This window comes from Streptomyces sp. NPDC111744, from assembly GCF_055634995.1.
This window is the reverse complement of the sequence record NZ_JBVKCG010000004.1, coordinates 1-56,963: the sequence shown is the minus strand read 5'-3', so window position 1 is coordinate 56,963 and position 56,963 is coordinate 1. Positions and strand designations below refer to the sequence as shown.

The following is a 56,963-nucleotide window of genomic DNA, read 5'->3' as shown; positions in this document are numbered from 1 at the left end:
GCCTGCCCCGCTCATCCCGGTCCCGTCCCCACTGAGCACTCGTCACTCAACGCCGGGGTTCCCAGCGGAACCACCGCCGTACAGCAAACACCGCGACCACGGCCCAGGCCAGCGCGGTGAGGACCGTGCCCACTGTGTCGTAGGCGCTGAGTTCGCCGGTCCAGCCGGCGCGGACCAGCCGGACGGCCGGGGAGAGCGGGAGGAGTTCACAGACCGAGGCGACCCGGTGGGGCAGGACGTCCGTGGGGACGGCGATGCCCGAGCCCAGCATGGAGACGAAGACCAGCGGCAGCGCGGTGACCTGGGCGCTCTCGGCGGTCCGGGTGAAGGCCGAGGTGAGCGCGGCGAGCGCGGCACTGAGCAGCAGGCCCAGGAGCAGCCCGAGCAGGGTGAGATACGGCGCCTTGGGCGCACCCGCGTGGAGCAGCACCGCGCAGCCGACGGTGAGCACCAGGGCCTGAGCCAGGCCGAGACAGAGGGCGGGCAGGGCGGTGCCGGCCAGGATCTCCACGTCGGCCGGCTCGCCGGTGCGCAGCCGTTTGAGGACGAGTTCCTCCCGGCGGGCCACGTACGCACTCACCAGGGACGTGTACACGGCGAAGAGGAAGGAGAACCCGATTGCCGCGGTCAGCATCAGTGTGCCGACGTTCAGCCCCTGGGTCTTCAGGTCGATCTGGTCGATCGCGGGCCGCACACTGAACGGCAGTGCGAGCGGCACCAGCAGCGCGGTGAGCACCGCACCGCGATTGCGGCCGAGGAGCAGCAACTCGGCGCGGGCGAGGGCACCCAGCCGGCGCCGGGCCGCGGCGCCGACCGCCCGGCGCCCGCCGATGACCGTCGTGCTCATACGACCGCCTCCTTCGCGATCTCCAGGAAAGCCTCCTCCAGCGAGGCCGACCGCACCTCCAGCCGGTCCAGCTCGACCCCGGCCCGCTGGGCCCAGGCCAGCACCTCGGTGGCGGTCCGCTGCACCTCGCGGGTCCGCAGCCGTACGGCCCTGCCGAGGGTCTCGTGTTCGCACACGCCCAGGGCGGCGAGCGGCGGCAGGTCCCCCACGAAGTACCCGAGCGGCAGCTCGAAGGAGATCCGTGCGGGCCGGCCCGCGGTCACCTCGCCCGGCGTACCGGCGGCCGCGATCCGCCCCTCGTGCAGGATCGCGAGCCGGTCGGCGAGGTCCTCGGCCTCTTCCAGATGGTGCGTGGTGAGCAGGACGGTGGTGCCGGCGTCGCGCAGGGCGCTTACCAACTCCCAGGTGTCCCGGCGCCCTTCGGCGTCGAGGCCGGTCGTCGGCTCGTCCAGGAACAGCACCTCGGGCCGGCCGAGCAGCGCGAGCGCCAGATCGAGGCGGCGCCGTTCACCGCCGGAGAGCTGCTTGACCCGGACGTCCGCCTTGCCGGCGAGCCCGACCATGCCGAGTGCCTCGGCCGAGGGCCGGGCTCCGGTCGTACAGCCGGCCCACATCCGGGTCGTCTCCCCGACGGTCAGCTCGGACGGGAAGCCGCCCTCCTGGAGCATCACGCCGGTGCGCGGCCGTACGGCGGCCCGCTCCCGGTGCGGATCGTGGCCCAGCACCCGCACCCGGCCCCCGCTCGGCGGTGCGAGGCCCTCGAGGAGCTCGACGGTCGAGGTCTTTCCGGCGCCGTTGGTGCCGAGGAGCGCGAAGATCTCCCCACGGCTCACGGAGAAGGTGACTCCGCGGACCGCCTCGAACCCGCCCCCGTAGACACGCCGGAGGTCTGTGACCTCAATCACGTGTTCGTTGTCTTCCGTGGCTTCCATAGGGCGAGCGTCCCCGGGGAGCGGTTCCGTCAGCAGTGCGCGGTGTCATCACTCGCCATGACAAATGTCAGAGCGCGTCGTGGGACATGGCCGTGGGACATGAGGGCGCACGAAAAAACCCCAGTCATGTGACTGGGGTTTCTCCTACGAGCTGGAGCGGACGACGAGGCTCGAACTCGCGACCTCAACCTTGGCAAGGTTGCGCTCTACCAACTGAGCTACGTCCGCACTGCTCCCGACCGGCTCCCACCGATCGGTGCGAGCACCAGCCTACCTGATCCACAAGCATGCTCAGGACCGGCGGTGCAGAGCGGGTGACAGGAATTGCACACTGCGCCTTCCCCCTGGAAGGGGGATGTTCTGCTACTGAACTACACCCGCATGTACTCCGTGGGTTTCGGCCTTTCGGCTGCGCCCCTCGGCGTGCTTCAGACATTAGCTGATCAGCAGGGGGGTAGCGCAAGTCGGCTGCCCTCGGGGGCCGGTGACGGTCCCTGAGGACAGCCCGAGCCGCGTCTCACTGCGCGGCGCTGAACGCCTCGTAGACCTTCTTCGGGATACGACCGCGCGCCGGGACATCCATCTTGTTCGCCTGCGCCCAGGCGCGGACGGCCGCCGGGTCGGGGGCGACCTCCGTCTGCTTGTACGCCTTGCCCGACTTCGACCGCTTGCGGCCGGCCGTCACGTACGGCTCCAGGGCCTTACGCAGTTCCTTGGCGTTGGCTTGATTCAGATCGATCTCGTACGACTTGCCGTCGAGTCCGAAGGCGATCGTTTCCGCCGCTTCCGAGCCGTCGATGTCGTCAAAGAGAGTGACCACGACCTTCTGCGCCACGAATATCGGTCCCTTCGTGTGGCACGTCTATACAGCTCACCGGCGATGACGCGATGGTGGAGATGACGTGCCGAGTATCGGCTATTGCCAATTCATTTGTACAGTGCCTGGCAATACAAAGTGAAGCCCGACTAAATCCGTCCGCGTGTCCCCAGCGCAATAGATGTCGTGGGCGAACCCGGGGAACTTTCCCAGAACTTTTCGTGTGGATCCCCCACTGTCACCCGATCGTGATGCGGCTCACGTAGTTTCCTCCAACTCTACCCGCGTAGAAATTTTGTGCGGGTAGTCTGAAGATGCCTGTCGGAGCACCGGCGGGTATCTGCTCAGCAGCCAGCACCACAACACCGGGAGTGCCAGTGGCACGCGTCGTAGTCGACGTCATGCTCAAGCCGGAGATCCTCGACCCCCAGGGCCAGGCGGTCCAGCGTGCGCTGCCGCGCCTGGGTTTCGAAGGCATCTCCGACGTCCGTCAGGGAAAGCGATTCGAACTGGAAGTTGACGGGCCGGTCGACGAGGCCGCGCTCGCCCGCATCCACGATCTTGCGGAATCCTTCCTCGCCAACACCGTGATCGAGGACTTCACCGTTCGCGTCGATGAAGTGGCGGAGGCGGCCAAGTGACCGCTCGTATTGGCGTCGTCACTTTCCCGGGAAGTCTGGACGACCGGGACACCCAGCGTGCGATCCGCCTCGCGGGTGCCGAACCGGTGGCCCTCTGGCACAAGGACAAGGACCTCCACCAGGTCGACGCGGTGGTCCTCCCCGGCGGTTTCTCCTACGGCGACTATCTGCGGGCCGGCGCCATCTCCCGTTTCTCGCCGGTGATGGAGTCCGTCATCGGGCAGGCGAAGGCCGGCCTTCCGGTCCTCGGTATCTGCAACGGCTTTCAGATCCTCACCGAGGCGCATCTGCTCCCGGGCGCGATGCTCGGCAACAACCACCTCCACTTCATCTGCCGCGACCAGAAGCTGCGGGTGGAGAACGCGGGCACTGCCTGGACCGGTGACTACCGCGAGGGCCAGGAGATCCACATCCCGCTGAAGAACATGGACGGCCGGTACGTCGCCGACGAGTACACGCTCGACAAGCTGGAGGCCGAGGGGCGGGTGGTCTTCCGGTACCTCGACATGAATCCGAACGGCTCGCTCCGTGACATCGCCGGCATCACCAACGAGGCCGGAAACGTCGTAGGCCTGATGCCGCACCCGGAGCACGCCGTCGAGCCGCTCATCGGCAGCGGCCGTACCGACGGTCTCCCCTTCTTCACCTCGATCCTCAAGAAGCTGGTCAACGCATGAGCCGGACGCCTCTGGACACGGTCGAGCACGCGGCCGCGACCCCCGACGTCGAGCTGCCCTGGGCCGAACTCGGCCTGAAGAAGGACGAGTACGAACGGGTGGTGGAGATCCTCGGCCGCCGCCCGACCGGCGCCGAACTCGCCATGTACTCGGTGATGTGGTCCGAGCACTGCTCGTACAAGTCCTCCAAGGTCCATCTCCGCCAGTTCGGCGAGAAGGCCCCGCAGAGCGACGCGCTCCTTGTCGGCATCGGCGAGAACGCGGGCGTGGTGGACGTCGGCCAGGGCTACGCGGTCACCTTCAAGGTCGAGTCGCACAACCACCCGTCGTACGTCGAGCCCTATCAGGGCGCGGCGACCGGTGTCGGCGGCATCGTCCGCGACATCATCGCGATGGGCGCACGCCCGGTGGCCGTGGTCGACCCGCTGCGCTTCGGCGCGGCCGACCACCCGGACACCAAGCGCGTCCTCCCCGGCGTCGTCGCCGGCATCGGCGGCTACGGCAACTGCCTGGGCCTGCCCAACATCGGCGGCGAGGTCGTCTTCGACGCCTGCTACCAGGGAAACCCGCTGGTCAACGCGGGCGCGATCGGCGTGATGCGGCACGAGGACATCCACCTCGCCAAGGCTTCCGGGGCCGGCAACAAGGTCATCCTGTACGGGGCTCGTACGGGTGGTGACGGCATCGGTGGTGCCTCGATCCTCGCGTCCGAGACCTTCGACGACGCCAAGCCCTCCAAGCGGCCGGCCGTCCAGGTCGGCGACCCCTTCCAGGAGAAGCTCCTCATCGAGTGCACCCTGGAGGCCTTCGCGGAGAAGCTGGTCGTCGGCATCCAGGACCTGGGCGCGGCGGGCCTGTCCTGCGCGACCAGTGAACTGGCGTCGAACGGCTCCGGCGGTATGACCGTGACGCTGGACGACGTCCCCCTGCGCGACTCGACCCTCTCGCCCGAGGAAATCCTCATGAGCGAGTCGCAGGAACGCATGTGCGCGGTCGTGGAGCCGGAGAAGGTCGACCGCTTCCTGGAGATCTGCGCCAAGTGGGACGTCATCGCGACGGTCATCGGTGAGGTGACCGACGGCGACCGCCTTGAGATCTTCTGGCACGGCGAGAAGATCGTGGACGTGGACCCGCGCACGGTCGCGCACGACGGCCCGGTCTACGAGCGCCCGTACGCCCGCCCGTCCTGGCAGGACACCCTGCAGGCGGACGACGCGAACAAGCTGCCCCGGCCGGCGACCGGCGATGAGCTGAAGGACCAGGTCCTGAGGCTGGTCGGCTCCCCCAACCAGGCCTCCAAGAAGTGGATCACCTCGCAGTACGACCACTTCGTGCAGGGCAACACCGTCCTCGCCCAGCCGGAGGACTCCGGCATGATCCGCGTGGACGAGGAGACCGGCCTCGGGGTCGCCATCGCGACGGACGGCAACGGCCGCTACGCCAAGCTGGACCCGTACGCGGGCGCTCAGCTGGCGCTGGCCGAGGCCTACCGGAACGTGGCCACGACGGGCGCCAAGCCGCTGGCGGTCTCGGACTGCCTGAACTTCGGTTCGCCGGAGGACCCGGCGGTGATGTGGCAGTTCGCCGAGGCGGTGCGCGGTCTGGCCGACGCCTGCCGGCAGCTGGGCACCCCGGTGACCGGCGGCAACGTCTCCCTCTACAACCAGACCGGCGAGGCGGCCATCCACCCCACCCCGGTGGTCGCCGTCCTCGGCGTGATCGACGACGTCGCCCGGCGCACGCCGGTCGCCTTCCAGGAGGACGGGCAGCTGCTCTACCTCCTCGGTGACACCCGCGAGGAGTTCGGCGGTTCGGCCTGGTCCCAGGTTGTCCACGACCACCTGGGCGGCCTGCCGCCGAAGGTCGACCTGGAGCGCGAACGCCTCCTGGCCGAGATCCTGATCTCCGCCTCCCGCGACGGCATGATCGACTCGGCGCACGATCTGTCCGACGGCGGTCTGATCCAGGCGGTCGTGGAGTCGGCGCTGCTCGGCGGCAAGGGCGCGCGTCTGGTCGTACCGGACGGGCTCGACGCCTTCACGTTCCTCCTCTCCGAGTCGGCCGGGCGCGCGATCGTCGCGGTGCCGCGCTCGGAGGAGGTCCGCTTCAACGACATGTGCGGCGCGCGTGGGCTGCCGGTCACGCGGATCGGTGTCGTGGACGGCGACGCCGTTGATGTCCAGGGCGAGTTCGAGCTCTCCCTGACCGAACTGCGCGAGGCGCACGAGGGCACCATCGAGGCGCTGCTCGCGTAGTCGGTCCTGCGGTCACGAAGGCCCCGCCCGGATTCATGTTTCCGGCCGGGGCCTTCCCGGTTCACCGGACGTAGTTCTTGAGGATCTCCGTGTCGAGCTCGATGCCCATGGGCTCGGGCAGGACCACCATCTCGCCGAACTTCGCGGTCTGGACGGTGCGGTAGCCACCGATCTTCCGGTCCGGGCCGCTGTGCACCGTGACCGTGCAGGAGTCACGGTCGATCAAGAGGTACAGGGGGATCCCGGACTGGCCGTAAGCGGTCGGCTTCTCGTGCCGGTCCCGCCGGTCGGTGTCCGAGTCGTACGAGGTGACCTCGACGACCATGAGCGCCCCGTCCGGGTCGGCCCACTCACCGTGTCCCGCGAAGTGGGCCTCTGGCGCGATCACCGCATCTGGTTTCGCCCTGCCCTCTCGATACGCATCGACCCTGAGCCCCTGGGCCTGGTACAGGTCCAGGTCGGGCCTGCTCTGCATACAGCGCCGGGCGAGCCAGGACACCATGGTGCTGTGGTCCCCGTCCGTCACCTTCTTGACTCCGATCCGTCCGTTGATGAACTCCAACGTGACGGTCTCGGGAGCGGCGGAGGCGATCGTTTCGAACTCCTCCACCGACATCTGAGACGTGCGCTCGGCCATAACCGTCATGCTGCACCCCCTTCCAGGCGGAAGCCAGTGTCGTCCGCTCCCGGCGGTGCGGGGTGGCTTTCGCCGCTGATCACCTGCACGGGTGATTGCGCCGCCTGGCCTTGGCGACGGTGACATACGGCCAGGGGTGGTCCCCGACCTCGCCGTCGCTCCCGAGGACGCCGAGCTCTTTCGTGACGCCCCGGGCTGTCGGCTCATCCCTCTCCGGAATCTTTCGGGTTCGAGCCGGACGCCTCATCCTTCTGACATGTACTTGCGTAACGTCAGTCCGGACGACGAGAACGCCTATGTCCGCATGCGCTGTGATCCCGTGATGATGAAGGAGCTCGGCGGCCCGCTGCCCGTCGAGGGCATCGCGGACAAGGTGCGCCGGGATGCCGCGGAGGCGGCTGCCGACACCTCCTGGATCAAGATGATCGTTCCTGATCCAGGTGCTCCGGAGATCGTCGCGGGCTCGGTGGTCATCTGGTCGCACGACGAAGGCGGGGAGCCGATGTCGGAGATCGGGTGGATGATCCTGCCCGAGTTCCAGGGCCGCGGCCTCGGCAAGCTCGCGACCCGTACCCTTCTCGAACAGGCCCGGGAGGCCAGCCGCTGGGGTGACATCCACGCCTTCCCGGCGAAGGGCAACGCGCCCTCCAACGGCATCTGCCGATCCCTCGGCTTTTGCCTCCTCGGCGAGAGGGACGTCGACTTCGCCGACCGGGTCATCCACAGCAACCACTGGGTCATCACCCCCCGCTGACCGCCCTCACGCGGGTACGGCATCCCGCGCGCATCTTCGGCAACCGCGCCGCCGGCAGCACGCACCGGCAACGACCGGATCACCCGCCTGTACTCGCTCGCCGTGAAGCTGTGCCCGTGAATAGGCTCACCGTCATGCCACCGGCCAAGAAACGCACCAGGACATACGACCCCGGCAAGGTCCGTACGGCGGTTTTCGCCCAGTTCGCGAACGTGCGGGACGCCGTCCGTACGCTCACCCCCGAGCAGCTCGCGCTTCCCACCCGGCTCGGCGAGTGGACCGTACGGGACCTCGTCGCCCACATCGGCATGGCCGTCACCGCCGTCCAACGGGCCCTGGACGAGCCCGAACCGGCGAAGGCCGACGCGGTGCTCCTCGACTGGCCGTTCGGGACCTCGGGCAACTCCGCCGCCATAGCCGACTTCACCCGTGCGCTCGCCGACGGCCACCCCGACCTCGACGCCTACCTCGCCGAGGCCGACGACAGCCTCCGCGCCCTGCTCGCCGCACACCCCGGGACCCGGCCGCTCGCCACCAGCGCCGGCGCGATGTCCCTGGACGACTACCTGGTCACCCGGACCGTCGAACTGGTCGTCCACACCGACGACCTCAACGCGGCCGTCGCGGGACTGGAGGTGCCCTTCGACCGGCAGGCCCTGGCCGCCTGCACCCGGCTGCTCGCCGACGCGCTCGCGGTCAAGGCGCCCGGCGGCTCCACCGAGGTGCGCGTGCCGCCGTACGCCGTGGTGCAGTGCGTCGAAGGCCCCCGGCACACCCGGGGCACCCCGCCGAACGTCGTCGAGACCGATCCGCTCACCTGGGCGCGGCTGGCCACCGGACGGCTGGGGTGGAAGGAGGCCGTGGCGGACGCCAAGGTCAGCGCCAGCGGCGAGCGGGCGGACATCGGGGCCCTGCTGCCCCTCATGAGCTGAGGGAACCGATCACCCGGTGCGGGCCGTCGAATCGGCATGTACGGGTACAAGCAGCGCACGCAGCGTATGACCCTGACCATGACGGCGGCCGCCGTGCTCGTCCCGCTCGCGGTGGCCTGCGGCGGTGAGAAAGCCGGAGTCTCCGTGGGGACTCAGCCACCGGTGACCGGAATCGAGTGGACCGTCGACAGCGTGACCGTCGACGGCACCACCCGGCGCGCCCCGGCACACGCCCATGTGAAGATCGAGGACGGCCAGGCCGCCGGCAGCTTCGGGTGCAACCAGTTCAGCGCCACGGCGAAGGTCACGGACGACCGGATCCGGCTGAGCAACGCCCGCACCACCCGCATGGCCTGCGACAACACCCGCATGACCTTCGAGCACGTCCTCGCCCGCACGCTCACCGCGGGGCCGCTCAGCACCCGGACCGACGGCAGGAAACTCGCCCTCACCACCGCCGGCGGCGACCGGGTCGAGCTGTCCAGGAAGTGACCTCCGCGCCCCGAATGATGTGCGACACCTCACTCAGGGATACGGTGTGAGGGGCTTGCGCGGACACCGGACCGCACGAACGTGCCTGGGCTGGAGAATCCTCCCACCGCGTTGACCAGCGGAAATGGAGAATGCCACAACCGCGTCCACGGTCGTAGATCCATTACGGCCGGGTATCCCCAATTCGGACCAGTGGTCGATCTCGCCTACACTCGGTGGCGTGCCACGTGGTGACGGTCTCCTCAATCACGATCTGCTCCCCGGTGAGAAGGGCCCCCAGGACGCTTGCGGCGTCTTCGGTGTCTGGGCTCCGGGTGAAGAGGTCGCCAAGCTCACGTACTTCGGGCTGTACGCCCTCCAGCATCGGGGCCAGGAATCCGCGGGTATCGCGGTCAGCAACGGCTCCCAGATCCTCGTCTTCAAGGACATGGGGCTTGTCTCCCAGGTCTTCGACGAGACCTCCCTCGGTTCGCTCCAGGGTCATATCGCGGTCGGTCACGCCCGCTACTCGACCACCGGCGCCTCCGTGTGGGAGAACGCCCAGCCGACGTTCCGCGCCACCGCGCACGGCTCGATCGCGCTCGGCCACAACGGCAACCTCGTCAACACGGCGCAGCTCGCCGAGATGGTCGCCGACCTCCCGAAGGACACCCACGGCCGGTCCACCCGGGTCGCCGCCACCAACGACACCGACCTGCTCACCGCGCTCCTCGCGGCCCAGGTCGACGCCGACGGCAAGCCGCTGACCATCGAGGAGGCCGCGCACGCGGTCCTGCCGAAGGTCCGGGGCGCCTTCTCCCTCGTCTTCATGGACGAGCACACCCTCTACGCCGCCCGCGACCCGCAGGGCATCCGCCCGCTGGTCCTCGGCCGCCTGGAGCGTGGCTGGGTCATCGCCTCCGAGTCCGCCGCCCTCGACATCTGCGGCGCGAGCTACGTCCGCGAGATCGAGCCGGGCGAGTTCGTCGCCGTCGACGAGAACGGTCTGCGTTCCTCACGATTCGCGGATGCGAAGCCCAAGGGCTGTGTCTTCGAGTATGTGTACCTGGCCCGCCCCGACACCGACATCGCCGGCCGGAACGTCTACCTCTCCCGGGTGGAGATGGGCCGCAAGCTCGCCAAGGAAGCCCCGGCCGACGCCGACCTGGTGATAGCGACCCCGGAGTCCGGCACCCCGGCCGCCATCGGTTACGCGGAGGCCTCCGGTATCCCGTTCGGCAACGGTCTGGTCAAGAACGCCTACGTCGGCCGGACCTTCATCCAGCCCTCGCAGACCATCCGGCAACTCGGCATCCGCCTGAAGCTGAACCCGCTGAAGGAAGTCATCAAGGGCAAGCGGCTGGTCGTCGTCGACGACTCGATCGTGCGCGGCAACACCCAGCGGGCCCTGGTGCGCATGCTGCGCGAGGCCGGCGCGGCCGAGGTCCACATCCGGATCTCCTCGCCGCCCGTGAAGTGGCCCTGCTTCTTCGGCATCGACTTCGCCACCCGCGCCGAGCTCATCGCCAACGGCATGACCATCGATGAGATCGGCACCTCGCTCGGCGCCGACTCCCTGGCGTACATCTCCATCGACGGCATGATCGAGGCGACCACCATCGCCAAGCCGAACCTCTGCCGTGCCTGCTTCGACGGCGAGTACCCGATGGAGCTCCCGGACCCCGAGCTGCTGGGCAAGCAGCTCCTGGAGACCGAACTGGCCGCCGGTCCGGCAGCCACGGCCGCGGCCGACGCGATCCGTCGCCCGTAAGCCTCGTAGAAACCAACCCGAAAGATCCCAGGCAATGTCTGATGTGTCTGATCAGTCGCCTCCGGCGACGGGCCTGTCCACCGGTGCTTCCTACGCGGCTGCCGGCGTCGACATCGAAGCGGGCGACCGCGCCGTAGAGCTGATGAAGGAGTGGGTGAAGAAGACCCGGCGCCCCGAGGTGCTGGGCGGCCTCGGCGGTTTCGCCGGCCTCTTCGACGCCTCCGCCCTCAAGCGCTTCGAGCGCCCGCTGCTCGCCTCCGCGACGGACGGCGTGGGTACCAAGGTCGACATCGCCCGCCAGTTGGGCGTGTACGACACCATCGGTCACGACCTGGTCGCCATGGTCATGGACGACATCGTGGTGTGCGGTGCCGAGCCGCTGTTCATGACCGACTACATCTGTGTCGGCAAGGTCCATCCCGAGCGGGTCGCGGCGATCGTCAAGGGCATCGCCGAGGGCTGTGTGCTGGCCGGCTGCGCCCTGGTGGGCGGCGAGACCGCCGAGCACCCGGGCCTGCTCGGCGCGGACGACTTCGATGTGGCCGGCGCCGGTACGGGCGTGGTGGAGGCCGACCGGCTGCTCGGCGCGGATCGTATCCGTACGGGTGACGCGGTGATCGCCATGGCGTCCTCCGGGCTTCACTCGAACGGGTACTCCCTGGTCCGGCACGTTCTGCTGAACCAGGCGGGCCTCGCGCTGGACGCCCACATCGAGGAGCTCGGCCGCACCCTCGGCGAGGAACTCCTGGAGCCGACCAAGATCTATTCGCTGGACTGCCTGGCCCTGATCCGCACCGCCGAAGTGCACGCGTTCAGCCATGTGACCGGCGGTGGACTCGCCGCGAACCTGGCCCGAGTGATCCCGGACCACCTGCACGCGAGCGTCGACCGCTCCACCTGGACCCCCGGCGCGATCTTCGACCTGGTCGGGCGCACCGGGGAGGTCGAGCGGCTCGAACTGGAGAAGACACTCAACATGGGTGTCGGCATGATCGCGATGGTCCCGCAGGACTCGGTGGACGTGGCGCTGGCCACACTGGCCGACCGCGGGGTCGAGGCATGGGTGGCCGGCGAGATCACCGAGCGCGGCGAGCACACCAGTGGCGCGGAGCTGGTCGGCGACTACGCATAGGACCACTACGGCATAGGACCACTACGGCATAGGACCACTACGTACAGGGCACAGGGGCCGACCGGCCGCGAGGCCAGCACAAAACCCGGTCCGGCGTTGGAAACCCCGGACCGGGTGTGTACGCGGCTAAGCAGCCGCAGGCATCACGCACCGCGACGATGTCGGGACTGGGGACCGGACTGGTCGTCCTCGTCCTCGTCATCGTCGTTGTAGAGATCCGCGTACTGGGCGTACGGGTCGTCATCCTCGTCGTCCTCGAACGGCTCGCCATTCGGCGGCTGGCTCGAAGTCGAAGCGCCCAGCTCGCTGGCCAGGCGTGACAGGTCAGTCCCACCGCTGTTGTACTTCAGCTGGCGGGCGACCTTCGTCTGCTTGGCCTTGGCCCGGCCGCGCCCCATGGCTCGACCCCCTCGGTGACGGGGCTCGACGGCCCCAGAGTCTGACACGCGTTCATGATCCGGAACGGACTCTCATCGGAGAGACCGGTCCGTAGGGCTTCCACGGTACCTGAGCCCGCGCCCATACGGTACGTCGCCCGCACCACGCGCCTGGCTGCACGACCCGCGAGGCGCCCCGTCCTCGCTGGTCAACGACGATTTTAACCACTTCCTGGCGAGCGACCCGCCGACGGACGTGAGAGTTCTCTCCAACTGTCCGTCGGCGGGTACCGGAAATCCGTGCGGAAACCCGGTGTTCGGTCAGCGTCCACCGGCCGTTGACGCTTCGTGCATCCGCTGTTCGGCGATCCGGTCGGCCGCCGCGGCAGGCGGAATTCCGTCATCCTTCGCACGAGCGAATATGGCCAGCGTGGTGTCGAAGATCTTCGCCGCCTTGGCCTTGCACCGGTCGAAGTCGAACCCGTGCAGCTCGTCGGCGACCTGGATGACCCCGCCGGCGTTCACCACGTAGTCCGGCGCGTAGAGGATCCCGCGGTCGGCGAGGTCCTTCTCGACACCCGGGTGCGCGAGCTGGTTGTTGGCCGCCCCGCACACCACCCTGGCGGTCAGCGCCGGGACCGACGCGTCGCTGAGGGCGCCGCCGAGCGCGCAGGGCGCGTAGATGTCGAGGCCCTCGACGCGGATCAGGGCTTCGGTGTCGGCGGCGACCTGGACCTGGGGGTGCCGGTCGGAGATCCGGCCGACGGCCTCCCGGCGCACGTCCGTGATGACCACCCGGGCGCTCTCCTCCAGCAGGTGCTCCACCAGGTGGTGGCCGACCTTGCCGACTCCCGCGATACCGACGGTACGGCCGCGGAGCGAGGGGTCGCCCCACAGGTGCTGGGCGCTGGCCCGCATGCCCTGGTAGACGCCGTACGCGGTGAGCACGGAGGAGTCGCCGGCGCCGCCGTTCTCCGGGGAGCGGCCGGTGGTCCACCGGCACTCACGGGCGACGACGTCCATGTCGGCGACATACGTACCGACGTCGCAGGCGGTGACGTAGCGGCCGCCGAGCGAGGCCACGAACCGCCCGTAGGCGAGCAGCAGCTCCTCGGTCTTGTCGCGCTCGGGGTCTCCGATGATCACGGCCTTGCCGCCGCCGTGGTCGAGACCGGCCATGGCGTTCTTGTACGACATACCGCGCGCGAGGTTGAGGGCGTCGGCGACAGCCTCCGCCTCGTTCGCGTACGGGTAGAAGCGGGTGCCGCCGAGGGCGGGCCCCAGCGCGGTGGAGTGGATGGCGATGACGGCCTTGAGGCCGCTCTTGCGGTCCTGGCAGAGCACGACCTGCTCGTGACCGCCCTGGTCCGAGTGGAACAGGGTGTGCAGGACGCCGGTGGAAACGTCGGTCACTGTGGTGACTCCCGGTTGTGTTCGCGGCGAGTGGAGCGGGGGGCTCCCGTACAGGTGGCGGGGGCCTGGCATGAGCGTAGAGCTATTGCCCGCCCACCATCCGCGCCGTGTTAAGGATCACTCTCCCGCGTCGTGTGTGCACGTATGAGCGTGGGACGATTTGCTGTGGTTTTCGCGGCTGACTGCGGCTGACCCCGCGGTGGGGTTCCGCTGGTTTCGAGCCCGGTCCGATGGGGAGGGAGCAGGCGTGCCCAAGGTGTCCTCGGTGGTCGTCCCCTACGCGACGTACCTGCGTGTGTACGAGCCGCTGGCCGCCTTCCCGGAGCCCGAGCGGGGTCACTGGTCGCGCTACGCCCGCCGCCCCGACCGGCCCTCCTACCAGGACGAACTCCGGCGGGCCCTGGCCGACTTGCTGCCCACCCCGCCGGTCCCGGTGCCGGTGCAGGAGAGCAGCGACGCCTTCGTGCTCGAGGTCGACGGTGTCGTGTGCGTGTGCCCGTGGCGGACCCGGCTGCGCGGCTGGCAGGCCCTGCAGGAGCTGCCCGACATACTGCCGAAGACGGTCCTGGACGCGATGCTGCCCCCGGTCGTCCGCCGGCAGGCCACGATGGACTACGAGCGGTGGCTGGTCCGCAACCCCGACTCCCGGCCCTGGATTCGTACGGCGACCTGGCAGGTGCCGCTGAACTGGTTCGTGCTGGTCTCCGACGAGGAGCGCCGCTACGAGAAGGGCACCGGCGAGATCCCGCCGATGCTGCGCTACCGCACGCCGATGGTGCAGGCCCGGCGCCGGGTGGCCCGGGCGCTGCGCACGCTCAAGGACACCATCGAGGAAGGGCCGCTGATCGACGGCCTGGTGGACGTGGGCCGCTGGCTGGAGGAGTTCCATCCGCGCTCGGTGGTCGAACTGGACTACGGCGGTCTGGTGCACGCCCTGCCGGCCGGTGACCTGGAGGGCGACCATTCGGCGGCCGACGTGGCGGCCGGCATCGAGGCGCTGCGGCAGGGTGACGGGGCCTCGGCCGGGGAGGCGTACGGGCGGCTGGTGGAGCGGTGGCGGGCGGTGCGGGACCGGCGGTCCGCGAACTGAGTGTCGGTGTGAGTGCCGATACCGACCGCGCCGTATTGAGTGCCGGTTGTGTGATGGTGTGACGGTCGGATGACACCTGGGTGACGTATGAGTGGTGAGTGATGTACATCACGGCCCAGATGCCATGAAACAACGTACGTTGACGGCACTTCAGTGAACGCACGGGACGTTGGTCCCGATCCGGGCTTTTGCGTCAAGGGTGACGGACCGCACTTACACGGCTCTTGCGCCTCTTGCCACTCCTCGTGCCAAAATAGGACAAGGAGCCCGGGGAGGGCTCCTTCCGTCCATGTGTGGTGCACTGTGGGCGGAATCTCAGCATTGCACGCGCTTTGGGGGGTCCGGTGACTCCTGATCGTCATGTGACTGATCGTCACAGTGGCGTGACTGTCCGCTATGGCATGGTCCATCGGCTTCCGCGGCTGATGACTACCTGGGAGGGCAATTCCATCGGTTTGGCCGACGCGGCTGGACAGATGGTGTAGTTGTAGTGCCGAGGACAAGCCGTTCGTCCTATAACCGACTCGACTCGCGTCCGCCATTTCGGGCAACGCGGGTCAAGGTGCAGAATTTAGAGGAAAGAACCGAGAAGGTTCGGTTCTCCCGAGGAGGCCGCTCATGACCGCTCGCACCCCTGATGCCGAGCCGCTGCTGACCCCGGCTGAGGTCGCCACCATGTTCCGTGTCGACCCCAAGACGGTCACGCGGTGGGCGAAGGCCGGCAAGCTCACGTCGATCCGCACGCTGGGCGGGCATCGACGCTACCGCGAGGCTGAGGTCCGCGCTCTGCTCGCGGGTATCCCGCAGCAGCGCAGCGAGGCCTGACCAACTGAATAGCGGGCAAACCGACCGGCCCCCCAACTGGCCGAGGCGCCCGACACCCTAGCTCCAAGCGACGCGGGACCTGCCCCAACAGGGCCCACGCCCAGGCCGACAGAACCTCTCAGGCAGCGACACAGGGTGCGTCGTAGATCGCGCTGGACTCCGCCGGGTCCAGCGCGATCTTTTTTGTGCGTCCGTGGGGCTTGGTCCGACCGTGACGGGCGGCTCTGTGAGCAGCCTTGTCGGAGTCTGAGGAGGCCTGTCGGATCTGCTGTGGAGGCGCCCAGAAGGCGGCCGGGGGGACATCGGCGGGACGCTGCGGGAGAGGTCCCAGGGTGGTGCAATTGCACATATTAAATTGACTTGTTGTAGGCGGGGTGTAAGTGCCGCCGTTTCACGAACTTATGCGGTGACTCCCGTCACATACCGCGCGGGTTGTTTGTACTGCCACCCGTGCGCTAAAGGAGCTGGAGCCTCCACCGTCCCACGGGAGAACGGCCGTTGGGCCCCGCGTCGGTCACACGCCGACGGGACCCTCGTCCTCCGCGGTGTCCTCGGGGGCCTCCGTGGGGTGCGGGGCGGAGTCCATGGCCAGCCGCAGCAGCCGATGGCAGACCGGGCAGTGCCGGGTCCGGTGCCGGTACGACGAGGCGGCCGCCAGGTGGGCCCGCAACAGGGCTCGCGTCTCATGCCGCACCGAAGCCGCCATACGCCACCTCCAGAAGCGGGCCGAGGGGAAGCGAGCCCTGTCTTCTGGGTAGCGAGGGAATGTGACCCCGTCAAGAGCCCACCCCCGCTCCCCGGCCAACAGCGGGAGAGGGATGCCCCGGCACCTGGGGCGAAGAAGAGGCCGGCTTCCCATGGGGGGATGCAGGCCTCGGCGTTGTGCGGTCCTGGCGGGATGTGCCGTATCCGATCGCGCCTGCACCGCGGGCGCGGCCTCGTGTGGGGAGGGGCGGGGTTGTCGGCCGTGGCATGCGGGAGGCCCGCTTTCCTTAGGGGGCGCGGGCCTGGGCATTGTGCGGTCCTGGCGGGATTTGCTGCATCTGATCGCGGCTGTGCCGCGGGCGCGGTCTCCGCCTTGGCGGGGTGGGGAGGGGCGGAGTTGTCGGCCGTGGCATGCGGGAGGCCCGCTTCCCCTAGGGGGACGCGGGCCTCGGCATTGTGCGGTCCTGACGGGATTTGAACCCGCGGCCTCCACCTTGACAGGGTGGCGAGCACTCCAAACTGCTCCACAGGACCAGGTTTTGCGGCACTTTGTCTGCGCTGTGCTGCGAGAAGGACTGTACAGGAGGGTGTGGGTCCTGGTCGAACTCACTCCGCGTACCCGGTCTGTTACTGGACAGCCGAGTCGATCGCCTTCACGATCCGCTTGTCGGAGATCGGATAGGCCGTGCCCAGCGCGTGCGCGAAGTAGCTGACCCGCAGCTCCTCCAGCATCCAGCGGATGTCCAGGACCTGCTGCGGCACCGGCCGGCCCTGGGGAAGCTGCTCCAGGAGCCAGGCGTACTCGTCCTGCATCTCGTGGACCTTCTCCATGCGGGTGGTGTCCCGCTGGACGTTGGTCGGCATCTGCTGGAGGCGCCGGTCGGCGGCCACCAGATAGCGCATGAGGTCGGGGAGCCGTCGTATACCGGCCCACGTCACGAAGCCCGGCTTCACAAGGGCGTCCAGCTGCTTGCGGACATCCGTCAGGTTTGCCAGCAGCGCGGGGCTCCGTACGGCCTTCAGACGGCGCTCACAGGCCTGCCAGGCGGCCAGCACCTGCTGCACCTGCCCGACCGTACGGACCGTCGTGTCGACGATCTCGGCGCGCACCTTGTCGTACAGCTTCCGGTACGACTCCTCGTCCCACGCCGGTCCCCCGAAGTCGCCGATCAACTTGTCCGCGGCCGCCATCGCGCAGTCGTCGAACAGGGCCTGGATCGTGCCGTGCGGGTTGGCGGACAGGGCCAGCTTCTGCGCGTTGGTGAGCTTCTCCGAGGCGAACTTCGCGGGACTGACGGGGATGTTGCGGAGGATCAGCCTTCGCGTGCCCTTCCACATCGCCTCGGCCTGTTCCTCCTCGGTGTCGAAGAGGCGGACCGAGACCGTGTCGCCGTCGTCGACGAGCGCCGGGTACGCCTTGACCGGCTGGCCGGCCCGGCGGGTCTCGAAGACACGCGTGAGCGCGCCGATCGTCCAGTCCGTGAGGCCCTCGCGCTCCAGGGACTCGCCGCCCTCGCGCTCCGCGGTGGCCGCGGCGGCCTGCGAGATGGCCTGGCGGGCCTTCGGCTTCAGCCGGAGCTTCAGCGCCTCCAGGTCCTTGTCCTCGGCCAGCTTCCGGCGCCGCTCGTCGACGATCCGGAAGGTGATCTTCAGATGGTCCGGGACCTTCGTCCAGTCGAAGTCCTCGGCCTCGAAGGGCACGCCGACCATGCGCTTCAGCTCGCGGGCCATGGTCGTGGTCAGGGGCTCCTGAAGGGGCACTGCCGTGTCCAGGAAGCGCTTGGCGAAGTTCGGTGCCGGGACGTAGTTGCGGCGGATCGGCTTGGGGAGGGACCGGATCAGCTCCGTGACGACCTCTTCCCTGAGCCCCGGGATCTGCCAGTCGAAGCCCTCGTCCTTGACCTGGTTGAGGACCTGGAGCGGGATGTGGACGGTCACACCGTCGGCGTCCGCGCCCGGCTCGAACTGGTACGTCACCCGGAACTTGAGCTGCCCCTGCCGCCAGGAGTCCGGATAGTCGGCCTTGGTGACCGCCTCCGCCGACTCCCGGATCAGCATCTCGCGCTCGAAGTCGAGGTACTCCGGCTGCTCCTGGCGCTTCCGCTTCCACCAGGAGTCGAAGTGGGCGCCGGAGACGACGTCTTCGGGCACCCGCTGGTCGTAGAAGTCGAAGAGCGTGTCGTCGTCCACGACGATGTCCCGGCGCCGGGCCCGGTGCTCCAGCTCCTCGACCTCGCTGAGGAGTCTGCGGTTGTCGGCGAAGAACTTGTGGTGGGTCCGCCAGTCACCCTCGACCAGTGCGTTGCGAATGAAAAGCTCGCGACTCGTCTGCGGGTCGATCCGGCCGTAGTTGACCTTCCGCTGGGCGACGATCGGTACGCCGTACAGCGTGACCTTCTCGTACGCCATGACGGCCGCCTGGTCCTTCTCCCAGTGGGGTTCGCTGTACGTCCGCTTCAGGAGGTGTTCGGCGAGGGGTTCCACCCACTCCGGCTCGATCTTCGCGTTGACCCGGGCCCAGAGGCGGGAGGTCTCCACGAGTTCGGCGGACATGACGAACCGGGGTGTCTTCCTGAACAGCGCCGAGCCGGGGAAGATCGCGAACTTGGCGTTCCGCGCCCCCAGATACTCGTTCTTAGCGCCGTCCTTCACGTCCTTCATGCCGATGTGGGACAGCAGGCCGGCGAGCAGCGAGACATGTACGCGGTCGCCGGGTGCGTCCTCCTCGTTGAGGTGGATGCCCATCTGCTTGGCGACCGTGCGCAGCTGGGTGTAGATGTCCTGCCACTCCCGGATGCGCAGGAAGTTCAGGAACTCCTGCTTGCACATGCGCCGGAAGGACGACGATCCGCGTTCGCGCTGCTGCTCGCGGATGTACTTCCACAGGTTGAGGAAGGCGAGGAAGTCACTGGTCTCGTCGCGGAAGCGGGCGTGCTGCTGGTCGGCCTGGGTCTGCTTGTCGGCCGGGCGTTCGCGCGGGTCCTGGATGGAGAGCGCGGCGGCGATGACCATGACCTCGCGGACACAGCCGTTCTTGTCGGCCTCCAGGACCATACGGGCGAGGCGCGGGTCGACGGGCAGCTGGGCGAGCTTGCGGCCGGTGTCGGTGAGCCGTTTGCGGGCCTCTTTCTCGGCCGGGTCGATCGCGCCCAGCTCCTGGAGCAGCTGCACACCGTCGCGGATGTTGCGGTGGTCCGGCGGGTCGATGAAAGGGAACTTCTCGATGTCGCCGAGGCCGGCCGCGGTCATCTGCAGGATGACGGAGGCGAGGTTGGTCCGGAGGATCTCCGCGTCGGTGAACTCCGGGCGGGCGAGGAAGTCGTCCTCGTCGTACAGCCGGATGCAGACACCGTCGCTCGTACGGCCGCAGCGGCCCTTGCGCTGGTTGGCGCTGGCCTGGCTGATCGGCTCGATGGGCAGCCGCTGCACCTTGGTGCGATGGCTGTAGCGGCTGATCCGGGCGAAGCCGGGGTCGATGACGTACTTGATGCCGGGGACGGTGAGTGAGGTCTCGGCGACGTTGGTCGCCAGGACGATTCTTCGACCGGTGTGCGGCTGGAAGACGCGATGCTGCTCGGCGTGCGAGAGGCGAGCGTAGAGCGGCAGCACTTCGGTGAACCGGTAGTTCTTCTTCTCGAGGGCGTCGGCGGTGTCCCGGATCTCCCTCTCACCCGAGAGGAAGACGAGGATGTCGCCCTTGCCCTCGGCCTGGAGTTCCTCCACCGCGTCGCAGATGGCGGTGATCTGGTCGCGGTCGGAGTCCTCGGACTCCTCTTCGAGAAGGGGCCGGTAGCGGACCTCCACCGGATACGTCCGGCCGCTGACCTCGACGATCGGGGCGTCGCCGAAGTGCCGGGAGAACCGCTCGGGGTCGATGGTCGCGGAGGTGATGACCACCTTCAGATCCGGCCGCTTGGGCAGCAGCTGCGCCAGATAGCCGAGCAGGAAGTCGATGTTGAGGGACCGCTCGTGGGCCTCGTCGATGATGATCGTGTCGTAGGCGCGCAGCTCGCGGTCGGTCTGGATCTCGGCGAGCAGGATGCCGTCGGTCATCAGCTTGATGAACGTGGCGTCCGGGTTCACCTGGTCGGTGAAGCGGACCTTCCAGCCGACGGCCTCCCCGAGGGGCGTGCGCAGTTCCTCGGCGACCCGCTCGGCGACGGTGCGGGCGGCGATCCGGCGGGGCTGGGTGTGCCCGATCATTCCCCTGACACCCCGCCCGAGCTCCAGACAGATCTTCGGGATCTGTGTGGTCTTACCGGACCCGGTCTCACCGGCCACGATCACGACCTGGTGATCGCGTATCGCCTCGGCGATCTCGTCCTTCTTCTGGCTGACGGGCAGCTGCTCGGGGTACGACACGGCGGGCACGACGGCGCGTCGGCCGGCCATCCGTTCCTCGGCCCTGGCCACCTCGGCCTCGATCTCCGCGAGGACGGCGGCCCGGGCCTCCGGCTTACGGATCTTGCGTGCACCTTCCAGCCTGCGCCCGAGCCGGTGCGCGTCGCGCAGCGAGAGCTCGGTCAGGCGGGGGGCGAGAGCGCCGAGGGCGGGGGCTGGATGCGTAGACATACGCGACCCAGGATCTCACCTTGGGGAAATTCGTGGCGAACGCTTTTGCCTCCGGCGGTTCGGCCGGGGTTGGCCTACTGGCTCCGCTGGGCGGGCGGGGTGGTGGTGGAGGAGGCGGAGGAGGTCTGCGCGGCCGGGGCCGGGGCCGGGGCTGTGGCCCTGGCCGAAGCGGCGGCCATGGACTTCGCCGTGTTGGATACGGCCTTGATCCCCAGGTAGGCGGTGGTCATGCTGCTCACCGCGGTGAAGGCCGCGGTGAGGACGCCGATGATCACCGATGTGTTGCCGCTCAGCCGCCAGACGCCGAAGATCGCCACCCCGGCGATGGCGAGATTGCTGATGACGACAGCGAGGAGCCCGTACCGTGCACGGTCCTTCTCCAGCTGTACGTCCTGGTCCCGGCTCATCGTCCCCTGCCTTCAGTGCTCGTTCGAATGCTCTTCCGACCCGACGAACGCAGGCTGCCACACTGCACGCAGGCGCCCCGGCAGAATGCGACACAAGAACAGCCCCTCCGGAATCCCGGAGGGGCTGTGTGTTGTGGCTGGGGCCGGGGTCGAACCGGCGACCTATCGCTTTTCAGGCGATCGCTCGTACCAACTGAGCTACCCAGCCACGAGGTTTCACGTGAAACCCCAGCGGTCCTGACGGGATTTGAACCCGCGGCCTCCACCTTGACAGGGTGGCGAGCACTCCAAACTGCTCCACAGGACCAAGCTTTGCGTGCAACAGTGTCGCACACGATCTTGCGTGCCCCCAACGGGATTCGAACCCGTGCTACCGCCTTGAAAGGGCGGCGTCCTAGGCCGCTAGACGATGAGGGCTATCGGCCCGCCTGGGCGCTTCTCAGCGCGTCGGGGACGTGAGAAGCATATGGGATGGCGGGGAGTATCGCCAAAACGGTTTACGACCCCGACGGCGACGGTGTGCCCGGTGTGCCCGGTGTGCCTCCTGAGGATGACGGGCTCTGCGAGAGTGACGGAGTGGCTCCCGGCTGGTTTTCTTCGGGGAGGTGGCGGCTGACCTGGGCCGTCGTCTCGCCCAGACCGCCCAGTTTGATCTCGTCCCAGGCCTGGAGCCGGCGGGTGTCGCGGTCGAAGTAGAGGATCGAGGCCTCGACGGGGTCCGGGTACTTGCCCTCGACCGCGCGCAGACCGCTGCCGCCCGTGGAGCCCTCCACGCGAAGGCGGGTGCCGTGCGGCAGGAGCTCGTTCTGTTCGTGGTGGAGGTGGCCCGCCAGAACCAGGGGCACCTCGCCGTCCGTAATCCGGGCGGCCGTCGGTTCATGGGCGATGGCCACATCCACCGGGGTGTCGGCCGCCCGCTGCTCCCGCAGGGCCGTGGCCAGGCGGTCCCCGGCCTGTTCCTCGGCCGGGTCCCCGCCCGGCATGGCAGAGCGGTCGGGCGTGAACTGGGGATCACCGATCCCGGCGAAGCGCAGCCCGGCGATCGTCTCGGCCCGGCCGTCGTCCAGGACGTGCACGTTCTTCATCCGGGACAGATAGCGCTGAGTGACGCCCGAGTCGTGGTTGCCCCGGACCCAGACGTACGGCACGCCCAGGTCGGCGACCGGGTCCAGGAAGCCGTTCTCGGCCGCTGTGCCGTGGTCCATGGTGTCACCGGAGTCGACGATCACATTCACCTTGTACTGCTCCACCAGCGAGGCGATGATCTTCCAGCTCGCCGGGTTGAGATGGATGTCGGAGACGTGCAGGACGCGCACGGTGGTCGGGTCCGGCGTGTAGGCGGGGAGCGTGGACGTGACGTCGTACAGCTTCGTCACATTGGTCACCAGGCGTGCCAACTCCTGCTGGTAGACATCGAATTCGGTGACGATGCTGCGCGCGTTGCCGACCAGGGCGGGGGCGGAGGAGAGCAGGCCGGAGAACCGCGGTTCCAGGACCGACTTGGGGTTCCAGGTGGCGTACGCGGTCACGCCGGACGTGGCGAGCAGGGCGAGGGCGAGGCCGCCGGCGGTCAGGGCGGGGCTCGGACGGCGGTAGACGGCGAGGCCGAGGGCGGTCGCGCCGCAGACGACGGCCACGCAGGAGCGTACGGCCACGTCGAGGGTGCCGTGCTCCACGTCCTGGGTGACCTCGTCCTGGAGGCCGGAGAGGCGCTCGGGGTGGTCGACGAGCGCCTGGGAGCGGACCGGGTCGAGCTGGTCGACGTTGACGTCCAGGCGGACCGGCGCGACGTGGGTGTCCAGGTAGAGGGCGCCCAGCGGGGAGACGTTGATCTTCGTGCCGCCGTGGAGGGAGGGACGCAGGGTCATCGTCGTGTCCATCGGGCCGACCTGGGCCCGGACGTTCCCGACGACCAGCAGGCCGAGCCAGGCGCCGACGACCACGACGGTTATCAGGCCGAGGACGCGGATCCAGACGGGCGGCGCGTGCGCATCGGGGGCGAGTTCGAGATCGGGGAGGCGGTCTCGGATTTGTGTCGGGGTTGGGGCTGGGCTGGGGGACTGGGCTCGGGCTCGGACGCGGGCCATTGGTGCCGTATGCCCAGGATTGCGGGTGCCTATGCGGCGGTTCATGGCCCGCGTGTCCGGCGGTGGGGCCCGCGTGTCCGGCGGTGGGGCCCGCGTGTCCGGCGGTGGGGCCCGCGTGTCGGGTGGTGGGGCCCGCATCTCCGTGGGGTCCGCGACTCTCGTACGGGCGTTCCGTGCCGGACAATGGGGCTGTGCTGGAGATGACGCGCGAGGAGTTCGAGGAACTGGTAGCCGAGGCGCTCGACCGGATCCCGCCGGAGCTGACCCGGCTGATGGACAACGTGGCGGTGTTCGTCGAGGACGAGCCCGACGACCCGGCCGACCCCGAGCTGCTCGGGCTCTACGAGGGGACTCCGCTGACCGACCGTGGGGAGTGGTACGCGGGCGTGCTGCCCGACCGGATCACCATCTACCGCGGGCCGACGCTGCGGATGTGCTCCTCGCGCGAGGAGGTCGTCGCGGAGACCGAGGTGACCGTGGTCCACGAGATCGCCCATCACTTCGGTATCGACGACGCGCGGCTGCATGCGCTGGGGTACGGGTGACGGGAGCGGCGGGTCCGGCGTGCGTCCTCGGGCGCGGGTGACGGCTCGGTTGCGTGTCCTCTTGTGGGCGGCGGGAGTTGGGGAGGTTGACTCCTTTCTTCGCCCCGGAGGTGGCCGCCGTGCGCCCCTTGTACGTACCCGTCCGTCTGGCCGTCACCGTTATGGCCGTCGCGGCCGCCGCCGGCTGTGTGAACGTCGGGGACGACGCGGGGAAGGCCAAGCCGTCGCACTCCGCCGGGCAACGGGACGGTGGCGAGGCCGGCGGAGGCGCCGGGGTGTCCGGCGAGGGCGGCGCGGGGTACGGCGGTGCGGTGGCCGACGGGAAGCGGGGACACGGCGGGAAACCGAAGCCCGGGGAGTCCGTGTCGGCGTCCGTCAAGCCGACGAAGGGCGCGAGTGCGGGGCCGGTGGCGCCGGCGAAGCCGGGGAAGAGCGTGGCACCGGGGGGCCCGGCCGGCCCGACGGGGGCGCCGGCGTCGCCCACGCCGCCGGCGGCCTCTCCCACGCCCCCTCCGGCTTCGCCGACGCCACCGCCGCCGGTCACCGACCCGCCGTCCGCCGAGCCGTCCTCATCCGCGCACGAGGGCACGGGGGCGCAGCTGGTGCAGCGGGAACCGGCACCGGCGGCGGGGACACCGGCGTAGGAGGGCGTCCTCGAGGGCACCGGCGGCGCGTGAGCTGCGGGTTTGATGCTCGGTTTGCCTTGAGGGGTGTTGGGTGCGTATGGTGGTAGATCGTTTGATCCCATTTGCCCGGCGCCACCGCAGAGCGCGCCGTGTGGCGCGTACTCTCCCTTGCCGTGGCGGACCGCATTGAGGCGGTCGTGAGCGAATCACGGAGTTGACGGGCGCGTGCCGAAGAGACTCCGGAAGGTTTCGCATTCGCATGTCCGTGTCCAGTACTGATCAGTTCGTCGTGTCCGAGAACAACGAGAACAACGAGGACCACGAGCTGGTGACCAAGGTCTCCGAGGAGACCGCTGACACCACCACCGACACCACCGACACCCCTCAGATCACCTTCGCCGACCTCGGTCTCCCCGAGGGCGTCGTGCGCAAGCTCGCGCAGAACGGTGTGACCTCCCCCTTCCCGATCCAGGCCGCGACCATCCCGGACGCCCTGACCGGCAAGGACATCCTCGGCCGTGGCCGTACCGGCTCCGGCAAGACCCTCTCCTTCGGTCTGCCCACCCTGGCCACGCTGGCCGGCGGACGCACCGAGAAGAAGCGGCCCCGCGCCGTCATCCTCACCCCGACCCGTGAGCTGGCCATGCAGGTCGCGGACGCCCTCCAGCCGTACGGCGACGTCCTCGGCCTGAAGATGAAGGTCGTCTGTGGCGGTACGTCCATGGGCAACCAGATCTACGCCCTGGAGCGCGGCGTCGACATCCTCGTCGCCACGCCCGGCCGTCTCCGCGACATCATCAACCGCGGCGCCTGCTCCCTCGAGGACGTGCAGATCGCCGTCCTCGACGAGGCCGACCAGATGTCCGACCTGGGCTTCCTGCCCGAGGTCACCGAGCTGCTCGACCAGATCCCGGCCGGCGGCCAGCGCATGCTGTTCTCGGCCACGATGGAGAACGAGATCTCCACGCTGGTCAAGCGCTACCTGACCGACCCGGTCACCCACGAGGTCGACAGCGCCCAGGGCAACGTCACGACGATGTCCCACCACATCCTCATCGTGAAGCCCAAGGACAAGGCGCCGGTCACCGCCGCGATCGCCTCCCGCAAGGGCCGCACGATCATCTTCGTCCGCACCCAGCTGGGCGCCGACCGCATCGCCGAGCAGCTGCGCGACGCCGGTGTGAAGGCCGACGCGCTGCACGGCGGTATGACCCAGGGCGCCCGCACCCGGACGCTGGCCGACTTCAAGGACGGTTACGTCAACGCGCTCGTCGCCACCGACGTCGCCGCCCGCGGCATCCACGTCGACGGCATCGACCTCGTGCTGAACGTCGACCCGGCCGGCGACCACAAGGACTACCTGCACCGCGCGGGCCGTACCGCTCGCGCGGGCCGCACGGGAACCGTCGTCTCCCTCTCCCTCCCGCACCAGCGCCGGCAGATTTTCCGGCTGATGGAGGACGCGGGCGTCGACGCCGGCCGTCACATCATCAACTCCGGTACGGCCTTCGAGCCCGAGGTCGCCGAGATCACCGGCGCCCGTTCGATGACCGAGGTCCAGGCCGAGTCCGCGGGCAACGCGGCGCAGCAGGCCGAGCGTGAGGTCGCCCAGCTCACCAAGGAGCTGGAGCGGGCCACCCGCCGTGCGGCCGAGCTGCGCGAGGAGGCCGACCGTCTGGTCGCCCGTGCCGCTCGCGAGCGGGGCGAGGACCCGGAGACGGCGGTGGCCGAGGCCGCCGCCGTGGCCGAGGCCGCCGTGTCGCTGCCGGAGCAGTCGGCCGCCGAGGCGCCGGTGCGCGAGCAGTCCTCCTCTTCTTATGAGCGTCCGCGTCAGCAGCGTGACGAGCGGGGCAACTACGAGCGCCGTGACCGTCGCGACGACCGCCCCTCCGGTGGTTTCCGCCGCGACGACCGTCGTGACGGTGACCGTGGCGGCCGTTCCTTCGAGCGTCGTGACGACCGCCCCTCGGGTGGCTTCCGTCGCGATGACCGCCGTGACAACGACCGTGGCGGCTTCCGTCGTGACGACCGTCCGTCGGGCGGCTTCCGCCGGGACAACGACCGCCGCGACGACCGTCGTGACGGTGACCGTGGTGGCCGTTCTTTCGAGCGTCGTGACGACCGCCCCTCGGGTGGCTTCCGTCGCGACGAAAGTCCGGCCGGCCGTTCCTTCGAGCGTCGTGACGACCGTGGCGGCCACCGTGGCAGCGACCGTCCCTTCAACCGCGACCGCCGCGACGACCGCCCGGGCTTCCGTACCGGCGGCCACGACCGCCCGTCGTACGGCCGCCGTGACGACCACCGCACCACCGGCACGGGTACCGGCACCGGTTCCTTCGGGCGCCGTGACGACAAGCCGCGCTGGAAGCGCAACGGCTGACACCGAGTGAGGTGACGAAGGGCCCGTACGACACGTTCGTACGGGCCCTTTCGCATGCCCCGAAAAGCCCGGCGTCCCCAGGAGCGCTCACTGGCACGCTCCCGTAGCCGTGCGGCGGGACCACTTCGGGCAGGACGGTATCGCCGACCTGCTCACCCTCGACTCCTCCGGCATGCTCGCCTTCCAACAGGGCGACGGCAGGGCGCCTTGGCCGGGAAGGTCTCCGGGGAAGGCTGGTCCACCAACGTGGTGGCGGCGCCGTTCGGTGATCTGAACGGCGATCGCTGTGACGACGTGCTGGCGCGGAAGACCTCGACGGAGACGGCATCGGGGACGTGCGCGCCCGCGACAAGGCGGGCACGCTACGGCGGTCTGGCGGGTGGGCGTCTCAAGGCCCGCGCAAAGGTCTCCACCGGCTGGGGATCGACGTACAACACGGTCGTCGGCGTCGGCGACATTACCGGGGACGGGAAGAACGACCTGGTCGCACGGGACTCCACGGGCCACCTTTACCGCTACGGCGGCAAGGGCAATGGTTCCTCCGGCGGGCGGGTGCTGATCGGGAGCGGTTGGCAGGGTTACGAGGGGCTTTTCTAGCCAAGTTGTGGTGCATGTCACGCCCTCGGCGAGGGAATCGCTGGGGGCATGACAGATGACGCGATAGGCAAAGCGACCTCCGACGAGGAGCGGCTGGCCCAGCTCGGCTACACCCAGGTCCTGGCCCGCCGTATGTCGGCCTTCTCGAACTACGCGGTCTCCTTCACGATCATCTCGGTCCTCTCCGGCTGCCTCACCCTCTACCTCTTCGGCATGATCACCGGCGGTCCCGCGGTGATCACCTGGGGCTGGGTGGCCGTGGGCCTGATGACCCTCTTCGTAGGCCTCTCCATGGCCGAGATCTGCTCCGCCTATCCCACCTCGGCGGGCCTCTACTTCTGGGCCCACCGCCTGGCCCCGCAGCGCAGCGCGGCTGCCTGGGCGTGGTTCACGGGCTGGTTCAACGTCCTCGGCCAGGTGGCGGTGACCGCGGGCATCGACTTCGGCGCCGCGTCCTTCCTGGGCGCCTACCTGAACCTGCAGTTCGACTTCACCGTCACCCCCGGCCGCACGATCCTCCTCTTCGCGGCGATCCTCCTCCTCCACGGCCTGCTGAACACCTTCGGCGTCCGCATCGTCGCCCTGCTCAACAGCGTGAGCGTGTGGTGGCACGTCGTCGGTGTCGCGGTCATCGTCGGCGCGCTGACCTTCGTCCCCGACCACCACCAGTCGGCGTCCTTCGTCTTCACGGAGTTCGTCAACGAGACGGGCTGGAGCAGCGGCCCGTACGTCGTCCTGCTCGGCCTTCTGATGGCCCAGTACACCTTCACCGGGTACGACGCCTCGGCGCACATGACGGAGGAGACCCACGACGCGTCGACGGCGGGTCCGAAGGGCATCGTCCGCTCGATCTGGACATCGTGGATAGCCGGCTTCGTACTGCTCCTCGGCTTCACCTTCGCGATCCAGTCGTACGACAAGGAGCTGAAGTCCCCGACGGGCGTGCCCCCGGCCCAGATCCTCCTGGACGCGCTCGGCGCTACGACCGGCAAGCTCCTGCTCCTCGTCGTCATCGGCGCCCAGCTCTTCTGCGGAATGGCGTCGGTCACGGCCAACAGCCGCATGATCTACGCGTTCTCCCGCGACGGCGCGCTCCCCTTCTCCCGCGTCTGGCACACGGTCAGCCCGCGCACCCGCACCCCGGTGGCGGCGGTCTGGCTCGCGGCCCTCTCCGCGCTCGCCCTGGGCCTCCCGTACCTGATCAACTACACGGCCTACGCCGCCGTGACGTCGATCGCGGTGATCGGTCTGTACGTGGCGTACGTGATCCCGACCCTGCTGCGGGTCAGGAAGGGCGCCGCGTTCGAACGCGGTCCGTGGCATCTGGGCCGCTGGTCGGGGGTGATCGGAGTGATCTCCGTGGCCTGGGTCGGCGTCATCACCGTCCTCTTCATGCTCCCGCAGGTCTCCCCGGTCACCTGGGAGTACTTCAACTACGCCCCGGTGGCCGTCCTGGCGGTGCTCGGCTTCGCCGCGCTCTGGTGGCAGATCTCGGCCCGGCACTGGTTCCTCCACCCGGACAGGGCACGCCACGAGGACACCGCCAAACTGGTCGATCTCTGACGCTCCGGACCAGTTCCACACCACTTCTGCCACCCGACGCGGCCGCGACCCCGATACCCGATCGGCGACACGGCTCCGTCCGGCTATGCTCGGGGAGGCAACATCGCCTGGGCCGTTAGCTCAATTGGCAGAGCAGTGGACTTTTAATCCATTGGTTGTGGGTTCGAGTCCCACACGGCCTACGGGTGGCAAGCGGGCCATACAGCGCCTGACTTGCCGTTCAGCGCCTGCGTCGGCTTCGGCCGGCTCGGGCGCTGACTCGTTTTCAGGCTCGTGCGTAATCGGGCTTGTTGCCCGTCGCCGGCGGACGTCGCCACAGTCGCAATTGGTTTCAATCGATACCGTATCGATTGAAGTAGTCTGACCTCATGGCCGCCGACGTTCCTGACCGAACCCCTGCCTCGCGTGCGACGGACAGCCCCGGGGACACCTCGCCTTTCGCTCTCGGCCTGCTCCTGCGCCGTGCGCACTGGCACGCGGCCGCCATGATGGGGGAGGCGCTTCGGCCGCTCGGTATCGAGCTGCGGCATTTCGCGGTGCTGATCGTGCTCGTCAACCGCGGGCCCACGGTGCAGCGGGATCTGGCGGCGGCGACGGGGTCGGACAAGGCCGGAATCATGCGGGTCGTGGACGACCTGGAGCGGAAGGGCCTGGCGGTACGCAAGGCCGTTCCGGGGGACCGGCGGGCGCGGGCGGTGGAGATCACGCCTCAGGGGCTGGAACTCTTCGATGCCGCCCATGTGGCGGCGGAGCCGCTGGCCGAACGTCTCGCTGCCGAACTGGGTTCCGGCGAGGCCGAGCAGCTGAGGGATCTGCTGACCCGGCTCGCTCATCCGGCGGACGGCAAGGCGTAGACGCGCCCGCGCGGCCACCGCGCGCCGTCGGCACTGTCGGAGAGGGTGGCGGCCCGGAGGGTTACCCGGCGAGGCGCTCCGCGAGTTCCTTGGCCTTGGTGGTCGCCTCCTCGAAGGCGCGCCTGCGGGACGACTCGTACAGCGGGACCAGTTCCGACATGGCCGGATTGCGGGTGGCCATGGTGAGTTCCGGGACGATGAAGTCGAGGTCCAGGCCGAGGGTGCCTTCGAGGACGGCTTCCAGGTAGTTCCGCACGAACTCGTAGCCCTCGCGCGGGGTGCCCGGTGCGTAGGAGCCGCCGCGGCTGGCGACGACGACGGCCGGGGTGCCCTGGGCGGAAGGGTTCTCGCCGGCGGTGCGGCCGAGCAGGAGGACGCTGTCCAGCCAGGCCTTGAGGGTCGAGGGGATCGAGAAGTTGTACATGGGGGCGCCGACCAGGACGGCGTCCGCCCGCTCCAGCTCCTCTATGAGCTCCACGCGTGCGGCGAACGCGGCGGACTGCTCCGGGGTGCGCTCGGTGGGGAGGGCGTATCCGGCGGACCAGGCGTCGGCGGTGATGTGCGGGACGGGGTCGGCGGCGAGGTCGCGGTAGATCACCGTGCCCTCCGGGTGCTGCTCCTCCCATGTCCTGCGGAAGGTGGCCGTGACGGAACGGGACGAGGACGCCTCGCCCGGGAAGACGGACGAGTCGATGTGTAGCAGCGTGGCCATGGAGGGTCTCCAAGGTGCGGCGCCCGAGGCGGGGAACCGAGGGATGAGGTCCGGTGGGTGAGATAGTTTCAAGTGAGACTGTATCGCCTGATACTATCTTGAGTGAAGGTACACCTATCGAGCGGTGGAGACGGACAATCATGGACGTCTATGAGGCGGTCACGAGCCGACGGGCGGTGCGCGGGTTCACCGACCGCCCTGTCCCGAGGGAGATGCTGGAGCGTGTTCTGTCCGCCGCGGCCTGGGCGCCGTCCGGATCGAACCTCCAGCCGTGGCACGTGTACGTGGTGACCGGCGCGCCACTGGCCGAGATCAAGAAGCGCGCCGGCGCGCGCCTTGCCGCGGGTGACCCCTGGGACGAGCCGGAGTACGTGCAGTACCCGTCCGCGCTGAAGTCCCCCTACCGCGAGCGCCGGTCCGCCTTCGGTGAGCAGCGCTACGGCGCACTCGGTATCCCGCGCGAGGACCTGGAGGCCCGTCAGAGGGCCGCTTCCGCCAACTGGCAGGCTTTCGGCGCGCCCGCTGCCTTGTTCTGCTATATCGACCGCGACCTGGGCTGCCCCCAATGGTCCGACGTCGGCATGTTTCTGCAGAGCGTCATGCTGCTGCTGCGCGCCGAAGGGTTGCACAGCTGTCCGCAGATGGCCTGGGCGAAGTTCCGCCGGACCGTCGCGGAGGTCCTGTCGCCCCCGGACGAACTCCTCCTCTTCTGCGGCATGTCGATCGGGTACGAGGACGTCACGGTGGATTACGCCCGTACGGGCCGGGCGCCGCTCGGCGAGACGGTCACGTTCGTCGACGGTCTCTGACGCCGACCCTGCGCAGCCGACGAGAGGGCCGTTGCTTGCCCCGCCCACATAACCGTTCGGATGTCATATTTCCGCATATACCAACCCACGAAAGGAGTGCCATGAAGATCGCAGTCTTCGGCGGTACCGGTCTGATCGGGTCGCAGGTCGTCAAGGACCTGACTGCCGCCGGGCACGAGGCCGTACCGCACGCGAAGTCCACCGGCGTCGACGTCCTCAGCGGCCAGGGAGTGGACGAGGCGCTGGCCGGAGCCGACGTACTCGTCAACCTGACCAACTCCCCGACCTTCGACGAAGCCTCCCGGGCCTTCTTCCAGACCTCGATGGACAACCTCCTGGCCGCGGCCCACAGGGCCGGCGTCGGTCACTTCGTCATCCTCTCGATCGTCGGCGTCGACCAGGTGCCGGAAATGGACTACTACCGGGCCAAGACGCTCCAGGAGCACATCCTCGCGACCGGGTCGGTCCCCTACTCGATCGTCCGGGCGACGCAGTTCATGGAGTTCATGGACGCCGTCATGTCCTGGACCTCCGACGCCGACACCGTCCGGCTGCCCGCCACGCCCATCCAGCCCATCGCCGCCAAGGACGTGGCCGCCGCGGTGGCGGAGGTCGCCGCGGGCGCCCCGCTCAACGGCATTCGTGACATCGCCGGGCCCGACGTCTTCACCCTGGACGAGCTGGGCCGGATCACCCTGTCCCACAAGGGTGACCACCGCACCGTCGTCACCGACCCCACCGCCGGCATGTTCGCCGTGGTCAAGGGCGACGTTCTCACCGACAGGGACGCCCACCTCGCCCCCACCCGTTACACCGACTGGCTTTCCTGATCCTCTCGTATACCCGGCAGGTGTCACCCCCGGCCAGCAGTCCTCCCTGACCTGGGCCTACGCCCCCAACGCCAGCGGCGCCCTGACCTTCTCCACCAGCAAGCTCAAGGGCAACGGCACATACGACGCGTACTACCTCGCGAACGACGGCTACTCGGTCCTGGCCGGCCCGTTCACCCTGACCGTCGGCTGATCCACCGCCGGTGGACTCGGCCCCGCGTGCTCGGCCCCGGCAGCCCGGCACGTGGGGCCACGGTGCGCTGGTGCGCGGGCGCGGCTCCCGCAGCTCCCGCCTGTCATCGGGGCCTCCGTGCTCTCGTTGCAGCACATCCGGTCGGGCCGTGCCGGGGCTCAGCCCGCGTTGAGCTCCGACAGCTCGCCGAGCGGGAGCGTGTGCTGGGTGTGCAGGACCTTCGCGCGCAGGTAGCGGACGTTGTGCGCGGTGCGGAAGACACCGGTCGGGACGCGGTCGCGGACCGTGACGCCAAGGCCGCGCAACTGCTCCGCCTTGTCAGGGTTGTTGGAGAGCAGGTCGAGGTCGGCGATGCCGAGAGCGGCCAGCATCTGGGCGGCGGCGGTGTAGTCGCGGCCGTCCTCGGGGAGGCCGAGGGCGGCGTTCGCCTCGTAGGTGTCCAGGCCCTGGTCCTGGAGGGCGTAGGCGTCGAGCTTGTTGTAGAGGCCGATGCCGCGGCCCTCCTGACGCAGATACAGCAGGACGCCACCGCGCTCCGCGATCCGCTCGACCGCCTCGCGCAGCTGGGGTCCGCAGTCGCAGCGGGCCGAGCCGAAGACATCGCCGGTCAGGCACTCGGAGTGCAGCCGGACCAGCGGGAGCGTGCCGGGGGCGGGATCGCCGAGTACAACGGCCACATGTTCCTGGCCGTCGGTGAGGCCGTGGAAAGTGACGAGTTCGGCGTCGACGCTGTAGCCGTCGGTGAAGCGCAGCGGTACCCGGACGCGGGCGCGCTGGGTGGCGGCGGGGAAGTCGGGCATCGGGTTCTCCTGTGTCCGGGTGGAGGACGGCAGCGGCCTCTGTTTCAGATTTGAAGCAGATCCACGGCTGGAACCCTATCCATGTTTTAAATTTGAAGCAACAGGGTTTTGCGGGAATACCCAGGAGGCCCTGCAGCGAGCCGGGGCTTTACGAGGAACCGGAACAGGGCGACGACCGCCGTCGCCAGGGCACCTCGTCGGAGGTCGGCCGCGGGGTCGTCGCGTCACCCTCCAGTGCCCGGACGATCGCCGAGCCGATCTCCTCCAGCTGGCCGACCTGCTCCGCGGAGAGATGGTCGAACACCGCCGCCCGTACTGTCTCCACATGGCCCGGCGCCGTGCGCTCCAGCACCGCCATACCCTCGTCGGTCAGCAGCGCGAAGCTGCTGCGCTTGTCCCACTGGCAGTCCTCGCGCCGGATCAGCCCGTCCTTCTCGAGCCGGGTCACGGCGTAGGTCAGCCGGCTCCGGGTGATCTTCGACTTCTCGGCGAGGTCGGTCATGCGCAGCTTGCGCTCCGGAGCCTCGGAGAGGTTGGCCAGGATCGAGTAGTACAGGTGCGGCATGCCGGCGTCCTGCTGGAGCTGTCGGTCGATCGCGTCCTCCAGGAGGTGCGTCGCCGCGATGTACGCGCGCCAGGCGCGCTGCTCCTTCGGAGTGAGCCAGCGAGTATTCATACGACCAGTGTAGGTTTGTTTCAAACTTTAACCAAGCGTCCAGTTCACAGCCCGCCGCCGAGAGTGAGCGCGTCCGATGCCGTACCCCTATGTCCTGCTGTCCGCCGCCGTCTCTCTCGACGGCTACCTCGACGACACCGGCCCCGACCGGCTGCTGCTCTCGTCCCCGGCCGACTTCGACCGGGTGGACGAGGTACGGGCCTCCGTCGACGCGATCCTGATCGGCGCCGGCACCATCCGCGCGGACAACCCGCGGCTCCTGGTCAACGACCCCGGGCGGCGCGCGGCCCGGGTCGCCGCCGGAAAGACCGAGTACCCCCTCAAGGTCACGGTCACCGCGACCGGCGACCTCGACCCGGACGCGAAGTTCTGGCACACCGGCGGCGAGAAGGTCGTGTACACCACGGAGACGGGCGCGCAGCGGATCCGCGGCCTCGGTGTCGCCGCGGACGTCGTCTCGCTCGGCACCGACCTCGACTGGCCCGCGCTGCTGAAGGACCTGCACGAGGCGCGAGGGGTCGGCCGACTGATGGTCGAGGGCGGCGGTACCGTCCACACCCAGCTTCTCCAGCAGGGCCTGGCCGACGAACTCCAGCTGGTCCTGGCCCCTGTCTTCGTCGGCGACCCGAAGGCGCCGCGCCTGTTCGGCCCGGGCGGGTACCAGGCCGGGCGGCTGCGGCTCCTGGAGAGCCGCCGGATCGAGGACGTCGTGCTGATGCGGTACGAGCCCACCGGCCCCGGCACGGGTGCGTCGGCGTCCGCCGCGGACCGGCACTGGCTGCGGCTCGCCTGCGAGCTGGCGGCCGACTGCCCGCCCTCCCGGACCGCGTTCAGCGTCGGCGCGGTGGTGGTCGCGGCCGACGGCACGGAACTGGCCCGCGGCCACTCCCGGGAGTCCGGCGACCCCGTCGTCCACGCGGAGGAGGCGGCCCTGGCCAAGATCCCGTCGGCCGACCCCCGGCTGGCCACGGCCACGGTCTACACCAGCCTCGAACCCTGCACCCACCGCTCCTCCCGGCCGCACCCATGCGCCGAGCTGATCCTCCGGGCCGGGGTACGGCGGGTGGTCACGGCATGGCGCGAGCCGGACATCTTCGTCGAGTCGGCCGACGGGACGGGGACGCTGCGGGAGGCGGGGGCGGCGGTGCTGGTGCTGGGCGAGTACGAGGACCTGGCGAAGACCCCCAACGTGCACCTGCTGAGCTGACCTCTCTTAACCCGTGTGACTCCCACGCTTCTGATGGCGTATGCTGGTGTCAACGACGCGGGGTGGAGCAGCTCGGTAGCTCGCTGGGCTCATAACCCAGAGGTCGCAGGTTCAAATCCTGTCCCCGCTACTGAATGACCAGGGCCGGAATCCAAGAACTAGGATTCCGGCCCTGAGTCATATAGCGGCACCGTACCGGTGCGTGTTCCTCATCACACCCGTCCGTACTCATCCGCCCGGCCCACACCACTCGCCCCCGCTGACTCGCAACAGCAAACCTGGACGGGCACGCAATTGGACACAGGGGACATATGGGGAGTCGTACCGTGGGCCCTGGAGAGGCGCAGGAGGACGGGTCCGCAGCCGTCCGCACCCTGGCCCGCTTCCTGCCCGCTCTGCTGATCGTCGTCGGCGTCTGTTACGACGCCCTCACCCCGCAGGCGTTCACGCCCGTCCCCTTCTTCACGGCCGCCCCGCTGATCGCCGCGCCCCTCTCCTCCCTCCGCGCCACCGTCCTGACCGGCCTCGTGTCCTTCCTCGCCGCCTACGCCGTGCACGCCCGCTACACCTTCCGCCCCGACGTCGACACGGTCACCGAGGCCCTCACCGTGGCCACCGTCGCCGCCCTCGCCGCAGGCATCAACCAGGTCGTCCGCATCGGCGACCAGCGCCTCGCCTCCGCCCGCGAGATCGCCGAGGCCGCCCAGCGGGCCGTTCTGCCCGAGCCCACCGAGCGGATCGGCGGCTTCGAGATCGCCGCCTGCTACGAGGCGGCCCAGGAGGGCACCTTCATCGGCGGCGACCTCTATGCCGTCCAGGACACCCCGTACGGCGTACGACTGGTCGTCGGCGATGTCCGCGGCAAGGGCACGGGCGCGGTCGCCGCCGTCGCCGTGGTCATCGGCGCGTTCCGGGAGGCCGCCGAGCAGGAGGCCACGCTGGAGGCGGTGGCGGGGCGGCTGGAGCGGGCGCTGGCCCGCGAGGGCGTCCGGCGCGGCGGCGTCGACGCGTTCGAGGGGTTCACCACCGCCGTACTCGCCGAACTCCCGCACGGCGACGGCACGGTCCGGGTCGTCAACCGCGGCCATCCGCCACCCCTGCTGCTGCACGGCGACGGCAAGGTGTCCCCGGTACGGGTGCCCGAGGCCGCGCTGCCGCTCGGGATGGGCGAGTTGGGGGCCTGGCCCGACCGGGCCGCCGAGCATCCGTTCCCGAGCGGGGCCACACTGCTGCTGCACACCGACGGCCTCTCCGAGGCACGGGACGCGCACGGCCGGTTCTACGATCCCGAGCAGCGGCTGACCGGCCGTACCGTCACCTCCCCCGGGCAGCTGCTGGCCCGGCTCGCGGCCGAGGTGCGCCGGCACACCGGCGGCGGCATGACCGACGACATGGCGCTGCTCGCCGTACGCCGACCCTGATCCGTGTTACGCCCTGTGTTCGGACGACCGCCCTCGGCGTAACGGCTGAGTCACCATCAAAACGTGGGACTGTTGAGCCGAACAGAACGCATGGTCAACTCGACCGTTTTGACCGATCGTGGCAGGTAAGTCCATGCTTTGAAAGCTTAATGATCAAGGCGAACAGCTTGGAATCTTACAGCCGGGTCTATTAACGTTCGATAACGCAGCGCGGTCGTCCCAGCCGTCACCCGCGACGGCTCCGCGCGCACGCGCCGAATCCCGCAAGGGAACCGGGGAACCACCACCTTGGGGTGAATCGCACGGCTGCCGCCGGTAGAAAACGGCCGGTATACGCGCGTAGGAGACCTTCCCGCTCCGAACCCGTCAGCTAACCCGGTAGGCAGCGGAAGGAAAGGAGTGCGCCCGCGTGGCGTCCAACCGGCCTGCTCCGACAGCCCCGTTCGTGCCCAGCCAGCGTCAACCCGAGACCTACGGCTACGGCGGCTACCGCACCGACGAGGGCCCCTGGGAGGAGTGGAACCCGACCGAGGAGTCCCTCGCCCCGGTACGCGGCCGGCACCGGGTCGCCAAGCAGCGCGGCGGCGGGCTCGGCCGCAGCTCCACGGTCCTCGGCGTCGGCGTCATCGCCGCCGTCGGCGCGGGCGGCATGGCCAGTGCCAACACCGGCAAGCCGCCGGTCTCCATCTCCCTGCCCGACCTGCCGTCCTCCGTCGGCACCCTGCTCGGCGAGGACGGCGGCCACAAGGCCACCCAGACCGCGCTCAGCAGCGTCACCACGACGACCGCCACCGACGCGGACTCGTCCGCCTCCTCATCCGACGCCGGCGAGGCACTGCGCAGCCGGATCATCGCCCAGGCCGAACAGCAGCAGACCCAGATCGACGTCAAGGCCAGCGCCAAGGCCGTGGCCGCCGCCGACAAGGCGGTCTCCGACGCGGAGGCCAAGGCGGAGAAGGCGGCCGCCGCCAAGGCCGCCGACGCCAAGGACAAGGCGGAGGCCGCCGAGAAGCAGAAGGCCGAGCAGCAGCGGCTCGCGGCGCTGGCCAAGCAGTACACGCTGCCGGTCGTCTCCTACACGATCACCGGCACCTTCGGACAGGCCGGCTCCATGTGGGCCTCCGGCTACCACACCGGCCTCGACTTCGCCGCCCCCACCGGCACGCTGATCAAGGCCGTCCACAGCGGCACCGTCACGGAGGCCGGCTGGGCCGGCTCGTACGGCTACCGCACGATCATCACCCTCGACGACGGCACCGAGCTGTGGTTCTGCCACCAGTCATCGATCGGCGTCAAGGTCGGCCAGAAGGTCGCGACCGGTGACGTCATCGGCCGCGTGGGCGCCACCGGCAACGTCACCGGCCCGCACCTCCACCTGGAGGTCCACCCGAACGGCCAGGCCACCGCCATCGACCCGATGACCTGGCTGCGCGGCAAGGGCCTCAACCCCTGACGGACCCCACCGATCCCCGGCGGTCCTGACGACACCCCCCCGACGTCAGGGCTGCCGGTCCGGTGTGCCCACGGAACTACCGGGCGCCTTCCGCTTTTACGAGAACTTCGTATTGCGCTGGCATGGGACCCCCTGGTCACCGGTGTTGAACTGAAGCATGACTGCTTCTTCCGGTTCCTCTTCCCTCCGTAAGCTCGGCGCCTCCGACCTGGAGGTCTTCCCGCTCTGCCTCGGCGGCAACGTCTTCGGCTGGACCGCCGACGAGGCCGCCTCCTTCGCCGTCCTCGACGCGTACACGGCCGCGGGCGGCAACTTCGTGGACACCGCCGACTCGTACACGGCCTGGATCGATGGCCACAAGGGCGGCGAGTCCGAGACCGTCATCGGCAGGTGGGTCAAGGCGCGCGGCAACCGCGACGACGTCGTCATCGCGACGAAGGTCAGCCAGCACCCCGAGTACCAGGGCCTGTCGGCCGCCAACATCAAGGCCGCCGCCGACGCGTCCCTGCGCCGGCTCGGCACCGACTACATCGACCTGTACTACACGCACTTCGACAAGCCCGAGATCCCGGTCGAGGAGATCATCGGCGCCCTGGACGAGCTGGTGCGGGCGGGCAAGGTCCGCCACATCGCCGCCTCCAACATCACCGCCGAGCGGCTCCAGGAGTCCCTGGACCTCTCCGACCGCGAGGGCCTCGCCCGGTACGTCGCCCTCCAGCCCCACTACAACCTGGTCTCCCGCGACACCTACGAGGGCCCGCTCCAGGACCTGGCCTCCCGCACCGGTCTCGCGGCGGTTCCGTACTTCTCGCTGGCGGCCGGCTTCCTCACCGGCAAGTACCGCCCCGGTACGACGGTGGACAGCGCCCGTGCGGGCCGCGCCGCGCAGTACCTGGAGACCGAGCGAGGCCAGAAGGTCCTGACCGCCCTCGACGAGATCGCCGAGGCCCACAGGGCCCCCATCCCCACGGTCGCCCTGGCCTGGCTGGCCGCCCAGCCCACCATCACGGCCCCCATCGCCTCGGCCCGCACTCTGGACCAACTCCCGGCCCTGCTGGGCGTGGCCGACCTGAGGCTGACGGACGAGGAACTGGGCCGCTTGACGAGCGCGTCCGCCTGATGCATTCCGGCGGTGCCGACCGGCCGCGACCCCTGACCGCTACGTTCGGTACGGGTTGTACGAGGGATACGGCACCGCCGGCCCGCGCCACCCCGGCGCTCCGTAAGCCGGCGGCGCATAGCCGCCGTATTCCGGCCAGCCCCTCGGCGCAGCGGTGCGGGCCGCGTACTCCAGGGCGGGACGCACCAGCTCCCGTCGGCCCCACAGCTCCGTCACCAGCTCCCGCTCCCGCACCACGAAGTCGGCGCCCGCCCGCCCCCGCCGTCCCCGGCGCCGCAGCAGCGCCAGCGACGTCGCGTACGCCTGGTACTCGGCGACCGCCCTCCCCGCCCGCTTGCCGAAGTGGTACGCGGCGTACTCCCGGGCCATCTGCCGCGCCCGCATCGATCCGAGGACGAACGGCTCGGCCGCCCCCAGCCACCCGGCGTACACATACGCCGGCAACTCCTCCCGCACGGTCCGCAGCTCCCGCTGCCGCGTCCAGATCGCCAGCCAGGTCAGCAGCGCGAACGTCGGCACCATGAACATGCCGTACACGGCGAAGAACCCGTACTGCCCGAAGGTCGAGGAGCCGTTCCAGAACGCGTGCATGCTCATCGCGAGCAGCAGTCCCGCGAGCGGCCCGAGCACGCGCCGCATCCGCTGCCGTTCCCCGGAGAGCGCGGCGATGCCGAACCCGATGCCGGTGAGGACGGTGAACAGGGGGTGCGCGAAGGGGGACATGACGATGCGCACGAAGAACGTCGCGGCGGTGACGGAGGCGATTCCGCTGCCGCCGGTCAGCCGGTCGGTCCCGAAGGCCGTACCGAGGTAGAGGATGTTCTCGGTGAACGCGAACCCGGTGGCGGTGATCCCGGCTATCACCACCCCGTCGACGATCCCGGTGAAGTCGCGTCTGCGGAACAGGAAGACCAGGAGGACGGCCGCGCCCTTGGCGGACTCCTCGACGATCGGCGCTATCACGGTCGCCCCGAGCGTGTCCGCGCTGCTCGGATCCGCCGTCGCCGTCGCTATCCAGCGGGTCGCGAAGCTGTTGGCGACGATCGCTATCAGCGCGGCCGCACACGCCCCCCAGGCGAAGGCGAACAGCAGGTTCCGCCAGGGCCCGGGCTGGACCCGGTCGAGCCAGCGGAACGCGGCCATGAGCAGCGGCACGGGCAGCACGGCGAGCCCGAGCCCGACCAGAAAACCCTCCGTGCCCGTCTGCTCCCGCACCAGCGCGAGGATGACCAGGCCGGAGAGGGCGAGCAGGGTGCCGAGCGCCCCGTACCGCACCCAGCGCCGCTGCCACCAGCGGGGATGCCGCAGCCCGGCGCCGGTGGGGCCCGGGGGGTACGACGGATACGGCGGGTACGGCGGCGGGGAGGTGGCCACGGCATCGACCCTAACGAGGTGACTCCAGTCGGTGCTGTTCGCCCTGCTGCACCGGATGCTGTACGCGACGGAAGAGCAGATCGTTCACCACATGTCCCTTGTCCAGTCCCTGACCCTCGAAACGGGTCAGCGGCCGGTATGCGGGACGTGGCGCGAAACCACCCTCGGCCTGCGTGTTCTCGAACTCCGGGTGTGCGTCGAGTACTTCCAGCATCTGCTCGGCGTACGGCTCCCAGTCCGTCGCGCAGTGCACGATCGCCCCCGGCTTCAGCCGGGCCGCGGCGAGGTCGAGGAACTCGGGCTGGATCAGCCGCCGCTTGTGGTGCCGCTTCTTCGGCCAGGGGTCAGGGAAGTACACCCGCAGTCCGTCGAGCGAGTCCGGTGTGAGCATCTCCCGCAGCAGGATGATCGCGTCCCCGTTGCCGACGCGGATGTGGGACAGCCCGTTCTGGTCGGCGAGGTTGAGCAGGTTCCCCTGTCCCGGCGTGTGCACGTCGACGGCGAGGATGTTGGTGCCCGGGTCCCCGGCGGCCATCTGCGCGGTGGCCTCACCCATCCCGAACCCGATCTCCAGGACGACGGGATTGCCGTTGCCGAACAGCTCACCGAGATCGATGACGTGCTGCCCGTCGATGTCCAGCCCCCACTTGGGCCACAGCCGCTGCAGTGCGTCCGCCTGTCCGGCGGTGACCCGGCTCCGCCGTGGCTGGAAACTGCGGATCCGCCGCTCGAAGTGGGATCCGGCCGGATCGGCGCTGGGCCCGTCCGGGAACCGCGGCTCCCCCTTGGCCCGGGTGCGCCGGACGGACACACCGGGAGCATGCGGGGAGCCCGCGCAGGGGACGGTCTCGGCGGGCCGGGGGGTCTCTGGGGCATTGAGCGAGTCAGACACAGTGCAGTCGATTTTACGGCCCGTGCGGGACGGACCGGCGGGGGTCGCGACCAGCTCACACCGAGCCCAGCATCTCCAGTGCCCTGCGCGCCACCTCCCGCCCGATCGGCAGCGAGGCCGTCGCCGCGGGCGAGGGCGCATTCAGCACATGCACCGTCCGCGCGCCCTCCTTGATCAGGAAGTCGTCGACCAGCGACCCGTCCCGCAGCACCGCCTGCGCCCGCACCCCGGCCGCCGCCGGCACCAGGTCCGCTTCCGTCACGGCCGGCAGCAGCCGCCGTACGGCCGTAGTGAACGCCCGCTTCGACACCGACCGCCGCAGCTCCCCGCCCCCGTACCGCCAGTGCCGCCGCGCCAGCGCCCACGCCCCCGGCCAGGCCAGCGTCCCCGCGACCTCCCGGGGCCGTACAACGCCCCACCCGTACCCCTCCCGGGCCAGCGCCGGCACCGCGTTGGGCCCGACGTGCACGCCCCCGTCGATCCCGCGCGTGAGATGCACCCCGAGGAACGGGAACGCCGGATCCGGCACCGGGTACACCAGCCCCCGCACCAGCTCCCGCCGCGCCAGTTCGAAGTACTCCCCCCGGAACGGCACGATGCGCATCCCCGGCTCGTCCCCGGCCAGCCTGGCCATCTCGTCGCAGTACAGCCCGGCACAGTTCACCAGCACACGCCCGCGTACGACGGCTCCGGCGGCCGTCCGTACGGCGACCCCGAGCTCCGGCCGCCGGTCGATCCGCTCCACCCGGGCCCCGTACCGGATCTCCGCGCCCGAGGCCTCTCCCAGCTGCCGGGCGACCCCCGCGAAGTCGCACACCCCGGTCGTCCCGACGTGTATGGCGGCCAGCCCCCGCACCTCGGGCTCGTACTCCGCGATCTGGGCGGCCCCCAGCTCCCGCACCGGAATCCCGTTCTCCCGGCCGCGCTGCACGAGTGCGTGCAGCCGGGGCAGCTCCGCCCGCTCGGTGGCGACGATCAGCTTGCCGGTGACGGCGTGCGCGATGCCGTACTCCGCACAGAACTTGACCATCTCGGCGGCACCCTTGACGGCGTACCGCGCCTTCAGCGACCCGGGCCGGTAGTAGATCCCGCTGTGGATGACCCCGCTGTTCCGGCCCGTCTGGTGCCTCGCCGGTCCGGCTTCCTTCTCCAGCACGGTGACCCGGGTACCGGGCGCGGTACGGCTGATCGCATACGCCGTGGACAGCCCGACGATCCCACCCCCGACGACGAGCACGTCACAGTCGTAGGCAACCCCAGCAGACACCTGCACCACCTCCCACGTTCGATAGTGCACTGCGCCACTGACAGTCACTTCAAACGCGGGGTCGGTGAAGCGCCCCGTCAGACCTCACGCCGGGGCCATCAACAGCGGACGCGCCCGCTCCCGCAGCTCCACCACCCTCGGCTCGTCCCCGTAGGGCTCCAGGCGATGCAGCAGGTCCTTCACGTACTCGGTCGTCCGGGCCGACGAGATCCGCCCGGCCACCTCCACCGCCCGCACCCCCTGCTCGCACGCCGCGTCGAGGTTCCCCGACTCCAGTTCGGCAACGGCGGACACGACCAGCCGCAGCCCGTGCGACCGTACGAACTCCTCCGTCGGCTTGGACAGCGCCTGCTCCGTGAACCGCCGCACCTGCCGTGGCGCCTTCAGGTCCCGGTAGCACTCGGCGGCGTCGGCGGCGAACCGGTCGTATCCGTAGAAACCGAGCCAGGAGGGATCGTTGTCCCCCTCGCGCGCCCGCTCCAGCCACCCCTCCGCGGCCTTCAGCGCGGCCCCCGCCGCCTGTGCGTCACTCGCACGCGCGTGTGCCCGTGCCTCGACCAGCCGGAAGAAGCTCATGGTGCGCGCGGTGGCCAGCCCCCGGTTGCGTTCGACGGCCGCCTGCGCGAGGTCGACGCCCTCGTCGCCGAACCCGCGGTACGTCGCCTGCAACGACATCGATGCCAGGACGTACCCGCCGAGCGGCACATCGGCCGCCGCGCGGGCGAGCCGCAGCGCCTGGATGTAGTACCGCTGCGCGGCCTCCTGCTGTCCCGTGTCGAAGGCCATCCACCCGGCCAGCCGCGTCAGTTCGGCGCTCGCCCCGAACAGCGCCCGCCCGACCTCGTCGGAGTACGCGCCGAGCAGCAGCGGTGCCGCCTCCACTCGTAAGCACTCCGGCACCATCGACGAACGCCAGTCGCCGCCACCGTACTTGGAGTCCCAGCGCCGGGCGTCCTCGGCGGCCTCCCGCAGCTTCTGCACATCGCTGTGGCCGACTCTGAGCGGTGCGCCGGAGGCCTCGGCGGTGTTCGCCTCGCGCGCGACCGAACTGTCGGCGGGGGTTATCAGCCAGCGCGAGGCGGGCGTTGCGTACGCGCTTACTGCGAACGATCCCGCCAGCGACTGCCAGATGCCGCCGGAGCCGGCCCGGCGGCCGGCGAGGTCGAGGCGGTACAGATCGGTGGCCGAGCGCACCGCCTGTCCTACGTCCCTGGGAAAGGCGAGGCCCACTTCGGGCGCGGGATCCGCGTCCGCCAGGCCGATCTCGTGGAGCGGCACCGGGCGGCCGAGCTTCTGGCCGATCGCGGCGGCGATGAGATGCGGCGCGGCGCCCTGCGGCACCATGCCCTTCGACACCCAGCGCGCCACCGACGTCTTGTCGTAGCGAAGAGTCAACCCGCGTTGAGCGCCAAGATCGTTGACGCGTCGCGCGAGTCCTGCGTTGCTGATTCCCGCGAGGGCGAGAACGGTGCCGAGTTTTTCGTTCGGCCCGCGTTGCTCCCTGGACATGCGCCACCCCTCGACACAGACGGCTGCCGCAGTGGCATAACCACGCGGCATTCGTAAACCCAGCGTAGTTCGCCGCATCCCAAGCGTTAAGGGGCATTGTTCCGGATGGCGGGATTGTGGTCCGTACGCGAGTGCGGCCCGTATACGCACCGTGCGCGGCCTGTCGTGTCGTGCCCCCGCCGTGTGGTCGTGCGCCCGTCCGTGCGCTCTTCTCCGGCCATCGGGGGAGCGGTTCCATGGTCTGTGCGTGGGTCGGCCCGCTGTACTGGATCCAGTGGGCTGGGGGACACCGCCACCTCAATCCCCGCGGGTGGCGGACCGGTCCGGGAGGCGATGCCCGCCTCCCGGACTGTGCGCGTTCGAGCACACGCGCGTGGCGGTGCGCAAAGCATGTACGGAGCGTGCGCACCGCCACGCCGACCTCGCCGAATTGGCCGAAAATCGACCCCGCCTTCTGTGGGTGATCAACGCTCCTACCATGGGAATTGAGGGCGCGAAGGGCGTTCTGGGGGAGCGTACAGGGGGCGCATTCGCGTCGCAGTCACCCGGTGCCGTACGGCGGTTGGCTTCTGCTGCGGCTCTTCCATGGCGCGCGGGTGCACCCGGTCCTGCGGCAACTCCCGCAAGTCTTCCGGGGATCAAAGGCGGCCCCACCGCCCCTCCGGAGCGCGTCCTTCATGGCAGCATGGGGATCCAGTTCGTACCGTGCATGGTTGTCCACAGCCTGTGGAGGCGTCGATGCGGTGGTTGGTGGGATGGAGCAGCACCGCCTCCGGTGCCGCCACGACCGGCTCCGCCGGCGCCATGGGATACGACGGCGAGACCGTCCACCCCGTCGGCTCCCAGCTGTTGTGGGGCGACCCGGACCCGCTCTGGGCCGTCGGCGACTGGCGGCCCGACGAGGTACGCGTCATCAGGGCCGACGCCCAGAACCGCATCGCCGTCCTCGGCACCTGCGGCGCCACCGACGAGGAGCTGCGCCTCGGCCTCTTCACGGCGCGCGGGGGCGCACTCCGGCATCTGACCGCCTGGCCCGGCAGCTACACCGCCGTCGTCCAGGTCGGCCGCCGGGTCACCGTCTGCGGCGACCTCGCGGGCGCCCGCCCGGTCTTCCACACCCCCTGGGCAGGCGGTACGGCCTACGCCACGGCCGCGCTGCCGCTCGCCGACCTGATCGAGGCGAACCTCGACTACGGCCACCTCGCCGCGCTCCTGGCCGCCCCCGAGGTACCGGCCGCGGTCCACGACTCGACCCCGTACGAGGGCGTACGGCGCATTCCGCCGGGGCATGCGCTGATCCTGCGCACCGGGGCGCGCGAGATCGCCGGCTACGAGCAGGTCGCCTCGCTCGCGGTCGCGGCCCCCTCCGCCGACCCGGACCGTGCGGTGGACGCCGTACGGGACGCGCTCGTAGAAGCCGTACGCGCGCGGCTGTCGGCGCCCCGGCACGTCCCGGACATCGACCCGGGTCCGGTGCCCGGCATGGGCCCCGCCGAGCGGCGCGCGGCGCGCGGGATGCCGGTCCCGGGCATCGGCGCCGACCTGTCCGGCGGCCCGGCCTCCGGCACCCTGGCCCTGCTGGCCGCAGGCCTGCCCGGCATGCCCGGCACCGTCCTGGGCCACGGCACGGGCGCCGGCGAGCGTCTCCTCGCGGTCACCTTCAACGACCTCACGGTGGGCGGCCGCGAGGCGGAACTGAAACGCGCGGGAACCCTGGCGGCCAACCCGCGGCTGCACCACGTGGTGGTGGCGGGCGGCGAGGACATGCTGCCGTACGCCGACCTGGAGGGCCCGCTGACCGACGAACCGGGGCCGTCCCTCGTCCAGGCCGCCAGACACCGCGCCCGCCTGGCCGCCGGCAGCGCCGACCACTTCACCGGCTACGGCGCCCGCCAGGTCCTGGACGCGCACCCCGCGCGCCTCGCCGACCTGCTGATGGACCGCAAGCGCCGGCACCTCGTCCGCCCGGTCGCCGCGCTCGCCAGGGCCGACGGCTCGGTGATGGTCTCCGCGCGCGTGTACAGCGCGGCGCGCCGGCTGGCGCGAACGCCGTACAGCGCGGGCGTCGAGAACCTCGCCGAGCGCCTGCTGCGGCGCCGCTTCGACGAACCGGGAGGCGCGGTGGGCGCGTCCCTCGCCGCGCTCACCTGGGCGAGACCCGGCCCGGCGGCGCGCTGGCTGACGGGCGAGGCACTGGCTGAAGTATCGGTTCTGCTCCAGGGGGCGGCGAACCGCTCCGGGGTCGGCCCCGGCCAGCGTCCCGGAGACTATCGCGCGCGTGCGGTGCTGGCCCGCCACGCGGCCGACATCCGCGTCCTGGAACAGGCCGCGGAAATCCGCTCCCAGCGCCTGCACGCCCCCTTCCTCGACAACCAGGTGGTCCGCGCCTGCCGCGCCCTTCCCGAAGCGCTGCGCGTCCAGCCCGGGGCCCGCGCCGCCATCCTCCGTACGGTCCTGGAGGGCGCCGGCGTCGCCGACCTCCCGCCGGGCTGGGGCGCCCCCTCCCACGCCTCCTCCGCCGCCGCCACCCGCACGGGGCTGCGCGTGGCGGCCGACGACCTGATCGCCCTGTTCTCGACGCCGCTGCTGGCGCAGGCGGGCCTGGTGGAGGCGAGGGTGGTCCGCAAGGCGCTGCGCGCAGCGGCGGCGGGCGAACCTCTCCCCCTGGACGGTCTGGCCGACCTGGTCGCCCTGGAACTGTGGCTACGCCGCCTCCTGTCCCGCCGGGGCACCTGCTGGACGGGGACACCGGCACGCGCGCGTGCGGTCCCCGCGGGGATACGTCCGATGAGGGGGGCGCTGGCTTCGGGGGCGTGACCGACCCTCCGGGGCCCGCCGTTGTGCTGCCGGTCGGGTGGCGGAGTCGCAGGCGTTCGTGGCGCTGCTGCGGGCGCACATGACTCAGCACGAGGGGGACCTGGCCCAGGCGCGCGAGTTCTGCGAGGCCGCCCGCGCCGCGACGCTGGGCGGTACCCCGCCACCGCAGTTCATGGCGGGATTCCGCGCGGTCGAGGCCCTGACCGCGGCGATGGAGCACGGCCCGCGGCAGGGGCTGCCGATCGTGGCCGGGGGGCTGCGCGAGGCGATGGAGTCCCGGTGCGCCGAGGTGATCACGGCGGCGCTGGTGGACGTCGGCGCCGACCTGTTGGCCCGGCTCGGCGATCTGGCGGGCGCGGTACGGCTGTTCGCCGCCACCGACCACTGGCGGGCGGGCGGCGTGCGCCCCGAGCCGGAGGGCGCCCGCGCCGCGGAGATCGACGCGGCGGCCCGCGCGGTGCTGACCCCGGAGCGCTACGCGGCCGAGCGCTCGCTCGGTGCGTCCCTCACCGAGGAGGACGGCCTGCGCGAACTGAGCAGGACGCCGATGGACACCGGCACCCTTACCGGCAGGTGAACCTCGCGTCGGCCCAGTCGGCGAGCGCCACCGAGTCGAGACCGGTCTGCGGTTCGGCGACCAGCCGCACGGTCCGGTGCCCCGCGAGGTTCACATGGACGGGTACGGCGGCCTGGCCGCCCTCGACCGTCCCGGACCGCCACAGCCGCTCCCCGTCCGCGTAGACGGCGAAGGCGACCTTGCCGAGGCCGAGCGTCATGTCGTCGACGCCGACCATCGCGTCGTAGGCGGTGCACTCGCGGTTGAGGTCGATGGTGACGGAGGACCGGCCGTGCACGGTGACGCCGTTCGCGTACTGCTTGCCGGCGACCGTAACCCCGTACCGCTGCCACACCCAGCTGCTCTCGCCGAGCCGCATCTCGGGCCGGGTGCCGTCGCCGGTGATGCCGAAGCGCAGCTCGCTCCACTGGTAGACGACCGGGGCGGGCGGCGGAGTGGGTGTCGGGGTGGGGGTCGGCTTCGGGGTCGGGGTGGGCGTCGGAGTGGGGGTCGGCTTCGGCCTGGGGCTCGGGGTGGGCGTCGGAGTCGCGGTCGGGGTGGGTCTCGGGGTCGGCTCCGGGGCGAGGACGACCGGCTCGGGTTCCGGCTTCCTCTTCGGCGGGGCGGGGGCCGGTGTCCCGGGCTCGATGACCGGCGCGGACGGGGTGGGGCGGGCGACCTCCTTGGCCGGGTGGCTGTCGTTCACCAGGGCGAGGGCCAGCGCGGCGGCTGCCACCGCGAGCACTCCGGCCGCGATACCCGCCTTCACCGGCGCGCCCAGCCCCTCCGAGGCCGCGGCACCACCGGCACCGCCGCCCGCCCCGCCGGACGAACCACCCGCCGCGGCGGCCGCGCCCGCGGCCCCCACTCCGGCACCGCCGGCGACGATCCCGAGCGCCTTGGCGTACCCGGCGGCCCCGAACCAGCCGATGACCGCGACCGGTACGACGGCCGGGATACCGGCGGCGACCTCCTCGATCTGGGCCGCGGCCAGCCGGCACTTGGCGCACTCCTCCAGATGCTTGCGCAGCCCCCGCTCCGCGCGGATGCGCAGCTTGCGGCGGGCGTAGCCGCCGAGCTGGTCGGCGTAGCGGGCGCACTCCTCGTCGTCGATGAGGGAGGCGCTCACATGGGCCTGGAGGTAGGCCTGCTTCAGCCCCTCACGGGCTCGGCTGGCAAGGACACGCGTGCCGTTGGCGTCCAGCCCGAACAGGGTGGCCACCTCGCTCGGCGACTCGTCCTCGACCTCTGTGTGCCACAGCACGGCCTGCCAGCGCTCGGGCAGCGAACGGAACGCCTGCATCGCCATCGACTGCTCGGCAACGTGCATCGCGCGCACATCGGCACCGAGGTCCAATGTGTCATCGTCGGCGGCCTCGGAGGGGTGCGAGGCCTGCGCCGCGAACACCGCGAAGTCGCCGACCAGTTGCTCGCGCCGGGCCGACCTCACCCACTGCGCGGCGACCCGCCGTACGGAGGTGAGCAGATAGGCGCGCACGGCGTACTCGGGCCCGGCCCCACCGCGCACCGCCTGCAACATCCGGGCGAACACCTCGGCGGTCAGGTCGTCCGCGGTGTGCCCGTCCCGGCAGCAGGTCCGCGCATACCGCCGTACCGCGTCCGCGTGCCGCCGGTACAACTCCTCGTACGCCGAGTCGTCGCCGCTTCGCATCCGCTCGATCAACTGGCTGTCTGCGGGCGGCAGCTCCCGGGGCGGTGGCAGCAGACTCCCGCTCCGCTGTGCCGGAACGTTCCCTTCCGGCGGTTCGCCGACGGGCGGTACACCGGCCCGGCCGCCCTGACTGGGCACCTGCGGCCAGGTCGTTCCCTCGCCGGCGGACTCACCGGCGGGCTCGTCCCACCCGTCATCGCTCATCGCGGAACGCCCCAGATGCCTGCCCAACCCGACCGAATCACCGGGTCAGACTGCCACATTGGCTTTTGTTCAGGCCCCCGAGCGACGGACGTACCACTCGTCCGAGCGCACTTGTCGGTGCGGTGCGCTGATGATCACCCGGAAGGGGAAACATCGACGGGTGGGTCCACCCGCACCCGACCACGAAAGGCGCGCGGTCGGTGCGGGTGGTGATGACTCACAGTTCACGCCGGCCGGGAACGCAGCCCCTCCAGCAGGATGTCCAGCAACCGCGACGAAGCCGCAGCCTGCTGTGCCGGATCCGGCAGCGAGGGCGCCGCCGTGGCGATCACCAGCAGCACGTCGGACACCGAGACGCCCGCCCGCAACTCACCGGCCGTGCGGGCGCGTTCCACCAGCCGTCCGACGACCTCGAGCAGTGCGGCGGCTCCCGCGTCGTCCTCGGCGCCGGCCACCGGCTCCCGCTCCTCCGGAACCAGCCGCAACTCACCGGCACCCGGCTGCGTCCGCTGCTGCGGCACCCGAGCCTCCTCGGCCCCGGCCCCGGCCCCGGAACCGCCGACCTCCTCCGGCACCCCGACGCGCAGCACGTGCGGCGGCAGCAACCGGCCCGCCCCCGACGCCACCGAGGTCCGCAGGAAGCGCGACAGCGCCGACCACGGCTCGTCCTCCTGCCCGAGTGCGGACCGCGCCTGGTCTGTCAGCCGGGAGGTCTCCTCCTCGGCTATCCGCCGGACCAGCACGTCCTTGCTCGGGAAGCGCCGGTACACGGTGCCGACCCCGACCCGCGCCCGGCGCGCCACGTCCTCCATCGGCGCGCCGTAACCCAGCTCGCCGAAGACCTCGCGCGCCGCACGCAGTACGTGCTCCAGATTGCGCTGTGCGTCCACCCGCAGCGGCGTCGTACGCGGCCCGTCGCCGCGTCCGTTGCCCGTCGCCGGGCTCACCGTTGCGCCGCCCGTCGCGAGGGCGGAAGCCGATGACCAATGTGTGTCCTGAATATGCATCTGTGTTCCCCCGGTTAATGATGTCTCCCCCCGGAGACTCTCCCCGCACTGAAGGCCGGAGCGAGCGGAACCGCGGCCGATCCATGGACCGTCGGCCGGGCGGACCGCCCGTCGCGGACCGTTCGACCACATCCCCCACACCCCGTCGACACACGAACATAGTTGAGAGGCTGTCAATTCAGAAGGGGGACGTTCCGCACGGTGCGCCCCCCGATCGGAGTACGAGTCGCTTACCTCCCGATTCGTTGCCTTCGCTCCGCCTCGCCCGCCCCCGCTGACCTGGCCCCTTTCGTCCGGCCCCGGCCGCGCGCCCAGTGCCCCGCACAGCCGCCTGCCGGTCACACAAATTGCCGGGGCTGTGGACAAACAACAGTCACGGGTGCGTCATGGGATGGTGAAGGAACGTGCGCGCATTCTCGTTGTCGGCGGCGGCTACGTCGGGATGTACACGGCCCTGCGACTGCAACGCAGGCTGAAGCGGGAGCTCAGGCGAGGCGAGGTCGACATCACTGTCGTCACTCCCGATCCCTACATGACGTACCAGCCGTTCCTTCCCGAAGCGGCCGCGGGTTCGATTTCCCCTCGTCATGTCGTCGTACCCCTGCGCCGCGTTCTGGACCGGTGCCATGTCGTCATCGGCGAGGTGACGTCCATCGACCACGCCAAGCGCACCGCCGAACTCGCCACCCTCGCCACCGCCGAGGAGCGAAAAGGCGCCACCTTCCTCGAGTACGACGAACTCGTCCTCGCCCCCGGCTCGATCGCGCGCACGCTGCCCATTCCCGGTCTCGCCGAGCACGGCATCGGCTTCAAGACCGTCGAGGAGGCCATCGGCCTGCGCAACCACGTCATCGAGCAGATGGACATCGCCTCCTCCACGCGCGACCCCGCGATCCGCGACGCGGCCCTCACCTTCGTCTTCGTCGGCGGCGGCTACGCGGGCGTGGAGGCCCTCGGCGAACTGGAGGACATGGCCCGCTACGCCACGCGGTACTACCACAACGTCCAGCCCGAGGACATGAAGTGGATCCTCGTCGAGGCCACCGACCGGATCCTCCCGGAGGTCGGCCCCGAGATGGGCCGCTACACCGTCACCGAACTGCGCCGCCGCAACATCCAGGTGCTGCTCGACACCCGCCTGGAATCCTGCGCCGACCGCATCGCCGTCCTCAGCGACGGCCAGCGCTTTCCCGCTCGTACGCTCGTGTGGACGGCCGGCGTCAAACCGCACCCCGTGCTCGCCGCCACCGACCTTCCGCTCACCCCGCGCGGGCGGCTGAAATGCACCGCCGAGCTGACCGTCGACGGCGTCGATCACGCTTGGGCCGCGGGCGACGCCGCCGCCGTTCCCGACGTCACCGCCGCCGAACCCGGCACCGAGACCGCCCCCAACGCACAGCACGCGGTCCGTCAGGCCAGGGTTCTCGGCGACAACATCGTCCACGCGCTGCGCGGCGAACCCCTCGACACCTACGCCCACGCCTACGTCGGCTCAGTCGCCTCCCTCGGACTGCACAAGGGTGTCGCCCAGGCCTACGGGCGCAGGCTGAAGGGCTACCCTGCCTGGTTCATGCACCGCGTCTACCACCTGAGCAGGGTGCCCACCTTCAACCGCAAGGCCCGTGTGCTCGCCGAATGGACCCTCTCCGGACTCTTCAAACGGGAGATCGTCTCGCTCGGATCACTCGAACATCCCCGAGCGGAGTTCGAACTCGCGGCCGGTGGAAAGCCTCCTCAGAGTCCCTCCGACGACTCGAACGGGTCGTCCTGACGGAACTCAGGAACTCCACGGCCCGCCCCGGCGTCTGACGAATGTCGCCGCCGACGGCCACCCTGCCAGACTGCCCCCCGACCGAGCACAAGGCTTCTCCCCAGAACTGCACCGGGGGACTTCCCCCGGCTCCCGGCCGCTCCCGTAGCCGGCCGGAGACGACGACACGAGGCAAGGATTCGTGAACTTCACGCGCTGGAGCGCCCGGCTCCCCGGAACGCAGCGCCGCGCCGCAGCGCGGACCGATCACGCGGTCCCCCCGGACCGACGGGGGGAAGGCTCCGTGCCCGCTGCCCGCGTCGAACAACTGACCGACGACTCGTCCTGTGTGCCCGCCGTCGACGAGTTGCCCGCCCGTGACGTCCTGGACCACGTCCCGGCCCTGGTAGCCCTCGTCCACGGCTCCGACCACCGCCTCGCGTACGTCAACGACGCCTATACGACGGCCTTCGGCGTACGACCCGCGGGCGCCCCCGCCCGCGAGGCCCTGCCCGAACTCGCCGAACTCGGCCTCCTCCCCCTCCTCGACCAGGTCCTGCGCAGCGGCAAGCCCCGCACGTTGAAGTCACGCAAGGCGCTCGACGGCCGCACCTACACGTTCACCTGCACACCCGTCGCCGAGAACGGCGACCACGACGGCGGCGTCCTCCTCTTCGCCACCGACGTCACCGACCACGCCGAGGCGGCCGAGCGCCTGCGCGCCAGCGAGCGCAGCCAGCGCGAGACGGCCGTGACCCTCCAGCGCAGCCTCCTCCCGCAGGAACTGGAACAACCGGACGATCTCCGAATCGCCGCCACCTACCAGCCCGGCGGCACCGAGGCCGCGGTCGGCGGCGACTGGTACGACGTCATCACCCTCGGCGGCGGCCGCACCGCCCTCGTCATCGGCGACGTGATGGGCCGGGGCGTCCGCGCGGCGGCCGTCATGGGCCAGCTCCGTACGGCGGTCCGCGCCTACGCCCGCCTGGACCTCCCCCCGCACGAGGTCCTCCAGCTCCTCGACGGTCTCGCCACCGAGATCGACGCCAACCAGATCGCCACCTGCGCCTACGCCGTCCACGACCCGAACGAGGGCCGGCTGGTGTACGCCTCGGCCGGCCATCTGCCGATCCTGGTCCGCGACGAGAACGGCACCGTGGTCCGCACCGACGAGCCGAACGGCCCCCCGCTCGGCACGGGCGGCTGGATCCACACGTCGGGCTCGGTACCGCTGGGCCCCGGCTCCACGGCCGTCCTCTATACGGACGGCCTGGTGGAACGCCGTAACGAGGACCTGGACGAGGGCATCGCGGCGCTCGAGCGCGCGCTGGCGGGAGCCACCGGCACTCCGCAGGTCGTCTGCGACCGCCTGGTCCGCTCGGCCGGCGTCACGGCCGACCACGACGACGATGTCGCCGTCCTGGTTCTCCAGCACCCGGCCCGCACGGGCCCGGACGGCGAGTTGTTCCGCAACGCGGCCCTGGAACTCCTCGGCGGCGTCGAAGCGGCGCCACGCGCGCGTGCGTTCGCCTCCGGCGTGCTCACCAGCTGGCGCTTCCCGGCCGAACTCCACGACCTGGGCGTCCTCGCCACGAGCGAGCTGGTCGCCAACTCCCTCCAGCACGGCACCCCACCCATGCGACTGCGGCTCCGCCGCACCGACCGCCGCCTGATCATCGAGGTGACCGACGGCGACGACCACCTGCCGAGGAGACGCCGCGCGGAACCTGGCGACGAGTCGGGCCGGGGTATCGCGATCGTGGCGACGATTGCTTCGGGGTGGGGGTCGAGAAGGACACCGGGGGGCGGGAAGGCGGTGTGGTGCGAGTTCGTGCTGCCGAAGGGGTAGGGGGTAGGGCCGGGTAGTACGTCGGCCGCGGGTGGTGGGGGCTGATCGCGCAGTTCCCCGCGCCCCTGAAGGGGCGCTGCACTCCCGCCGGCTATGTGGCTGCGGGCAGTCGTGCCGCTGGGGCGGCACGGGTGGGCGCTGGGGGTCCCCCCGCTGGGGGAGGCACCCCGCCAACGCGGGCGAGTGAACCCCCGCCCTCACCCCACCCCTACGCGGACACGGACTCCGCAGCAGCTCCACCCCTCGCCACGACCACGCTCTTCGAGGCGAGCCACGGCTGGTCCTGGACGGTGGTCAGCCGCTTTCCGAGCCGGACCGCCAGCACACTGATCCCCAGCGAGAACAGCAGGAACGTCACGACATACGGTGCATGCAGCGAGGCCCCCATCGGACCACCCACCGCCGGTCCGACCGCCAGCGCCAGCTGCTTGACCAGCGCGAACGCCGAGTTGTACTGCCCGGCCATCCCCGTGGGCGCAAGATCCGCCACCAGCGGAGCGACCGTCGGCGACAGCATCGCCTCACCCAGCCCGAACAGCGCGTACGTCGACACGAACGCGGCCGTCGCCATCTCCTGGCTGCCGTGTCCCAGCCCCGCGTATCCCGCCGCGACCCACGCCACGGCCCAGATCAGCCCGACCCCCGCGATCACCCGGGACCGCCGCCGACGCTCGACGAACTTGAGCACGGCGAACTGGGCGACCACGATCATCAGCGTGTTCGCGGCCAGCGCGGTCCCCAGCGCGGACGTCGATATCCCCGCCGCCTCGACGCCGTACGCGCTCAGCCCGGACTCGAACTGTCCGTAGCACGCGAAGAACAGCACAAAGCCCAGCACGCACAGCTGCACCATCGCCCGGTTCCCGAGCAACTGCTTCCAACCGCGCTTGGCGGCAGCGGCCGGAGCGCCCGCGATCCGCGGCGCGTGCGGCATCCGTACCGTCGACATCACCACGACCAGCAGCAGGAACATCGCCGCCTCGATCGCGAACAGGAGCGTGAAGGAGGAGACCCGGGTCGTGTCGACCAGATGGCCGCCGATGAGGCCACCGACACCCAGCCCCAGGTTCTGCAGGAAGAACTGCGTCGCGAACGCCCGCGACCGGGTCTCCGCCGTCGAGCAGTCCACGATCATCGTCGCCAGCGCCGGCTGCATCACCGCCTGCCCGGCCCCGAGCAGCGCGGACGCGGCCAGCACGGTCGCCGCATGGCCCGCCAGGCCCAGGCTCAGCGCCCCTATCGAGGCCATGACCAAGGCGGTGAGAAGGACCGGCAGCGGGCCGCCCCGCACGATCGCCCTGCCGGCGAACGGCAGCACGATCAGGGCGGCCACGGCGAAGACGGCGAGCACGAAGCCCGCTGTCATGGCACCGAGCCCTCGTACCTGCGCCACATAGACGTACAGGTAGGGGACGGTGAAGCCGAGCCCGAACGCGCTGAGTGCGTTCCCCACGTGGATCCGGCGCATCGCTGCGCCCATCGCCCTGGTCACGTTCACCTCTCTCAGGTCGCTAAGTCAGCGGACTGCTGAGGCCTGAAGACTTAGAAGCTAAAGTTCGAAGCTAAAGAGTACATGTCGAAGGACTTCAACGCCAAGCTCGTTCGTGCGATACTTCGGAGATGGCCGACACCCCCGGCGCCGGCGAGCCGACACTCGACGAGCAGATCGCCGCCTACCAGCGCGAATTCCAGGACCTCGACCCCCAGGTCGAGAAGGTCGTCTCGGCGCTGTCCCGGCTCAACCGCCGGATGAACGTCGCCTACGGCCGCCAGACCGCGGCCCTCGGCATCAGCAGCGCCGAGTGGGAGGTCCTCAAGGCCCTCGTCCTCTCCGGCGTGCCCTACCGCATGGGTCCCAGCGACCTCGCCAAGCGGCTCGGTCTCACTCCGGCCGCGATGACCCACCGCATCGACCGGATGGTCGCCGAAGGTCTCGTCACCCGGGAGCGGGACGAGTCCAACCGCGTACGGGTGATTGTCGAGCTGACCACCGAGGGCCGCGAGAAATGGCTGGAGGCCATGCGCCTCGCCTCCGTCTTCGAGGAGGATCTCCTCCAGGACCTCTCCTCGGGGGAGCGCGCCGTGCTCGGCGAGGTCCTCACCAGGCTGCTGCGCCGCGTGGAGCACGCCCAGCCCGACGCCGGCGGCCGGCTCACCGACCTGGACTGACGCAGGTCACGGGGAGGCTGCGAAAAGATCTTGACAGGGGTCACTTGACACCCCCCTGTCCGACCCGTACAGTTCTTCGGGTTGCCGCGGAGCCGTAACGGTTCTGCGACAGCACCTCCGCCGCACGAGCGGCACCTCAAACCATCAGTACGATCTCCCGACGGGATTGATTTCGGCGCGCCCGAATTCAATTCGCTTTCGGGTCTCTGTGCTGTCCGGCCGAACCGCAAGGCCCGATTGGGCATCGCGGAACGGATCCGCTAAGGTTTGAGACGTCGGAACGGCCCAACAGTTGTGAAGACAACCCCCTCTGACGGGGAATCAGACGCCGAAAGGATCTGATAGAGTCGGAACCGCCGGAAAGGGAAACGCGAGAGCGGGAACCTGGAAAGCACCGAGGAAATCGGATCGGAAAACGGTCTGGTAGAGTCGGAAACGCAAGACCGAAGGGAAGCCCGGAGGAAAGCCCGAGAGGGTGAGTACAAAGGAAGCGACCGTTCCTTGAGAACTCAACAGCGTGCCAAAAGTCAACGCCAGATATGTTGATACCCCGTCTCCGGTCATCATGACCGGGACGTGGTTCCTTTGAAGAAAAACACAGCGAGGACGCTGTGAACCATCGGATTATTCCTCTGATGGTTCCGCTCTCGTGTGTGTCATCCCGATTACGGGAGAACATTCACGGAGAGTTTGATCCTGGCTCAGGACGAACGCTGGCGGCGTGCTTAACACATGCAAGTCGAACGATGAACCACTTCGGTGGGGATTA

At 70.1% G+C, this 56,963-nt stretch carries 48 protein-coding genes, 8 tRNA genes, 1 rRNA gene and 1 riboswitch (1 of these 58 running past the window's edge); of the genes, 30 read left to right on the top strand and 27 right to left on the bottom strand.

Annotated features, from left to right (window positions below; translation table 11 throughout):
* The 6 genes from ACZ7OO_RS10410 to ACZ7OO_RS10385 all read right to left on the bottom strand — a co-directional run.
* On the bottom strand, positions 1-15 hold the 5' end (the start) of the coding sequence (locus ACZ7OO_RS10410; protein ID WP_471503517.1) for a sensor histidine kinase. The gene continues 1,227 nt to the left of window position 1, outside the view; 15 of the gene's 1,242 nt are visible here — the first part of the coding sequence; its start codon is at positions 13-15; its stop codon lies beyond the left edge, outside the window.
* A gap of 31 nt (positions 16-46) precedes the next feature.
* Complete coding sequence (locus ACZ7OO_RS10405; RefSeq protein WP_471503515.1) at positions 47-847, bottom strand: ABC transporter permease; 801 nt, start codon at positions 845-847, stop codon at positions 47-49.
* Positions 844-1,779, bottom strand: coding sequence for an ABC transporter ATP-binding protein (locus tag ACZ7OO_RS10400; RefSeq protein WP_471503513.1), 936 nt, complete (start codon positions 1,777-1,779; stop codon positions 844-846). The genes ACZ7OO_RS10405 and ACZ7OO_RS10400 overlap by 4 nt, the downstream gene beginning before the upstream one ends.
* 152 nt (positions 1,780-1,931) lie before the next feature.
* Positions 1,932-2,007 (bottom strand) — tRNA-Gly (locus ACZ7OO_RS10395).
* 81 nt (positions 2,008-2,088) lie between these two features.
* Positions 2,089-2,160, bottom strand: a tRNA-Gly gene (locus tag ACZ7OO_RS10390).
* A gap of 136 nt (positions 2,161-2,296) precedes the next feature.
* Entirely contained in the window at positions 2,297-2,614 is a 318-nt protein-coding gene (locus ACZ7OO_RS10385) for a histone-like nucleoid-structuring protein Lsr2 (RefSeq protein ID WP_351695523.1), read from the bottom strand.
* A gap of 359 nt (positions 2,615-2,973) precedes the next feature.
* Between ACZ7OO_RS10385 and purS the strand changes: the two genes are divergently transcribed.
* The 3 genes from purS to purL are packed head-to-tail and all read left to right on the top strand — an operon-like array spanning position 2,974 to position 6,169.
* On the top strand, positions 2,974-3,237 hold the full coding sequence (gene purS, locus ACZ7OO_RS10380) for a phosphoribosylformylglycinamidine synthase subunit PurS (protein WP_093501106.1): 264 nt from the start codon (positions 2,974-2,976) through the stop codon (positions 3,235-3,237).
* Positions 3,234-3,914, top strand: coding sequence for a phosphoribosylformylglycinamidine synthase subunit PurQ (gene purQ / locus ACZ7OO_RS10375; RefSeq protein WP_471503510.1), 681 nt, complete (start codon positions 3,234-3,236; stop codon positions 3,912-3,914). Before purS ends, purQ begins: the two co-directional genes overlap by 4 nt.
* Positions 3,911-6,169 carry a phosphoribosylformylglycinamidine synthase subunit PurL gene (gene purL, locus ACZ7OO_RS10370; RefSeq protein ID WP_471503508.1) on the top strand — a complete coding sequence of 753 codons (2,259 nt, stop codon included), beginning with the start codon at positions 3,911-3,913 and terminating at the stop codon, positions 6,167-6,169. The genes purQ and purL overlap by 4 nt, the downstream gene beginning before the upstream one ends.
* Before the next feature lie 61 nt (positions 6,170-6,230).
* Here the strand turns inward: purL and ACZ7OO_RS10365 are convergent, their stop codons facing one another.
* Positions 6,231-6,815 (bottom strand): Uma2 family endonuclease, encoded by a 585-nt coding sequence (locus tag ACZ7OO_RS10365; RefSeq protein WP_471503506.1) that lies wholly within the window; start codon positions 6,813-6,815, stop codon positions 6,231-6,233.
* 247 nt (positions 6,816-7,062) lie between these two features.
* Between ACZ7OO_RS10365 and ACZ7OO_RS10360 the strand changes: the two genes are divergently transcribed.
* From ACZ7OO_RS10360 to purM, 5 genes are all read left to right on the top strand, one after another.
* Entirely contained in the window at positions 7,063-7,560 is a 498-nt protein-coding gene (locus ACZ7OO_RS10360) for a GNAT family N-acetyltransferase (protein WP_471503504.1), read from the top strand.
* A 134-nt stretch (positions 7,561-7,694) separates the two neighbouring features.
* The gene (locus ACZ7OO_RS10355; protein WP_471503502.1) at positions 7,695-8,492 is read left to right on the top strand and encodes a maleylpyruvate isomerase family mycothiol-dependent enzyme; all 798 of its coding nucleotides are present in this window, start codon (positions 7,695-7,697) and stop codon (positions 8,490-8,492) included.
* A 66-nt stretch (positions 8,493-8,558) separates the two neighbouring features.
* Positions 8,559-8,984 carry an META domain-containing protein gene (locus ACZ7OO_RS10350; RefSeq protein ID WP_471503500.1) on the top strand — a complete coding sequence of 142 codons (426 nt, stop codon included), beginning with the start codon at positions 8,559-8,561 and terminating at the stop codon, positions 8,982-8,984.
* Positions 8,985-9,204: 220 nt separating this feature from the next.
* Positions 9,205-10,734: an amidophosphoribosyltransferase gene (gene purF, locus ACZ7OO_RS10345; RefSeq protein WP_352222667.1), complete on the top strand. Its 1,530-nt coding sequence runs from the start codon at positions 9,205-9,207 to the stop codon at positions 10,732-10,734.
* Positions 10,735-10,768: 34 nt separating this feature from the next.
* Positions 10,769-11,866, top strand: coding sequence for a phosphoribosylformylglycinamidine cyclo-ligase (gene purM / locus ACZ7OO_RS10340; protein ID WP_471503498.1), 1,098 nt, complete (start codon positions 10,769-10,771; stop codon positions 11,864-11,866).
* A gap of 143 nt (positions 11,867-12,009) precedes the next feature.
* Here the strand turns inward: purM and ACZ7OO_RS10335 are convergent, their stop codons facing one another.
* Together ACZ7OO_RS10335 and ACZ7OO_RS10330 are read right to left on the bottom strand one after the other, a co-directional pair.
* Positions 12,010-12,264, bottom strand: a complete 255-nt coding sequence (locus ACZ7OO_RS10335) for a DUF3073 domain-containing protein (protein ID WP_471503496.1) — start codon at positions 12,262-12,264, stop codon at positions 12,010-12,012.
* A gap of 300 nt (positions 12,265-12,564) precedes the next feature.
* Entirely contained in the window at positions 12,565-13,656 is a 1,092-nt protein-coding gene (locus tag ACZ7OO_RS10330; protein ID WP_471503494.1) for a Leu/Phe/Val dehydrogenase, read from the bottom strand.
* Between the two features lie 247 nt (positions 13,657-13,903).
* Here ACZ7OO_RS10330 and ACZ7OO_RS10325 point away from each other — a divergent pair, with 247 nt between their 5' ends.
* Positions 13,904-14,746, top strand: coding sequence for a DUF8083 family protein (locus ACZ7OO_RS10325; RefSeq protein WP_471503492.1), 843 nt, complete (start codon positions 13,904-13,906; stop codon positions 14,744-14,746).
* 618 nt (positions 14,747-15,364) lie between these two features.
* A complete protein-coding gene (bldC, locus tag ACZ7OO_RS10320; RefSeq protein WP_003949541.1) occupies positions 15,365-15,571 on the top strand; it encodes a developmental transcriptional regulator BldC in 207 nt (68 codons plus the stop codon).
* Positions 15,572-16,085: 514 nt separating this feature from the next.
* On the opposite strand, the gene ACZ7OO_RS10315 is transcribed toward bldC, so the two are convergent.
* The 8 genes from ACZ7OO_RS10315 to ACZ7OO_RS10280 all read right to left on the bottom strand — a co-directional run bounded on the left by ACZ7OO_RS10315 (position 16,086) and on the right by ACZ7OO_RS10280 (position 23,387).
* Entirely contained in the window at positions 16,086-16,277 is a 192-nt protein-coding gene (locus ACZ7OO_RS10315; protein WP_471503490.1) for a DUF6274 family protein, read from the bottom strand.
* Between the two features lie 458 nt (positions 16,278-16,735).
* Positions 16,736-16,810 (bottom strand) — tRNA-Asp (locus tag ACZ7OO_RS10310).
* Between the two features lie 93 nt (positions 16,811-16,903).
* Positions 16,904-20,848 (bottom strand): ATP-dependent RNA helicase HrpA, encoded by a 3,945-nt coding sequence (gene hrpA, locus ACZ7OO_RS10305; RefSeq protein ID WP_471503488.1) that lies wholly within the window; start codon positions 20,846-20,848, stop codon positions 16,904-16,906.
* 74 nt (positions 20,849-20,922) lie between these two features.
* The gene (locus tag ACZ7OO_RS10300; protein ID WP_471503486.1) at positions 20,923-21,255 is read right to left on the bottom strand and encodes a hypothetical protein; all 333 of its coding nucleotides are present in this window, start codon (positions 21,253-21,255) and stop codon (positions 20,923-20,925) included.
* 134 nt (positions 21,256-21,389) lie between these two features.
* A tRNA-Phe gene (locus ACZ7OO_RS10295) sits at positions 21,390-21,463 on the bottom strand.
* Positions 21,464-21,487: 24 nt separating this feature from the next.
* A tRNA-Asp gene (locus ACZ7OO_RS10290) sits at positions 21,488-21,562 on the bottom strand.
* A gap of 37 nt (positions 21,563-21,599) precedes the next feature.
* Positions 21,600-21,672, bottom strand: a tRNA-Glu gene (locus tag ACZ7OO_RS10285).
* Between the two features lie 80 nt (positions 21,673-21,752).
* Positions 21,753-23,387, bottom strand: coding sequence for a metallophosphoesterase family protein (locus ACZ7OO_RS10280; RefSeq protein WP_471503484.1), 1,635 nt, complete (start codon positions 23,385-23,387; stop codon positions 21,753-21,755).
* A gap of 146 nt (positions 23,388-23,533) precedes the next feature.
* Here ACZ7OO_RS10280 and ACZ7OO_RS10275 point away from each other — a divergent pair, with 146 nt between their 5' ends.
* The 7 genes from ACZ7OO_RS10275 to ACZ7OO_RS10245 all read left to right on the top strand — a co-directional run bounded on the left by ACZ7OO_RS10275 (position 23,534) and on the right by ACZ7OO_RS10245 (position 29,907).
* Positions 23,534-23,887, top strand: coding sequence for a metallopeptidase family protein (locus tag ACZ7OO_RS10275; protein WP_471503482.1), 354 nt, complete (start codon positions 23,534-23,536; stop codon positions 23,885-23,887).
* An 86-nt stretch (positions 23,888-23,973) separates the two neighbouring features.
* Complete coding sequence (locus tag ACZ7OO_RS10270; protein ID WP_471503480.1) at positions 23,974-24,531, top strand: hypothetical protein; 558 nt, start codon at positions 23,974-23,976, stop codon at positions 24,529-24,531.
* A gap of 241 nt (positions 24,532-24,772) precedes the next feature.
* Positions 24,773-26,893, top strand: coding sequence for a DEAD/DEAH box helicase (locus tag ACZ7OO_RS10265; protein ID WP_471503478.1), 2,121 nt, complete (start codon positions 24,773-24,775; stop codon positions 26,891-26,893).
* Between the two features lie 207 nt (positions 26,894-27,100).
* On the top strand, positions 27,101-27,490 hold the full coding sequence (locus ACZ7OO_RS10260; RefSeq protein WP_471503476.1) for a hypothetical protein: 390 nt from the start codon (positions 27,101-27,103) through the stop codon (positions 27,488-27,490).
* 48 nt (positions 27,491-27,538) lie between these two features.
* On the top strand, positions 27,539-29,053 hold the full coding sequence (locus ACZ7OO_RS10255) for an amino acid permease (RefSeq protein ID WP_471503474.1): 1,515 nt from the start codon (positions 27,539-27,541) through the stop codon (positions 29,051-29,053).
* A 109-nt stretch (positions 29,054-29,162) separates the two neighbouring features.
* Positions 29,163-29,235, top strand: a tRNA-Lys gene (locus tag ACZ7OO_RS10250).
* Positions 29,236-29,421: 186 nt separating this feature from the next.
* Complete coding sequence (locus ACZ7OO_RS10245) at positions 29,422-29,907, top strand: MarR family winged helix-turn-helix transcriptional regulator (RefSeq protein WP_471503472.1); 486 nt, start codon at positions 29,422-29,424, stop codon at positions 29,905-29,907.
* Positions 29,908-29,968: 61 nt separating this feature from the next.
* Here the strand turns inward: ACZ7OO_RS10245 and ACZ7OO_RS10240 are convergent, their stop codons facing one another.
* Entirely contained in the window at positions 29,969-30,619 is a 651-nt protein-coding gene (locus ACZ7OO_RS10240) for an FMN-dependent NADH-azoreductase (protein WP_471503470.1), read from the bottom strand.
* Between the two features lie 140 nt (positions 30,620-30,759).
* Here ACZ7OO_RS10240 and ACZ7OO_RS10235 point away from each other — a divergent pair, with 140 nt between their 5' ends.
* Positions 30,760-31,428 carry a nitroreductase gene (locus ACZ7OO_RS10235; protein ID WP_471503468.1) on the top strand — a complete coding sequence of 223 codons (669 nt, stop codon included), beginning with the start codon at positions 30,760-30,762 and terminating at the stop codon, positions 31,426-31,428.
* 101 nt (positions 31,429-31,529) lie between these two features.
* Positions 31,530-32,258 (top strand): SDR family oxidoreductase, encoded by a 729-nt coding sequence (locus ACZ7OO_RS10230; RefSeq protein ID WP_471503466.1) that lies wholly within the window; start codon positions 31,530-31,532, stop codon positions 32,256-32,258.
* A gap of 351 nt (positions 32,259-32,609) precedes the next feature.
* Here ACZ7OO_RS10230 and ACZ7OO_RS10225 read toward each other — a convergent pair whose 3' ends face one another.
* Positions 32,610-33,251 carry a GTP cyclohydrolase II gene (locus ACZ7OO_RS10225; RefSeq protein ID WP_471503464.1) on the bottom strand — a complete coding sequence of 214 codons (642 nt, stop codon included), beginning with the start codon at positions 33,249-33,251 and terminating at the stop codon, positions 32,610-32,612.
* Positions 33,252-33,399: 148 nt separating this feature from the next.
* Entirely contained in the window at positions 33,400-33,927 is a 528-nt protein-coding gene (locus ACZ7OO_RS10220) for a MarR family winged helix-turn-helix transcriptional regulator (protein WP_471503462.1), read from the bottom strand.
* A gap of 76 nt (positions 33,928-34,003) precedes the next feature.
* On the opposite strand from ACZ7OO_RS10220, the gene ACZ7OO_RS10215 reads away from it, so the two are divergent.
* The 5 genes from ACZ7OO_RS10215 (at position 34,004) to ACZ7OO_RS10195 (ending at position 39,128) form a co-directional block, all read left to right on the top strand.
* A complete protein-coding gene (locus tag ACZ7OO_RS10215; RefSeq protein ID WP_471503460.1) occupies positions 34,004-35,134 on the top strand; it encodes a dihydrofolate reductase family protein in 1,131 nt (376 codons plus the stop codon).
* Between the two features lie 56 nt (positions 35,135-35,190).
* Positions 35,191-35,264, top strand: a tRNA-Met gene (locus ACZ7OO_RS10210).
* A 181-nt stretch (positions 35,265-35,445) separates the two neighbouring features.
* On the top strand, positions 35,446-36,555 hold the full coding sequence (locus ACZ7OO_RS10205) for a PP2C family protein-serine/threonine phosphatase (RefSeq protein ID WP_471503458.1): 1,110 nt from the start codon (positions 35,446-35,448) through the stop codon (positions 36,553-36,555).
* A gap of 242 nt (positions 36,556-36,797) precedes the next feature.
* Positions 36,798-36,956, top strand: a riboswitch (cyclic di-AMP (ydaO/yuaA leader).
* Between the two features lie 8 nt (positions 36,957-36,964).
* Entirely contained in the window at positions 36,965-38,008 is a 1,044-nt protein-coding gene (locus ACZ7OO_RS10200) for a M23 family metallopeptidase (protein WP_471503456.1), read from the top strand.
* A gap of 157 nt (positions 38,009-38,165) precedes the next feature.
* Complete coding sequence (locus ACZ7OO_RS10195; protein WP_471503454.1) at positions 38,166-39,128, top strand: aldo/keto reductase; 963 nt, start codon at positions 38,166-38,168, stop codon at positions 39,126-39,128.
* A gap of 39 nt (positions 39,129-39,167) precedes the next feature.
* Here ACZ7OO_RS10195 and ACZ7OO_RS10190 read toward each other — a convergent pair whose 3' ends face one another.
* From ACZ7OO_RS10190 to ACZ7OO_RS10175, 4 genes are all read right to left on the bottom strand, one after another.
* Positions 39,168-40,502, bottom strand: a complete 1,335-nt coding sequence (locus ACZ7OO_RS10190; protein ID WP_471503452.1) for a PrsW family intramembrane metalloprotease — start codon at positions 40,500-40,502, stop codon at positions 39,168-39,170.
* Positions 40,503-40,512: 10 nt separating this feature from the next.
* Positions 40,513-41,394, bottom strand: a complete 882-nt coding sequence (gene trmB / locus ACZ7OO_RS10185) for a tRNA (guanosine(46)-N7)-methyltransferase TrmB (RefSeq protein ID WP_471503450.1) — start codon at positions 41,392-41,394, stop codon at positions 40,513-40,515.
* A gap of 55 nt (positions 41,395-41,449) precedes the next feature.
* A complete protein-coding gene (gene lhgO, locus ACZ7OO_RS10180; RefSeq protein ID WP_471504228.1) occupies positions 41,450-42,670 on the bottom strand; it encodes an L-2-hydroxyglutarate oxidase in 1,221 nt (406 codons plus the stop codon).
* 75 nt (positions 42,671-42,745) lie between these two features.
* Positions 42,746-44,170, bottom strand: a complete 1,425-nt coding sequence (locus ACZ7OO_RS10175) for an MFS transporter (RefSeq protein ID WP_471503448.1) — start codon at positions 44,168-44,170, stop codon at positions 42,746-42,748.
* Positions 44,171-44,908: 738 nt separating this feature from the next.
* On the opposite strand from ACZ7OO_RS10175, the gene ACZ7OO_RS10170 reads away from it, so the two are divergent.
* Complete coding sequence (locus tag ACZ7OO_RS10170) at positions 44,909-46,987, top strand: asparagine synthase-related protein (RefSeq protein ID WP_471503446.1); 2,079 nt, start codon at positions 44,909-44,911, stop codon at positions 46,985-46,987.
* 37 nt (positions 46,988-47,024) lie between these two features.
* On the top strand, positions 47,025-47,564 hold the full coding sequence (locus tag ACZ7OO_RS10165; RefSeq protein WP_471503444.1) for a hypothetical protein: 540 nt from the start codon (positions 47,025-47,027) through the stop codon (positions 47,562-47,564).
* Here ACZ7OO_RS10165 and ACZ7OO_RS10160 read toward each other — a convergent pair.
* Both ACZ7OO_RS10160 and ACZ7OO_RS10155 read right to left on the bottom strand, forming a co-directional pair.
* Entirely contained in the window at positions 47,551-49,419 is a 1,869-nt protein-coding gene (locus ACZ7OO_RS10160; RefSeq protein ID WP_471503442.1) for a sigma-70 family RNA polymerase sigma factor, read from the bottom strand. The two genes, ACZ7OO_RS10165 and ACZ7OO_RS10160, sit on opposite strands and share 14 nt — an antisense overlap.
* A gap of 224 nt (positions 49,420-49,643) precedes the next feature.
* Positions 49,644-50,426: a TetR/AcrR family transcriptional regulator gene (locus ACZ7OO_RS10155; RefSeq protein WP_471503440.1), complete on the bottom strand. Its 783-nt coding sequence runs from the start codon at positions 50,424-50,426 to the stop codon at positions 49,644-49,646.
* A gap of 391 nt (positions 50,427-50,817) precedes the next feature.
* Between ACZ7OO_RS10155 and ACZ7OO_RS10150 the strand changes: the two genes are divergently transcribed.
* Positions 50,818-52,197, top strand: a complete 1,380-nt coding sequence (locus ACZ7OO_RS10150) for an NAD(P)/FAD-dependent oxidoreductase (protein ID WP_471503438.1) — start codon at positions 50,818-50,820, stop codon at positions 52,195-52,197.
* A gap of 181 nt (positions 52,198-52,378) precedes the next feature.
* Positions 52,379-54,025, top strand: coding sequence for an ATP-binding SpoIIE family protein phosphatase (locus ACZ7OO_RS10145; protein WP_471503436.1), 1,647 nt, complete (start codon positions 52,379-52,381; stop codon positions 54,023-54,025).
* A 208-nt stretch (positions 54,026-54,233) separates the two neighbouring features.
* Here the strand turns inward: ACZ7OO_RS10145 and ACZ7OO_RS10140 are convergent, their stop codons facing one another.
* The gene (locus ACZ7OO_RS10140; RefSeq protein ID WP_471504226.1) at positions 54,234-55,493 is read right to left on the bottom strand and encodes an MFS transporter; all 1,260 of its coding nucleotides are present in this window, start codon (positions 55,491-55,493) and stop codon (positions 54,234-54,236) included.
* Positions 55,494-55,645: 152 nt separating this feature from the next.
* Between ACZ7OO_RS10140 and ACZ7OO_RS10135 the strand changes: the two genes are divergently transcribed.
* Together ACZ7OO_RS10135 and ACZ7OO_RS10130 are read left to right on the top strand one after the other, a co-directional pair.
* Complete coding sequence (locus ACZ7OO_RS10135; protein ID WP_471503434.1) at positions 55,646-56,194, top strand: MarR family winged helix-turn-helix transcriptional regulator; 549 nt, start codon at positions 55,646-55,648, stop codon at positions 56,192-56,194.
* Positions 56,195-56,872: 678 nt separating this feature from the next.
* Positions 56,873-56,963 (top strand): 16S ribosomal RNA (locus ACZ7OO_RS10130); the annotation flags it as partial.

What these genes read in the sequence shown, in the direction of transcription:
- ACZ7OO_RS10405 (WP_471503515.1), bottom strand. Translation starts at nt 847, where the DNA reads ATGAGCACGACGGTCATCGGCGGGCGCCGGGCGGTCGGCGCCGCGGCC.
- ACZ7OO_RS10400 (WP_471503513.1), bottom strand. Translation starts at nt 1,779, where the DNA reads ATGGAAGCCACGGAAGACAACGAACACGTGATTGAGGTCACAGACCTC.
- purL (WP_471503508.1), top strand. Translation starts at nt 3,911, where the DNA reads ATGAGCCGGACGCCTCTGGACACGGTCGAGCACGCGGCCGCGACCCCC.
- ACZ7OO_RS10365 (WP_471503506.1), bottom strand. Translation starts at nt 6,815, where the DNA reads ATGACGGTTATGGCCGAGCGCACGTCTCAGATGTCGGTGGAGGAGTTC.
- ACZ7OO_RS10360 (WP_471503504.1), top strand. Translation starts at nt 7,063, where the DNA reads ATGTACTTGCGTAACGTCAGTCCGGACGACGAGAACGCCTATGTCCGC.
- ACZ7OO_RS10355 (WP_471503502.1), top strand. Translation starts at nt 7,695, where the DNA reads ATGCCACCGGCCAAGAAACGCACCAGGACATACGACCCCGGCAAGGTC.
- ACZ7OO_RS10350 (WP_471503500.1), top strand. Translation starts at nt 8,559, where the DNA reads ATGACCCTGACCATGACGGCGGCCGCCGTGCTCGTCCCGCTCGCGGTG.
- purM (WP_471503498.1), top strand. Translation starts at nt 10,769, where the DNA reads ATGTCTGATGTGTCTGATCAGTCGCCTCCGGCGACGGGCCTGTCCACC.
- ACZ7OO_RS10335 (WP_471503496.1), bottom strand. Translation starts at nt 12,264, where the DNA reads ATGGGGCGCGGCCGGGCCAAGGCCAAGCAGACGAAGGTCGCCCGCCAG.
- bldC (WP_003949541.1), top strand. Translation starts at nt 15,365, where the DNA reads ATGACCGCTCGCACCCCTGATGCCGAGCCGCTGCTGACCCCGGCTGAG.
- ACZ7OO_RS10315 (WP_471503490.1), bottom strand. Translation starts at nt 16,277, where the DNA reads ATGGCGGCTTCGGTGCGGCATGAGACGCGAGCCCTGTTGCGGGCCCAC.
- hrpA (WP_471503488.1), bottom strand. Translation starts at nt 20,848, where the DNA reads ATGTCTACGCATCCAGCCCCCGCCCTCGGCGCTCTCGCCCCCCGCCTG.
- ACZ7OO_RS10300 (WP_471503486.1), bottom strand. Translation starts at nt 21,255, where the DNA reads ATGAGCCGGGACCAGGACGTACAGCTGGAGAAGGACCGTGCACGGTAC.
- ACZ7OO_RS10280 (WP_471503484.1), bottom strand. Translation starts at nt 23,387, where the DNA reads ATGAACCGCCGCATAGGCACCCGCAATCCTGGGCATACGGCACCAATG.
- ACZ7OO_RS10265 (WP_471503478.1), top strand. Translation starts at nt 24,773, where the DNA reads ATGTCCGTGTCCAGTACTGATCAGTTCGTCGTGTCCGAGAACAACGAG.
- ACZ7OO_RS10255 (WP_471503474.1), top strand. Translation starts at nt 27,539, where the DNA reads ATGACAGATGACGCGATAGGCAAAGCGACCTCCGACGAGGAGCGGCTG.
- ACZ7OO_RS10245 (WP_471503472.1), top strand. Translation starts at nt 29,422, where the DNA reads ATGGCCGCCGACGTTCCTGACCGAACCCCTGCCTCGCGTGCGACGGAC.
- ACZ7OO_RS10240 (WP_471503470.1), bottom strand. Translation starts at nt 30,619, where the DNA reads ATGGCCACGCTGCTACACATCGACTCGTCCGTCTTCCCGGGCGAGGCG.
- ACZ7OO_RS10235 (WP_471503468.1), top strand. Translation starts at nt 30,760, where the DNA reads ATGGACGTCTATGAGGCGGTCACGAGCCGACGGGCGGTGCGCGGGTTC.
- ACZ7OO_RS10230 (WP_471503466.1), top strand. Translation starts at nt 31,530, where the DNA reads ATGAAGATCGCAGTCTTCGGCGGTACCGGTCTGATCGGGTCGCAGGTC.
- ACZ7OO_RS10225 (WP_471503464.1), bottom strand. Translation starts at nt 33,251, where the DNA reads ATGCCCGACTTCCCCGCCGCCACCCAGCGCGCCCGCGTCCGGGTACCG.
- ACZ7OO_RS10220 (WP_471503462.1), bottom strand. Translation starts at nt 33,927, where the DNA reads ATGAATACTCGCTGGCTCACTCCGAAGGAGCAGCGCGCCTGGCGCGCG.
- ACZ7OO_RS10215 (WP_471503460.1), top strand. Translation starts at nt 34,004, where the DNA reads ATGCCGTACCCCTATGTCCTGCTGTCCGCCGCCGTCTCTCTCGACGGC.
- ACZ7OO_RS10205 (WP_471503458.1), top strand. Translation starts at nt 35,446, where the DNA reads ATGGGGAGTCGTACCGTGGGCCCTGGAGAGGCGCAGGAGGACGGGTCC.
- ACZ7OO_RS10195 (WP_471503454.1), top strand. Translation starts at nt 38,166, where the DNA reads ATGACTGCTTCTTCCGGTTCCTCTTCCCTCCGTAAGCTCGGCGCCTCC.
- ACZ7OO_RS10175 (WP_471503448.1), bottom strand. Translation starts at nt 44,170, where the DNA reads ATGTCCAGGGAGCAACGCGGGCCGAACGAAAAACTCGGCACCGTTCTC.
- ACZ7OO_RS10170 (WP_471503446.1), top strand. Translation starts at nt 44,909, where the DNA reads ATGCGGTGGTTGGTGGGATGGAGCAGCACCGCCTCCGGTGCCGCCACG.
- ACZ7OO_RS10160 (WP_471503442.1), bottom strand. Translation starts at nt 49,419, where the DNA reads ATGAGCGATGACGGGTGGGACGAGCCCGCCGGTGAGTCCGCCGGCGAG.
- ACZ7OO_RS10155 (WP_471503440.1), bottom strand. Translation starts at nt 50,426, where the DNA reads ATGCATATTCAGGACACACATTGGTCATCGGCTTCCGCCCTCGCGACG.
- ACZ7OO_RS10150 (WP_471503438.1), top strand. Translation starts at nt 50,818, where the DNA reads ATGGTGAAGGAACGTGCGCGCATTCTCGTTGTCGGCGGCGGCTACGTC.
- ACZ7OO_RS10140 (WP_471504226.1), bottom strand. Translation starts at nt 55,493, where the DNA reads ATGCGCCGGATCCACGTGGGGAACGCACTCAGCGCGTTCGGGCTCGGC.
- ACZ7OO_RS10135 (WP_471503434.1), top strand. Translation starts at nt 55,646, where the DNA reads ATGGCCGACACCCCCGGCGCCGGCGAGCCGACACTCGACGAGCAGATC.